The organism is Mycobacterium sp. IDUB_5 (assembly GCF_055419565.1).
The window spans coordinates 615,835-671,246 of record NZ_JBVAXX010000004.1 but is presented as its reverse complement, the minus strand read 5'-3'; the positions used below and the strand labels follow the sequence as shown (position 1 = coordinate 671,246).

Sequence of the window (55,412 nt, the reverse complement as noted above, 5' to 3'; positions counted from 1 at the left end):
TCGACCAGGATGCCCCGCAGGTCCTCGCGCTCGGTCACGATGACCGACAGCAGTGTTCCGATCCCGCCGGCGACGTCGCACACCACAGCACCGTCGGGCCACGGGTAGACGCGGGCGATCCCGCGGGCGATCATGCTGGTCGCTTGCCGCATGGTCGCGGCGAAGATCTGCTGCTCGGCCGGATGAGTGGCGTACCAGTCCCACACCGACACACCGTGCACGATCTCGAACGCGCTCCGGCCACTGCGCACACTCTCGGCGAGACCACCCCACGCGTCCACGGTCGACCGCATCCCCTTGTAGCGCATCCAGGCGCGCAGCGACGCAGGATGGTCGCTGCTCAGCACCGCGCCCATGCGGGTCAACGTCGCTGCTCCCGTTCGGCGATCCAGGGTGCACAGACCGCACGCGACCGCACCGCGCAAGAGGCGGTGCACGGTGTCCGCATCGCCGTCCACGCGTGCGGCGATCTGCTGCGCGGTCATGGGCCCGTCGGCGAGCACGTCGGCGATTCCGAGTTCCGCGATGGTTGCCGCGATCTGGACACCTGCGACACCTTCTCCGACGTCGAGCATCGCGAACTGCGGCGGCACCAATTTGTCGGCGAATCTCTTGAGACCGCGCCGAAGCGCAAGCGTGGCCAGCACCACGGACAGAGGCGTCGACGGCATCCGTGCAGGCTACCTGCGGGGCACTCGGATCAGCCGGGAGCTTGCGTGCACATGGTGCCCCGCGCCGCGTTCACCAACCCTGCGGCCTGCGCGGGGCTCGCGCCGTACCCGGCTGCCGTCGCGTCGATGACCGCCTGCGCGGGCTGGCCTGTGTAGAGCTGTCGGCAGGCCTGCTTGCCAGCCAGAAGGAGTTGATCGTCGTTTCCTGGGAAGTTGCCCCGCACGCCGTTGAGGAAGCTGACCTCGTCGGGGCTCAGGGCGATGGGCCACGCCGCGGCAGGTGCCGCAGCGCCAGCCAGCAGCACCGCGGTGGTCATCCCGATGGCAATCAGTCGCCGTCTGCTCCGTTGCATGTCAGCACCTCTTCTCGGCATAGCTGTCTTCGAAGCCTAAGCCGCTGACACGGGGTGCTGATGCACTACTTTTCGGTCGGCAATCGCATCGGGATAGCAGCCATGGTCGCGATCTCGGCCCAGGAGCAGCCCGGAATTCTATTCCGCGGTGGGTTCGGGCGGCGGTTTCAGCGGGGGCCGAGCAGTTCGCCGCGAACGCTGCCGTGGACAGTCCGCGTCGCCACCAGGCACCACGTTCCGAGCAGACACACGTAGCTGATCGCCGCGGCGATGCGCAGTGCCGGCAGCCCGGTGTGCAGGGCCAGCTGCGTGGTGCCGGTCACGAAGGTGCCGACCGGAAACGTCAGACTCCACCAGGTCAACGCAAACGGCATGCCGCGGCGCAGGGTTCGAACGGTGAGCGATGCCGCCAACACGATCCACAGGACCGCGAAGCCCCACACGGGAACACCGAAGAGCACGGCGAATATCTTCAGGCCATCGGCGATCTGAGGGTCGACGGCAGTGGCGGCGCTGCTCCCCAGAAGTCCTGCCGCGGTGATGGACTGCCCCAGTGGGCCGAGCACGATCCACAGCGTGGCGACCCGTGCGGTGCCGGACGTGCCGTAATGGACCAGCCTGCTCCAGATCATCGTGGTGATGATCAGCGCGGCGATCATCGACAGGCCGAACATCGCAAAGCAGGCGTAGAGCATCGTGGCGCGACCCGTCTCTCCGGCGATGTGCGGGATGAGCAGAGCCCCCGTCGCGGCCGACACCATCGGCGGCACCACCGGCATGAGCCAGCCGCCGAAGGCGGCATCCGGGCCGACGTCGTGCTGGGTGACCATCAGGAACGGAATGGTGGCCGCGGTGACGAGCCCGCCCGCTGTGCCGAGAATCCACAGGGTCCAAGCCAGGCGCAGGGCGGTGTCCGCGCCGATGAGGTCGCCACCGACCAGCAGGGCTCCTGCACCGACGGTGAGCAGCGCCATCGGGGCGGCACCGTAGAAGTGTGCCATCGACGCGTTGCGTGCATGGCCGCGAGCGACGGAGGGATGGCGCACCCATAACGACCCGACCAGCACGACCAGCACCGCGAGCAGCGCTGCGGCCAGAACCCAGACCACCTGGGCGAAGCCGCGCAGCCCCGGCACCTGAACCGGCAGGCTGGCGGCGGCGGTGGCGACGATCCCGGTTCCCATCACCGAGGCGAACCAGTTCGGTCCGACATGGTGGAGCCGCCGAGGCGTCGGCTCCATCAGGTCGATGGTCTCGGTGAGGGTGAGCGTGGATTGCTGCATGTTTGTCACGCTAGAAGCTGCGGGACCTGCCCGACAGCGGTGACGACACAAGCAATTCTTGTGACCTGATCACTCGCGTCGATGGCGTCGAGTGGCAGCGATGTGGCTCAGCAGGTCACGCGCGGCACCCGCGGGTGGAGTGCTGGCGCCCACCCAGACCGCGCGCAGGGCGCGGCGAAAGTCCAAGCCAGCCACCTCGACGGCACGCAGACGCCCGAGTTCGAGATCGTCGGCAACGGCCAACCTGCTCAGGACAGCCGGCCCCGCCTCCGCGAGCACCGCCGCGCGCACCGCGGCTGCGCTGGACAGCTCGAGCGCGGGCGCAGCCTGCTCGGCATCGGTGACACGCCGGAGCGCGCTGGTGAGGAATTCTCTTGTACCCGAGCCCTTCTCGCGGGTCACCAGCGCAGCTGCGGCGAGTTCCTCGGCGGAGATCGGCTGGGGTCGACGGGCCCACTTGTGCGTGGGCGGCACCACGACAACCAGCTCGTCGTGGGCCACCGTGGTGCTGCGCAACGGCCGGGGCACTCCGGGGCTCTCGACGAAGCCCAGGTCGGCGCGACCGTCGCGAATAGCCGTGATCACCTGCTCGCTGTTGGCTGCGGTCAGGATGACGTCCGGCGGTGTCGCGCGTTCCCGGGTGACTGTCTCCCGCCAGCTGACCAGCCAGCGGGGGAGGAGCTGCTCGGCGATGGTCAGGCTCGCGGTGATGCGCAACCGGGTCTTGGTGTCGTCGCGAAGCGTGGCCAGGCCTGCGTCGACCTCGTGCGCCACGGTGAGCAGGCGATCGGCCCACTGCGCAGCGACCGCGCCCGCCGGCGTCAGGCGAGACCCGGTCTTACTCCGAATGACCAGACGCACACCGGTCTGCCGCTCCAGAGCGGCGATCCGCGCGGACACGGCCTGCTGGGTCAGCCCGCATTCCCTGCCCGCGCTACTGAGGCTGCCGGTGCGCGCGATGGCGAGCAGGACCTCCAACGACGTGAGGTCCGGCATTCGGGCGCTCAACTGCACAGGGACGACCCTAGGGGGAACTGATGTTCACCGGGTGAGCGAGGATCGACCCGTGCATGTATCCGAGCTCGTTCCACGCCGTGGACTCCGGCTGGACGTTGCCCCGGTTGTCGCTGGCGCGCACCCGCAGGACGTGCTCGCCGGGAGCCGCATCCCAGCGGAACTGCCACCGAGCCCATACCCCCGCCGAGCCCGGCGAGGTGATGGTGGCCGGTGACCAGGGACCGTCGTCGATCCGGTACTGCACCTGGGTGATCCACCCCTCGCCGGCATAGGCGCGACCACGGATCAGATGCGGCCCGGCGGGCAGCGTCGCCGGCCACGGGAGCTCGACCAGGCTGGACAGCGCCGGTTCGGTGATGGCCGGGCCACGAGCTGGGCCTTCGGTGGCCTGACCGGGGCCGATCAGCACGTAATCCTCGGTGTTCCAGGGCGTGTAGAGATGTTGCGTGCTGACCTCGATGCGACCCAGCCACTTGATGCTCGCCGCTCCTAGCCAGCCGGATACCACCAGCCGGGCAGGGAAGCCATGGTCGACGGGAAGCGGCTCCCCGTTCATGGCGAAGGCGACGATCGTGTCATCGGCGAGAGCCTTGGCCAGCGGCAGCGGCCTGCGGGCCCGGATCTGGTCGAGAGACTCTGGCATCACCTCCACAGCGTCATCGGTCACGTTTGCCGGTCCCAGCAGTTCGCGGAGTCGTACCCCGGTCCATTCCGCGGTGCTGATCGCCCCCCGCCCCCATTGCGTGCCCTCGAAGGTGTGCTGCACCTCCTGTCCGAACAATGTGCGGCGATTGCCCGCACACTCCAGGGTGCGGATCATCGAGATGAGTGGAAAGTCGTTGCGCAACTGGGCTAGCGAGTATTCGAGCGGCTTTCGCACGCCGCCACCTTCGATGCGAAGTGCCCAGGTGTCGACGTCGATGTGAGGCGACGGAGCATGACTGCGGATGAAGAACCGGTCGTTGGGTGTGATGTCGCCGAGCATCTGGGTCGGGTTGGTGCCGTAGTCGAGCCCGGTCCCCGCATCCTCCATCAATTCGGAGGGCGTCGGCTTCACCGCCGCGAATTTCGTCACGTCTGCACACTATGCCCCGCGGTGACCCCGTAGCCGAGCTTGCCTCAACGGCAATACTCCTTGCCGAATGGTCATGTCCTCGGCAGGCTGTGCGCATGGTTCCTCCTATCGACTCAGCGCTGTACGAACGCAACGGCGAACCGCTGACCTCCCAGTGCATTCCACCCGCATTCGAGATGGTCGGAGGTATCTCACCAGGTGCCCACGTGCTCGACGTCGCCTGTGGTCCCGGGGGGCTGAGCGTGGCCGCTGCCTCGCTCGGTGCCCGCGTGGTGGCCACGGACGTCGCCGCACCGATGGTGGAGCGGGCGGCGCAGCGGCTGGCACCGTTCCCGGCATGCTCCGCGACTGTCATGGATGCACAGGCGCTCGAGTTCGCCGACAACACGTTCGACATCGCCTTCTCGATGTTCGGCGTCATCAACCTGCCTGACTGGCGGGCCGGCCTTCGCGAGTTGGCCCGAGTGACCCGCACTGACGGCCGCGTCTGCATCAGCAGTTGGAAAGATCCGCGGACCGTCGCAGCCGTGACTCTGCTCGTGGAAGCCATGGCCGAGGTGTTCCCGGGGCAGGAACCTGTCCCCGTGCCCGAAGGGGTGCTGTTGGCCGCGAAACCCGATGTGCTGCAGCAGCACATGGCGGCCGCAGGATGTCACGACATCACGGTGGCGCCGCTCGAGATCGTCTGGGACGGTACCGCGGTACCGCGGTTCCTCGACGAGCTGGATGAGATGTTCGGCTTCATGCCCCCGTTTCTGGCGCTGACGGCCGAGCAACGTGAGCTCCTCGGACCCGCATTGCTGGCTGCTGCGCAACGGCGCGCAGGCCCCGGTGGGCAGTTACGCACCAGCACCACAGCGCATCTCGCAACCGGGACCGTCTGAAGGGAGCAGTCAGTTCGGGCGAGTCATGGGCGTGGGCCAGTCAGCCGGCGGATCCGCCAGCGACGACATGTCGGGGAGGGGAAGCTCGCACAGCGCTGCGGCCTGCTTCACCGGGATGCCGAAGGTGCGCAACAGGCTCGCGGCGATCTCGTCGACCGTGGCGTCGGCGTCGCGGTCGGGCTTCTCCCGCAGCAGGGTGGCCAGTCCGATCAACGCGCCGCCCGCCAGGGACAGCCCCACGTCGGGATCCGCGATGACGAAACGGCCGGCGTCGATGGCCGCGGCGATATCGCGACGGGCGCGCGGTGAGAGACCGTGCTCGGAGAAGATCAGCGAGCCGGCGTTGGCCAGCAGCAGTGCCGCCTCTTGCGGGCGGTGGCGAAACAGCCTGCCGGCAAGTCGAAATCGCGTGACAAAGGCCTCGGCCGGGTCAGTGATCGACTCGGTGTACACGTCGAGGAGCGCGCCCATCTGGTCGAGAGCATCCGTCAGGGCCGCCTCGAACAGCTGCTCCTTGCTCTCGAAATGGTTGTAGAACGACCCCATTCCGACATCGGCGGCCTGCGTGATCTCCAGGATCGGCACTGCGAGTTTGCCCTCGGCGATGAATCCCTGCGCTGCACGCACCAGCGCTGCTCGGGTACGCATCTTGCGACGCTGGAGCCGATTGACAGGCTGCTCGCCGCCGTCGCTGTCAGGCACGTCCATCGCCGCAGGATATCAGCCTGACCTCAATCTTGAGGATTTCGTCAGTACTGGCCGCCAGGTGAGCGAGGAATCTTTCCGGTCACCAGGCGCTTGTGCTTGGGCGTGAGGCCGAACGGTTCGAAAGAGAACGCGATGACGAGTCCCCTGTCCGGAAAACGTGCCCTGGTGACCGGCGGTTCGCGTGGTATCGGTGCAGGTGTCGTGCGCCGGCTCGTCGCCGACGGTGCCGCGGTGGCGTTCACCTACCAGTCCTCGCCGGCACCCGCGCAGAGCCTGGTCGACGACCTGACCGCAGCGGGCGCCACGGTGGTCGCAGTGCAGGCCGACAGCGCCGACCCCGCAGCGGTCACCGACGCGGTGCAGGCGGCAGCCTCGGCGCTCGGCGGTCTCGACATCCTGGTCAACAACGCCGGCATCGCCTACGGGGCACCCATCGAGGACTTCCCCCTCGAGGAGTTCGACCGCCTCATCGCGGTCAACGTGCGCGGCGTGTTCGCCGCCACCAAAGCCGCAGTCCCGCACCTCGGCGAGGGTGGGCGCATCATCACGATCGGCAGCGTCAACGCCGACCGCGCACCGATGGCCGGCCTGTCGGGTTACGCCCTGACCAAGGCCGCCGTCGCCGGCTTCACCCGTGGGCTGGTGCGGGAACTCGCTCCACGCGGAATCACCGTCAACACCATCCAGCCCGGCCCGGTGGCCACCGACATGAATCCGGAGGAGGGCGGGGAGTTCTCCGAATACGTACGTCCGTTGATCGCCGTCGGCAGGTACGGCCAGCCCGCCGACATCGCCAGTGCGGTCGCGTATCTGGCGTCTCCGGAAGCCGGCTACGTCACCGGCGTGACGTGGAACGTCGACGGCGGTTTCGTCATCTGATCCCCCAGGTGCCGATAGGTTCCCTCCTATGGCAAGGGAGGCACCGACTCTTGGACACCACGACCCGCACGACATGATCGGCCACGGCGTCGCCGGTGTCTAGCGAACCTGCACATCACACCGCGGCGCTCGGGACGATCCTGCGCGCTGCAGTTCTCTTGCACAACAGCGGTCAATCCACATCGATGACGGTGACCGCGGTGCGACGGCTGGCGCACGGACTCGGTCAACCGGCGGAGGTCGTTCCCGGGTGGTCGGCCTTGACCGTCTACGACCCGCGTACCGACGGGGGCGGCGTTCTGATCAAGGCGACGCGCCCCGTCGCAGTGAACATGCGTCGCGTGACCGCACTGATGCGCACAGTGGACGAGTCGGGGCGCCGCTCCATCGATCGCGTGGAGGTCGATCGAGCGCTCGACGCCGCCGAGCGTCTCCCGGTCTCCGCGACACCGGTGTTCGTCACGGCCTGCGCGCTCGGAGCGGCGGCGCTGTCCGTCGTCTTCGGCGTGACGGACCTCCGCACGATCGCACTGATCGCCGCTGCGGCAGCCCTGGGCGGCGTGCTGCGCCGCCTGGTCGGTAGGTGGAGTGCCGACCCATTGCTGCCGGTCTTCGGCGCTGCGCTGATCGCGGGTGCAGCCGGTGGGTTCGCCGATGCGGTCGGAGTGCACGCTCCCGGCGGTCTGGTTGCGCTCTGCCCGGCCATGGTGATGGTGCCGGGGCCACAGATACTCATCGGCGCCATGGATCTGCTTGCGGCGCGAATACCGTTGGCGTTGGCCCGTCTGGGTTATGCGCTCCTTCTTCTCGCGGTGATCGCTGTGGGCCTGACGATCGGGCTGGGCGTCGGCGGGCAGTCGCTGCCCCTTGCGGCGCCGCCTGCGAACGTGCCTTTCGCCGCTGACGTGGTGGCAGCCGGTGTCGCCGCCGCCTGCTACCCGGTGTTCTTCTCCATGCCGTACCGCCTTCTGGGTTGGCCTGTGGCTGTCGGCATGGCGGCGCATGCCCTGCATTGGATCGCGATGGTGCAATGGCACGTGAGCCTGCCCGTCGCGGCGCTCATTGCATGTCTGCTCGCCGGAGCAGTCCTGACGCCCCTGGCGTACCTGAAGGGAATGCCCTTCGCCGCAGTCGGTTTCGCCGCTGTGGTCGCCATGGTGCCCGGCGTGTACGTTTTCCGGGCCGTCGCAGGCGTCGCTGAACTCGCCACGCGGGCAGGTGAACCCGTCCTGCTGGCAGTCGCCGGCGACAGCGTCACCGCAACTCTGACCGTCATCGGGATGGCCGTCGGATTGGCGGTGCCCACCCGGGTGCGGGACTGGGTGCTCGACCGGCGGCGGCTACGACTCGACGCGGCGCCCTAATCGACGATGCGGATGAGCTTCTTGTTGACGAACTCGTCCATGCCGAAGCGGCCCAATTCCCGGCCGAAGCCCGAGCGCTTCACGCCGCCGAAGGGCAGCTCCACGCCTTCGGCCCCGACCGCGTTGACGAACACCATGCCGGCCTCGATCTTGTCGGCGACCCGCTTGGCCTGTTCGCCGTCGGTGGTGAAGACGTAGGAGCCGAGCCCGAATGGCGTGTCGTTGGCCAGCTCCACCGCTTCCTGCTCGTCGGAGACCTTGTACACCGATGCAACGGGTCCGAAGAGCTCCTCGCGGTAGTCGCGCGGCATGTCGGTGAGTACCCCCGGCGGGAAGTGAGCGCCCTTGCGTTCACCCTGGCTGGTCAGGTTGGCGCCTGCGTCGACGGCGCGCTTCACCTGATCCTCGAGGCGCTCCGCGGCGGCGACGGACGACAGCGGTGCCAAGCCGTCGGCCTTGCTCAGAACCTTCTCGGTGAACTTGTCGAGGAATTGGTCGTAAACGCTCTCGGCGACGATGATGCGCTTGGCCGCGTTGCAGGCCTGACCGGTGTTCTCGAAGCGTCCGTCGACCGCGGCCTCCACGGTGGCGTCCAGATCATCGGTCGACAGCACGATGAACGGGTCGGAACCGCCCAGTTCGAGCACGACCTTCTTCAGGTTGCGGCCCGCGATCTCGGCCACGGCGGCGCCGGCCCGCTCCGAGCCGGTGAGCGACACACCCTGCACCCGGGGGTCGGCGATTGCCTCGGCGATCTGCTCGTTGGTGGCGTAGACGTTGACGTAGGCGCCTTCGGGGAAGCCGGCGTCGGTGAAGATCTTCTGCAGAGCCTCCGCCGATTCCGGACACTGCGGCGCGTGCTTGAGCACGATCGTGTTGCCGATCGTCAGGTTGGGGCCGGCGAACCGGGCCACCTGGTAGTACGGGTAGTTCCAGGGCATGATGCCCAGGAGCACGCCCACCGAGCTGCGGCGGATCAGCGCCGACCCCTCGCCGTCGAGGAGATCGATCGGCTCGTCAGCGAGGAACTTCTCGGCGTTGTCCGCGTAGTAGGTGTAGATCGCGGCGCTGAACTCCACCTCGCCGATCGACTGGTCCAGCGGCTTGCCCATCTCGCGCTGGATGATGCGGGCCAGCTCCTCCTTACGCTCCTCGTGCAGTTCGCCCACCCGACGGATGAGAGCCGCCCGATCAGCGACCGACGAGGTGCGCGACCATTCGCGGTGTGCCGTGTCCGCCGCGGCGATCGCCTGCTCGATCTGCTCGTCGGTGGCCGTCGGGTATTCCTTGACCAACTCGCCGGTGGACGGGTCGACCACTGCGTACATAGACGTGCTCATCGACAGTTCGCTCCTCATGATCGGGCTGGGCACAGGCACGAAAAAAACCGTGCGCCGCCAGTCTAGGTCGCCGTCTTAGGGGGCGTGTCGAGTTCGTCGGCGTCGGGAATCGCCTCGCCCATGTTTACCGAGAGCGGGCGACGGAACAATCGTGTAAGCCACAGCAGCACAACGATTCCGATGGCGAACCAGATGATTCCGTATCGGGTGGATTCGGGCGAAAGGTAGAGCCACAGCAACACGGTGGCTGCGACCCCGATGCCGGGCAGCGCGATGTTGCGGAAGATCTGTCCCGCCCCGCTGACCTCGCGCCGGCGATACGCGAAGTAGATGATCACCGTCAGATTCACCATGGTGAACGCGATCAGGGCGCCGAAGTTGATCAGCGACGCGACGAAATCCAGGTTGAACGAGATCGCCAACAACGACACCAGACCCACGAAAACGATCGCGTACGACGGAGTCTGGAAACTCGGGTGCAGATAGCCGAAGAACCGACCGACCGGACCGCGACCGTTGCGCCCCATCACGAATAGCAACCGTGACACCGATGCATGCGATGCCAGGCTGGAGGCCACCGTGGCGGCGAACGCAGCCGCGGTCAGCAGGATCTTGAACAGATGCCCGCCGACGTTGAACGCCACCTCCGGCAGCGCGCTGTTCTCCAGGGACTCCTGGCTGAAATTCGAGACGTCCGGGAACAGTGACTGCGTGAAGAAGGCAGCGACGAAGAAGATGGCGCCGCCGATGAGCAGAGCGAACAGGATCGCCTTCGGCACCGTCGAGGCATCCTTGGCTTCCTCCGTGTACATCGTGATCGCGTCGAACCCGATGAACGAGAACGCAACGATCGTGGCGCCCGTGATGACCAGATCCAGATGCACGCCCTCGTGCCACAGCGGCTCCGTCGAGAACAACGTCCCGTTGCCCATCCCGTCCATCAGCGACTTGCCCGCCAGGATCAGGAACACCCCGATCAGCACCACCTCGAACACCACCAGAAGCATGTTCACGCGGGAGGTGTTGGTCATGCTGAACAGGCACATCCCGGTGATCGCGGCGACGTAGACGACGACGAAGAGCCACTGGGGCGCGTCCGGGAAGAACGAGTACAGGTAGCTGCGGATGATCAGTGCGTTCACCAGCGGGAGCAAGAGGTAGTCGAGAAGCGCGGCCCATCCGATCAGGAAACCGAAGTTGGGGTGGATCGTTGCCGAGGTGTACGTGTACGCCGAACCGGCGGAGGGGAACACCGTCGTCATGCGGCCATAGCTGATCGCAGTGAAGGCCATGACCACCAGGGCGAAGACGTAGGCCGTGGGCACGACACCGCTGGTCTCGTCGGAGACGATGCCGAACGTGTCGAACACGACCGTCGGGGTCATGTAGCCCAGGCCGAGAAAGACGATCGCCCACATGCCGAGCGTGCGAGCGAGCACGGGAGAACCCGTGGAGCCGGAGTCTGACTGGGTCATCGTGGCACCGCCATCTCACGGGGGACGAAACGTACTCAAGGGGCTTACCACAACCTCGGCGGCTCTGTAGCGTCACCAGCCATGCGGTATGTCGTCGGGTACGGTCCGCGCCAGCGCGGGGTCGACGGAGTCAACGTCGCGGCCACCTTGGCGCGCACCTCGGGCGCCACGCTCGATCTGGTGTCGGTGCTGCCGAGCGACGCGCCCACATTCCAGCGTTACTCGCCCGACCAGGCCTTCAACACCGAACTCGAGGAGCAGGGCTGGGAGTGGCTGCGCGACGGCCTGTCCCGCGTTCCCGATGACGTGACCGCCGAGGGTCTGGTGCAGCGCGCCGATTCGATCACCCAGGGACTGCTCGACGCGGCCACCGATTCCGGGCGCGGGGAGGCGGCGCTGATCGTCGTCGGGACCTACCACCGGGTGCGCAGTGGCGGATTCGGGGGCCGATTCGGGCTGGGCAGCCTGGCCGATGCGTTGCTTCACGCCTCTTCGGTGCCGGTCGCGCTGGCGCCGGCGCAGTACCAGGCGCAGCCGAGGGTCTCGCGCATCACGTGCGCGGTCGGGCTGCGGCCAGGGAACGAGGTGCTCTTCGACAACGCGCTACGGCTGGCGGGCGAGTGGCGGGTGCCGTTGCGCGTGATGTCATTGGTGGCACTCGACGAGGACGCGAACGGAGACGGCGGCGAGTGGACGCGAGCTGCCGAAGAGCATGCGGCCGGGCTGGTCGACGCCGCCGCGCAGCGGCTGCCGGCCGAATGCTCGGTGAGCAGCATCATCGGCCGGGGTGATTCCCTCGAGGACGCCGTCGCAGGTGTCGAGTTCTCCGATGACGAGGTCGCGCTGGTGGGTTCGAGCCGCCTGGCCGCGCCGCGGCGCCTGTTCCTCGGCCGCTCGGCCGCCAAGATCCTGCGAGCCTTGCCCGTGCCGCTCATCGTCTGGCCCAGGGACTGATTTTTGCAGCAGCGATGGAATCAAATCGCCCGTATGTCTGTTTGACCCTGCATAGGCGGCGCCACCGCCCAGCAGAGACAAGAAGAGGCGAGAGCGATGAAGAAGTTCGGGTTGATGAGCATGGTCGCCGGTGCAATGACCGCGGCGGTGATCGGTTTCGCCGGTCCGGCGCAGGCCGACCAGAGCGGTTTCGGATTCGGCGGCTACGGCTACGGGCACCACGGATACGGATACAGCAACGACTACTACCCGTGGTACGACCAGCTGTTCCCCCACGTACACGTGCCGCACGTGGACACCACGGTTCACCCCTGATAGACGACCACCGAGAAGGGCGCCCGCTCGTGCGGGCGCCCTTCTTGCGTTGTCAGATGCGGCTCACGTGGCGTCAGCGCCGCCGCTGAGGTGATCGACGACGAAGGCGGCCGCCTGATCTGCCATGCCGTTGCTCTTGTAAGCGCTGTGAGCGGCACGATCGAAGGCACCTGGCTGGCACACCGGATCGCCCGGAGCGCACAGCTGCAGCGTCTTGTCGGCGTACAGCGGCCCGACGGTCAACGATGGTGCGTTGCGATCGACGAGGTTGAGGAAGAACGGGTCCGGCGTGCCGAACAGGACGACCGCCGCGACGTGCGGTGCCACCGAGGCCGGCATCGGCCCGCTGATGTTGGGCGGCAGGATGAATCCGGGCGGCACGTGATCGAACGTCGTGTAGGCCGCGACCGCGGCACCCTGGGAGTAGCCGCCCAGCACGATCTGGGTGTTCGGGCAGCTCTGCACCACCGACTGGATGTGGCCGGCGGCGTCGGCGACTCCATTGACAGCGGCCTGGAAGTCCAGCGAGGCAGGGTAATTGACCCCGTAGGTGGCCACTGGCGTGCTGAGGCGCCCATTCAACGAATTGACCAGAGCCTGACCCGTGTCCCCGATGCCGGGCGCCTCGAAGGTGCCTCGGGCGAACACCACTTCGACCGCCGGGCAGGCCGGCGCTGGTTGTGCCGCGGCGGTCCCGGCGGCCTGAGGTCCCACGCACGCGGCGACGACCGCACCGACCGCGCCGACGAGGTGGCTCATGCGCCGGATCTGAGGGCTGGTCGTCATGACGGTCCTTTCACAGTGGTGGCACGCCCCTCCGGCGATCGCCCGAACAACATGCGCGAGAGCATGCGATCACGAAGGGTCAGGGTATGGAGCAATACCGCACAGACGTGCGCGGCTATGACGGCTACCAGGAGGTAGGCCAGTACCGAATGGGTCTGCCGGAGAACAAAATACATTGCCGCATTGAACGGCGCGATCGCAGGTAGGTGCACCCCGAAGGCGACGGCAGGCCGCCCGGCCGCCGACACCATGGCCCATCCCACCAGGGGTTGCACGAGCAGCAGGGCGTACATCAGCCGTTCCGAGTACGTGACGACCTTCCCCTCGAGCCGTCCGACGGTGGGCGGCCACGCCGGTGGATGGGTGATCCGGCGGTTGACCAGACGCAGCACCGTGACGGCCAGGATCGTGATCCCGATGCTCATGTGCACCGCCACCAATACGGCGTACGAGCCGATGGAGTTCACCATCGCGAAGCCGATCAGCAGGGCGGCGAACACGCCGATCGCGGTGATCCAGTGCAGAATCCGGGAGCGTACCGCGAAGCGCTGCGGGCCGGTCACGCGCGCACCTCGTCGACCTGGACGGCCGACGGCGTGATCGGTTCGCCGGTGCGGAGCCGATAAGACGCCGCGTACACCGAGGACCTCGCACTCAGCAGAGGATCGGCCGACGGCTCTATACCGTCGGGCAGCACCAGCGGATCGAAGTTGACATCGCGCGCATTGCCGCGGGATTCCGTGAGAGCGGTTGTCAGCGTGAGCGTTCCGACGTCGACGCGCTGTCGATCCGCCGGCCACGGCAGCGTCGCGTCGTCGTGCGGGTCCGAGGGTTGGCCGACGACGAATTCGAGCCGCCACCGAAGCGGAGTGCTGCGGATCTGCCGAACCAGGGCGTCGAACAGGCCATCACGTCCCGCTCCGGCGGGCAACGACGCCTGGAGGGGGATAAACGACCAGCGCACCGGTGTCCGCTCACCGGAGGCGTCGACGGCGTAGAAGGTGTTGAGGCCCGAGAAGGTGCTGTCCGCGAAACCCGTTGTCGGGGTTTGTGCTTTGATGATCTTCATCGCCGCGGCCGTCTCGGGATGAGCGCTGAGAAACGCGGACATCGCAGCCGGATCGGGTTTACCCGTGCCGGGGACCACCTTGCCTGCCACGGCCCTGTCCAGGAAGCCTTGGGCCGAATTGTCCGGGAACACCGGCAGGTTCAGCGTCGCAGTTCGCCACTGCTGGCGACCGGGCAGCCCGAACGCCAGCCCCAGTCCGCGGGCCGCACCGGGCGTATCGGCGACGAACGGGTCGCCGCCTGCCAGGGAGAATCGTCCGACGACCGGCGTACGGCCGGCGAGCAGGACGGCAGCCGTGGACAGGGTGGCAGCCTGCCCGCTGCTGTCGAAATAGCCCTCGACTGCAACCCCTTTCGCGTGGTTCTTGCGAAACCCGGGGTGCACCCCGTAGACCCCACGCAGACCGTCGATCACCGTCTGCCGGGTGAAGCTCGCGGCCGGCCGAATCCAGTTGTTCGCGTACGCCACTGCGCCCAGGTCCACGGCGAGGAAGGCGCCGACGGCGGCCAGACCTTTCAGCACTGATCGCCGGTCGATCTGTGCGCCCCAGTCCCCCCTCACCTTCGGTACCTTAATTGCTGGCGGCGCGCTGCGCCCGGTCTGTACATGGTCACGCTCGATTCTGTTCCTCGGGATCGCTGATGGCATTGGCGGTACCGCCAGACGCAGCTGGAGGCTGCCGGTAACTCCGAGGTGGGGTTAACCGGAACTCCGTCAGTTCGGTACGAGGATGGTCGAGCCGTGGGTGCGTCGAGCCTCCAGGTCACGGTGCGCCTGCGCGGCATCACGCAATGCATAGGTCTCACCGACGGTCACCGTGATCGCACCCGAGCCGATGGCGTCGAACAGTTCACCCGCCCGCCAAGCGAATTCGTCCGCGGTGCGGTTGAAGTGGGTGCGATAGGGCCTCGTCAGGTACACCGATCCAGCGGCGTTGAGCCGTTGTGGATCGACCGGTGGTACCGGCCCGCTGGCGGCGCCGAACAGGGCCAGCGTGCCGCGGATCGCCAGGCTCTTCAGACTGGCATCGAATGTGGACCTCCCCACCCCGTCGTACACGGCGGCCACCCCCTCACCTTCCGTCAGCGCTCGGATCTCCTGTCCGAAAGCGTCCGCATCTTCCGGGTAGTCGAGCACGTGCCACGCTCCGGCCTGCCGGGACAACTCCGCCTTCTGCGGCGTCGAGACCGTCGTAATCACCCGAGCCCCTTTGGTCGTGGCCCACTGGGTCAGAATCAGCCCGACGCCACCGGCGCCGGCGTGCACGAGGATCGTGTCTCCGGGCTTGACCGCATAGACGGAGTTGATCAGCAGGTGCGACGTCTCCCCTTTCAGGAGTGCCGAGGCGGCGACCTGGGGGGAGATGCCCGTCGGTACATGCGCGGTCAGGTCGACGTTCGCCACACAGTATTCGGCGTACGTCCCGTCGGTGTCGGCCGCCGCCACCCGGTCGCCCACCCGGAAGCCGGTGACCTCGCTCCCCAGCTCGGTGACCACTCCGCACACCTCGCAGCCGGGGATGAACGGCAGTGCGTGCGGGTAGGCACCGGTGCGGAAGTAGGTGTCGATGAAGTTGACGCCAATGGCTTCGGTCTTGACCAGCACCTGTCGAGGGCCCGGAGTGGGTTTGGGCACCTCGGTGTACTCGAGAACATCGGGCCCACCGTGGCGAGTCACCTGGATGGCGTGCATGACAGCGGGATCGTCTCAGCCGAGGAACGGCAGCTGGGGCTTGGTCGGGACGACGATGACCGTGGGCCCGTCGGCCTCCAGAGCCGCCTCAAACTCCTTGGCGAGCGACTCGGTTCCGTCCACCGTCACCGATCGGAGGCCGAATCCCTTGCCCAGCGACTCGATGTCGAGACCCGGCAGATCCAGACCCGGCACATGCGGAGTCTTCTCCAGCAGCGCGAAGGACTTCAGGATCGCGTATTCGCCGTTGCGGAACACAACGAACACGATCGGCAACTTGTGTTGTGCCGCAGTCCAAATGGCCTGGACCGAGTATTCGAAGGAGCCGTCGCCGATGGTGGCCACCACGTGCCTGTTCACGCCGCGCTCGCGGTCGCCCAGTGCGATGCCCACCGCGGCGGGAACACCCCATCCGATGCCACCGCTGGGCGTCGAGAAGAAGCTGTCGCTGTTGGTGGTGGGGCACCAGGACAGCTGCTCGGCCATCGTCGACGTCGACTCGTTGACCAACGCCGAATCCTCGGGCTTGACGGTCCTGATGACGTGATACACCTGATCGGCCGTCAGCGGCGCGTTCGCGGGCTCCACCTCGGTCACCTCGGGCAGCTGCCGCGGCGTCGGCGCGGTGCGATTTCCCGGCACCTCGATCATGTCGACCAACTGCTCGAGCGCCATCCGGACCGAGCCGATGAGGCTGTCGCCGACGGGCGCGATCGCCGACAGGTGGGGGTCCGCGGTGATCTGCAGGACCTCGGTGCCTTCGGGGACGAAGTCGCCGGCGACGAACGGGTAATAGCGGAAGACCTGAGCGCCGATGGCGATCACCAGGTCGTAGCCGCGCAGAGCTTCGTTGACGCCTGCGATCGTCATGGGCAGCGGACCCTGCGCAAGGGGATGGTTCTCGGGGAACGAGACCCGGTCGGGCAGGGTGCTGCCGTACACGGGCGCCTTGAGCTTCTCGGCGAAGGCGATACCGGCGTCCCACCCTCCGTCGCGATCGACCTCGGGTCCGAGCAGCAGCAGCGGCCGCTTCGCCCTGCTGATGCGCTCGGCGAACTCGGCCAGTCGGCCGGCGTCGGGTGCCACTCGGTCACTCATCCCGCGCACCACGGCGGGACCCAGGGCCGGCTTGTCCCAGTCGTCGAGCGGAATCGACAGGAACACAGGCCCTTTCGGCGGTTGCATGGCCACGACATAGGCCTGCATGAAGGCCGCAGGGGGCCCACGTCTCGGAGCGTGTGGTGATGACGGGGTGGGTGAGGATGCGCGCCGTGGCGTCTCCGTCGGTCGGCGGTCCGAATGGGATCGGATAGCCGAGGTGATCACCGCGGCCAAGCAGGGACGAAGTGGGGCGCTTGTGGTGCGCGGCGGTGCCGGTCTGGGCAAGACGCACCTGCTCTCCGTCGTCGCCCAGGACCATGCCGATGGATTCCGGGTGATCGCAATCAGCGGTGTCGAATCGGAGATGATCATCGATTTCGCTGCGCTACAACGTCTTTGCTTACAGATCGGCGGCGATGACGCGTCGCTGCCCGAGGGGCAACGACGCGCGCTGCGGGCAGCTCTGGACGCTGAAATGGCCGCTGGCCCTGATCCTTATCTTGTCGGTCTGGCAGTGGTGAATCTGCTCAGTGATGCCGGCGCGGACAGCCCGCTGCTGTGCATCGTCGACGACGCGCAGTGGATCGACGAGAGGTCACGCCAGTCGCTCGGTTTCGTCGCGCGGCGTCTTCTCGCCGACCGGGTCGCGTTGATCTTCTCCACCCGGGACCCCGGTGGAGGAGATCACCTCGATGGCATCTCTGACGTGCACCTGCAGCCCTTCGACGACCTCGAGTCGCAGACGCTGCTCGACGCAACCTTGCCTGGTCGTCTCGATCATCGAGTGCGCGAGCGGATTCTGGCCGACGCCCACGGCAACCCGCTCGCACTTGTCGAGCTGCCCAGGATGGTTCGACCGGCACAACTCGCCGGCGGTTTCGCGCTCGACCGCTGGCGCCCTGTCGCCACAACGATGGAGGAGACGTTCATCGATCGGGTGCAGGAACTACCCGATGCGACGCGCATGCTCCTTCTCCTCGCCTCCGCCGAACCGGTCGGTGACCCGGCCTGGTTGTGGGCGGCGGCCGAGACGGTCGGGGTGGGAGTCGTAGACGCCCAGCCCGCGGAGCTCGCAGGCCTGATCACTCTCGACACCCGGGTGGTGTTCCGCCATCCGCTGGTGCGTTCGGCGGTGTACCGCAGTGAGCCCGCCGCCCGGCGGCACCTCGTGCACGCCGCGTTGGCCGATGCGATCACCGGACCTGACACGGCCGATTACCGGGCGTGGCATCGAGCCCACGCGATCGCCTCGCCCAGCGAAGCGGTTGCCGCCGAGCTCGGCGCATCCGCCGAGCGTGCCCGAGCCCGCGGCGGAGTGGCCGCGACCGCCGCGTTCCTCGAGTACGCGGTGGACCTGACTCCCGACCCGGTGCGTCGGGCGCGCCGGGCGCTCGAGGCCGCAGCGGCCAAACTCGATGCGGGCGACGCCACGGCGGCGACGCGGCTGATCGACATCGCCGATGCGACGACCGTCGACGACGCGCATCGGGCACGGATGGCCCTACTGCGCGCTCACGTCGCATTCGCGACCGACCGCGGACGAACGGGACCTGGATTGCTCATGGCTGCGGCCCGCGCCTTGTCCGACCACGAGCCGTTGGTGGCACGCGAGACCTACCTGTCAGCACTGATGGCCGCGATGATCGTCGGCCGGCTGGCCGACGACGTCGACCTCCAACCCGCTCGGATCGCCGAGGCTGCGCGGCGGGGCCCCCGCGCTCCGGAACCCCCTCGGGCTGTCGATCTCCTGCTGGACGGACTCGCTGTAAGGCTGCACACCGGGTACACCGAGGCCGCTCCGCTACTCAAGAATGCGTTGCATGCCTATCTGCGGGACGTACAGGCGGGGACGGCAGATCCGCGATGGCATGACATCACCAACCGAATCTGTCTGGATCTTTTCGACTTCGGCGCCTACGACACCCTGGCGATGCGGCAGCTGGAGTTGCTTCGGGACGCCGGCGAACTCACGGTCTTACCCGCGGCCCTGACCACGGCGGCTGCTGTCCGGGTGATCGATGGTGAGTTCGACAGCGCTCAGGCACTTTTGGACGAGGCGTTCATCGTTTCGGCTGCCACGGGTGCGCCCCCGCACCGCTCAGGCACCGCCCTGCTCGCGGCCCACCGCGGCGATGAAGCCCTGTGGCTGGACATGTCAGCTCGAACGGTCGAGGCAGCCTCCGCGCGGGGCGAGGGGACCGAAGTGACGGTTGCCTACTACTCGCAAGCCCTGCTGTACAACGGTTTGGCGCGGTACGCGGAGGCCTATGAAGCCTGCCGGTGCGGGCAGGACTTCGACGACATCGGACTGTCCGGTAGCTTGCTGCTGGAGACTGTCGAAGCTGCTTCGTACACAAGGGATTTCGCTGCCGCACGTGCGGCATCCGAGGAGCTGGGGCGGCGCGCGGCCGCCAGTGGAACGGAATCAGCACTGGGGCTGGCAGCCCGCGCGTCAGCGCTGGCCCGAGGTGAGCGGGCGACCGATGCCGACTACCGCAGGGCGCTCATGCATCTGGAACGTAGCCCGTTGGCGGTCTACCGCGCCAGGACGCACCTCGTCTATGGAGAATGGTTGCGCCGAGTGGGCCGTGACGGCGATGCGCGTACACAGCTGCGCGCGGCCCACGACCTGTGCGCAGCCATGGGTGCGGACGGATTCGCACAGCGTGCTGCTCGCGAGTTGCAAGCCGCGGGAGGAAGTTTCGGCGTCCGTGGGCGTCGCTACGACGCCGAACTGACCACTCAGGAACGGCACATCAGCCGCCTGGTGCGCCAGGGCCAGACCAACGTGGAGATCGGTGCGCAGCTGCTCATCAGCCACCGCACGGTCGAATGGCATCTGCGCAATATCTACCAGAAGCTGGGTATCACGTCGCGTCGGCAGCTTCGTGCCATGGACGTGTGAAGACGGTTCACGGCCAGGGCTGTTCGTTGCGTTCCCGGCGCTTCTGTTCCTGAGCGCGATCTTTGGCCCAGAACTCCTCGAATCGTTCGCCCGGGTGGGCGTTGGGGATTCGGTTCAGGAAGCGACTCAACCATGCCGGAGGGCGGGCCGGTTCCCACTGCGGGAACAGCGTGCTGAGCGAGGCCATGGTCTTGAGGACCACGAAGACGCTGAACAGGGTCGACGGAGCACCGGTCACCGCGATGCCCGCCATCCCGAAGATCAGCGTGAGGTGCACGACCACAATCCTGCTCAGCCCGCGCTGTGCGGTCTGCTCGATCTGCCAGAAGCTCCACCTCCGCAGAGTCGCCAGATCGATCACCGCGTCGAGGATCAGCAACGCAGCGACCGCCAGGCAGCCGATGCGCACCTGGTCCCAGTTGACGTCCGCGATGTGTGGGTCTCCATTGCGATGCAACAGGAAGAGGATGATGCCGAGGAACGCAGCGTGTGCCAGCGCGAACACCGAACTGGTGACCGCGAATCCGCTGACGAACGAACCCGTCGTCCGGTACCCGCTCTCACTGGGCGGTCGATATCGGAAATGCCCCACCCGCGGAGACCATCGCTGGTGCAACCGAATCCGCAGCGCGATCAGAGCGCAGCCGAGCGCCGTCTCGAACCAATACACGATCAGCGTCGTGGCGCCTGACCAACCCTGGCTGAACCACCCGACCACGGGCACGGCGATGACAGCGATCAGAGCGGCGATGTTGGCGATCCGGAGCATCGCTGAGGCCCTCACCGCTGCTGGGCGCGCCACTTGTCGAGCAGACGGCGGTCCCGCTTGGTCGGCCGTCCGGCGCCGCGGTCTCTCGCGGCAACAGGCACCGCCACGACCGTAGGTGGGGGCGGCGTGCGGTCGAGGTAGCAGGTGACAGCATCAGCGGCCCCGACCCGCTTCTGGATCACCCGGACCACCTCGACGATCCTGGTGCGATCACCGACCAGGGCGCGCACCGTGTCACCTGGACCGACCATCGTCGAGGGCTTGGCCGGCTTGTCGTTGACCCGCACATGACCCCCGCGGCAGGCCGCCGCGGCGTCCGGACGCGTCTTGGTCAGCCGGACCGCCCACAGCCAACGATCCACGCGCGTCGCCTCCATGGCGATCATCATGGAGCACGGTCAGCGTGGCGGGGGCGCGGTTGCACGTCGTCGTGAGCGATGAGCCCCACCGCGACGTTGCGGCGCTCACCGAGGAACTCCGCGACTTCCGTTGACGCCGTGGCGATGTCGTCGCCGGTGGCGCCCTCCGGCCCGAGGAGGGCGGTGACTGCGGTGCTGAGCACCTGCAGTGGATCGGACACCGGGCGGGGGTCGCCGACGCCGGACACCAGCGAGATCGCGACACCGGTGACCAGACCGTGGAGGGCGAACGACTGATCGGCGAGCTCCCAGTCACCCCTGGCCATCCGGTGGCGACGCCACACCGGCAGCACCGCGCCGACGACGGCACTCGGCCCCAGCGTCTCGTGCAGGGCGATGGAGCGGGGATGGTCAGCCAGCATCCCGAGGAGATCGCCGTCCTGGCGCTGTACCGCCGCGATCAACGGGTGGTTGGCGGCCGCGTCGAGCATCATCGGACAGAAGCGGGACGGACGTACCAGATCGGGATCACTGCGGAGTCGGGTGATCAGATCGTCGAGAATCCCGATGAATCCGCGCCCCACCAGCCCCACGAGAAGGTCTTCCTTGGTGGGCCAGTACAGGTAGACGGTGCCTTTGCCGACGTGGGCACGCGCAGCGACATCAGCCACCGTGAAACCCCGCGCACCCCGTTTGAGCAGCAGTTCGCCTGCCGCAGCCAACAATCGCGCCGCCTTGGCCGACTGCTGCTCGGGCAGGGCGACGGAACTCACCCGCCGACTATATCGGCGGGCAGGTCCGCGGTGTACAAACTGACCATATCGGTACTTTGGTCAGTTTCGGGGGTAGGCTGCGCGCATGAACCTGTTCTTCGACCGGGAGACGCGAGTGACAGCCCTGCAATCGGCGATCTTCTCGCTGGCGGACCGGCTGGAAGCCGCGGTGTCGCTGTCCCGGATCTATGTCGACGGCCTCGACCGGCTGCCACGCGACGGGCGATTCCTGCTGGTCGGCAACCACACGATGGCGGGTTGGCCGGAGATCGTGATGATCCCGTACTTCGTGCACGCCGAGCTGGGCGTCCGGGTGAGAGGGCTGGCGACCCGACAGCTGGCCGACATGCGCGGGCTCAGCCGGGACATCGCCGAAGCCGCAGGCGCCGTGGTCGGCGATCCCGCCCAGGCCGCGGATCTGATGAGCCGGGGCGAAACCGTGCTGGTGTTCCCCGGCGGGGGACGCGACATGCTCAAGTTCAAGGGCGAGGAGTACCGCCTCCTCTGGCAGGGTCGCAGCGGCTTCGCGCGGCTGGCGATCGCTCACGACTACCCCATCGTGCCCGTTGGGCTCGTCGGAGGCGATGACGTGTTCTCCAGCATCACCGAGCGCGACGGCGTCTGGGATCGGATGACCCGGGGGATCGGTGAACGGCTGCACGGCGTGAGCGGTGTCGGCGTCCCCCTGATGCGCGGCGTGGGGCCGACGCTCGCACCCCGGCCGCAGCGGATGTATCTGCGCTTCGGCGAGCCGATCACGACCACGATGCCCGCCGACGCCGCGGCGAAGTCGTGGGAGCAGGAGGTCAAACAGGTGACGCAGAGCGCGCTGGAGACGATCCTCGACCAGGTGCGTGCGCTACGCGCCGAGGATCCGTTCCGTCGGCTTAATCCGCTCGCCTGGCGCCACGCCGTCCGGCCTCCGGTTCACACCGCATAGCGCGTGCGGCCGCGCCCGGAGGACTTCGCGTTGTACATCGCCTCGTCGGCGGCGCGCAGCAGCTCGAGCGCATCCCGTACGTCGTTGCGTCCGACCAGCGTGACACCGATGCTCGCGGTCACGGTGATCTCGATGTCGTGGTACCGGATGGGATCGGTTGCCGCGCAATGTAATCGATTGACCAGCTGATCCAGATCCGGTTGTTCGATGCGCTGCATCAGCAACACCACGAACTCGTCACCGGCCAACCGTGCGATGACATCGGACTGCCGTAGCGCGGCCTTCATCCGCGCCGAGGCCGTCACCAGCACCGCGTCGCCTGCGTCATGGCCGAACGAGTCGTTGACGAACTTGAGGTCGTCGAGATCGATGAACAGCACCGCGCTGAGCCGCTGGACCGCATCCGGACGCAGCGACGCCGCGATGCGGGCGAAGGCCCCCGAACGGTTCAGCAGTCCGGTGAGCACATCGTGAACCGCTTCGTGCTCGGCGCGTTCGTGAGCCACCTTCTGGGCGGTGATGTCGATGAAGGTCGCCACGACCGGCGAGCGCAGCGGATCGTCGGGGCTGAGGCGCCGGGTGCTCATCGACAGCCACACCCTGCTGCCGTCCTCACAGTCGACGCCGACCACGCGGTCGACCTGCGGAACGCCGGAATGCGAGACCTGCCAGACGGGCTGCTGCATCACCGGTAGTGCGCGGCCCTCCGCGTCGACGAGGGGGACGTCGGACGCGAACGGCGCGTTGACGGGCCGTACTGTGGCGAGAATCCGTTGCGCCGCAGGGTTGGTCGACATCACCGAACCGTCGGGGCCGAACACCACCACCCCGGCGTCGAGCGCTGTCACGACGGCCTCGAAGTGTCGTTCGGCACGGCGCAGAGCCGTCATGTCGGCGCAGATCAGTACATAGCCGGAGGCGGTCCGTGCCCCGGTGAGCCGGATGAAGCGTGGCGAACCGTCGGCGGCGACATGCGTCGTGTGCAGAACTCCGAGCGTGTCGATCAGCCGCTCAGCGTCCACGCCGGCGCCGACCACGTCCTGAATGGGACGGTTACGGACCTCCTGGGCGGTGCGGCCGTAGATCTTCTCGGCCGCCGCGTTCCAGCTGCTGACCAAGCCTGCCGGCGACAGCCCGACAACCCCGTCGCTGACGTGATCGAGAAGAGCTGCCTGATAGCGCAGCAGCTCCGCCGCCCGGCTCTTGGTCAGGTCTCGAAAGTAGGTGACGATCGCGGGCCGGCCGTGCCAGTCGATGCGGGTCGACGTCGCCTCGACGTCACGCATCGCCCCGCGCGATCGGCTCATCGGAACCTCCGCCGGAGGAGCGTTGTCACCCGCGTTGTGCAGGCCGTCGAGACGGCGCTGCACGCTCGGCATGACATCGGCCGCCAGGAAGTCCGACACTTTCCGGCCGACCAGGTCGTGGCTGCCCGCCAACCCCATCCACCGCGCCGCAGTGGTGTTCGCGAACACGATCGCGCCGTCTTGGTGAACACAGATTCCGTCGCTGGCCAGGTCGAACAGCGCGCGCAGGCGTCGCTCGGCGCCTTCTGCGCTGTCCACCGGCGCCGTGATGGCGTCGGTATCCTCCTCTGACATACCGCCCCCGCCGGCCCGATCCCTCTCGTCGAGGCTAGCGTGTCGGCGGGTGCAACCGGTGAGAAACGGGTATCGACGGTGCCATGGCTAATGAGCGTCCCAGGGTCGTGATCATCGGCGGCGGATTCGGCGGCCTGTTCTGCGCCCGTCGCTTCCGCGGGATCGACGTCGACGTGACCTTGCTCGATCGAGCCGCATGCCACGTATTCCAGCCCCTGCTCTACCAATGCGCCACGGGCACCCTCAGTATCGGTCAGATCAGCCGGTCGCTTCGCGAGGAACTCGAACACCACCCGAACGTCCGAACATTGCTCGGTGAGGCCATTCGACTGGACCCCGCCACCCGACGGGTCACCGCACGCAGGCCCGACGACTCCACCTTCGACGTCGACTACGACTACCTGGTGATCGCGGCCGGCATGCGCCAGTCCTACTTCGGTCACGAGGAGTTCGCCACGTGGGCGCCGGGGATGAAGACGCTCGACGACGCCCTGAGTATCCGGCGGCGGGTGTTCGCGGCCTTCGAGATCGCCGAGACACTGCCGCCAGGACCTGAACGTGACCAGTGGCTGACCTTCGCCGTCGCCGGCGGTGGTCCCACCGGCGTCGAATTAGCCGGTCAGATCAGGGAATTGGCGACCCGGGCGCTGGCCAACGAATTCCACAGCATCCAGCCGCGTGAGGCGCGGGTGTTGCTGTTCGACGGCGGCGATCGCGTGTTGAAGAGCTTCGCCCCCGCGCTGGCCGGCCGGGCGCAGGAGACGCTGGTGAAGCTCGGGGTGGAGTTGCACTTCGGCGTGCACGTCACCGATGTCCGTCGTGACGGCGTGACCGTGAGCCCGAAAGGGGGCGGGCCGGAGGAGAACTACGCCACCCGCACGGTGTTGTGGACAGCCGGCGTGGAAGCGGTGCCGTTCGCTCGGCACGCCGCCGACGTCTTGGGGGCGCAGACGGACCGATCCGGCCGCGTCACCGTCGATCCCGACCTGTCGGTGCCCGGCCATCGAGAGGTCTTCGTCATCGGTGACCTCGCAGGTCGCGACGGTCTACCCGGTGTGGCGGAGAACGCGATGCAGGGCGGGTTGCACGCCGCGGCATGTGTCCGTCGCGATCTGAGCGGAAAGCGACGCAAGAACTACCGCTACCGCGACCTCGGCTCAGCGGCCTACATCAGCCGCGGCAACGCACTGCTGCAAGCGGGACCCGTGAGGCTGGCCGGCACATGGGGCTGGCTGGGCTGGGGTTTCATACACATCGCCTTCCTGACCGGAGTGCGCAACAGGTTCAACACGGTCGGTACCTGGATGGCGACGATCGCCCGGGCCAACCGCAGCGACCGCACCTTCATCCTGGGAGGTTCCGGCCATCCCGAGGAGCCCTACACGTGGGAATCGCCGGTGCATCAGAGTTACAACACCGGTCCGGAGAAGTCAGCGTAGAGGCGCGATACGGTTCCCGCCGCGGAGGCTCTCGCGAAGGTCGACCAGAATGTCGGAGGCCGCATCGAAGTCGGGCCGTGGGCCGTCGTCGCGCCACGACTCGACGATGACGATCGCGACATCACGAAGCTTGACGTTGCAGTCCTGCGACAGCACCCGAAGGACGTCGAAGGCACCTTCGGCGTCGATACCGAAGGTCTGCATCAGCATGCCTTTGGCCTGTTCGATGACAGGTTGGCTGGCGAGTTTGTCCCGCAGTTGCGCGATCGTCTCGCGCAGGTCGTCCACGTCGGCGTGGCGGGCGCCCGACGTGGTGAGCGCGCCGGTCATTTTCCTTTTGTACGCCGATGCGTGCGCAAGCGCAATGATTGCTAGCTGAGCTTCGTTCGGTGTGGTGGGTCGCGCATGTACGCTGAGCTGCAGGTGCCAATTCGTGGTCCATGCGCACTGTTTCGCAAGGACGATCTCGAGGACGGGCGACGCGGACATGGCCGAGCGCACGATAGTCGGCGTGAGCAACGAGCAGGTCGAATCGGTGATGCGCGCTTCCCGTGCATTGGTCGGAATCACCGCCGCATCGATCATGACCGTCGATGACGTGGTGACCGTGCCTCAGGTCCGGGTGATGATGATGATCGCCACCCGCGGGGCGATGAACATCGCCGCCGTCGCCGAAGGCCTGCAGGTGAATCCGTCCAATGCCAGCCGGCTCGTCGATCGCTTGCTGAAGATCGGCCTGATCGACCGCCGTCAGGATCCCGTCGACCGACGAAACATCTCACTCACGTTGACCGACGAGGGGCAGGCGCTGATCGACACCGTGATCCGCCACCGGCGGACCGCGATCCGCCGCGCGCTGCGCCAGATGGCGCCGGAGCGGCGCGAACTCCTCGCGACAGTGCTCGAGGACTTCGCCACTGCTGCAGGCGAACCCGCGCAGGAGTACCGGCGGATGCTGGTCTGATCAGACGGTCGTCAGTCCGCCACAGCCCGAGCCGACGGGTGCGCCCGCCCGATGACGAGTGGCCCGACGATCGCCGGCATGCCGTGCCAGGTCGCGTGCTCGACCTCCGGGATGAGACCGCAGGCCGCCATCGTCTCGAGAGTGTCTCTGTTGCAGACACATCCGCCCGCGAAAGCACGCCAGGGTCGTAGCAGCAGATCCTGGAACGCCGCCAACCACCGCGATCGCGCCCGCACGTGTTCGACGAACACCAGCTGCCCTTCCGGAGTAAGCACGCGGGCGATCTCCCGCAGCGCACTCTCGGGCTCGGCGACGGTGCACAGCACCAAAGTCGAGACAACCGTGTCCACCGACCCGTCGGGCAGCGGAAGATCCTCGGCCGGTGCATCGATGATCCGAGCCACCCGGCCCAGATGATGGAGCCGACGGTTCAGCCTGCCGCGCATACCGGGTTCCGGTTCGGCCAGGATCAGCTCATCGATCGCGCCCGGGTACCACGGCAGGTTCAGACCGGTGCCCGCCCCGATCTCCAGCACCCGCCCGAATGCCTGGGCGAGCAGCGCCCTTCGGCGTCGACGCATACCCGCGACCTCGCCCAGCCACAAGAAGGGGTCGTAGAGCAGCGCCATCACGCGCAACCACGCCTGGTTCACGGATCGAATGTACGAGCCACCGGGTGAGCGCTGCATCGCCTGAATCGGCCATCGTGGTCGGGTGGCCGGTTCCGGTGAGTCAGAGGAGCCCGCGGCGGGCCGCCTCGGCGACAGCCGCGGTGCGCGACGGGCAGCCCAGTTTGTGGCGGATGTTGGCGACGTGACGGTGCACGGTGTGCGGGCTGACGGCCAGCTCTTCGGCGATCTCGCGATCACTGAGACCCCGCGCCACGCAGCCCAGGACATCCCGCTCGCGGAGTGACAGTGGTCCTGGATCCGGCGCCATCGCGTCACCAGCGTCGGAGCGACCACTGCGGCAGGCCCGGACGACCGCGTCGACGTCACCGTGCCAGGGGAAGTGTGAATCACCCTGCAGTGGAACGAAAATTGCGCCAGGGATAGCGGCGGCGACCTCTCGCCCGAGCCGGAACGGAACCGCACGATCGTCGCGGCGATGCACGACCGTCGTCGGAGCACGCACATCGGCCAGATACGCACTGACATCGAGCCGATACACCATGTCGAGCAGTGCCGCAGCCGTCTGCGCCGTGGCCGAAGCGCGTTGCAATCGGGCGAACCGATCGTGCTCGGCGATGTCTGCGCTGCCGAGGAAGACGTCGCTGAGCACGCGAGCGCCCAGACCCCAGTGCACCTCGATCGCGGAGATGATCGCCCGGCCCACCTCCGGCGGGGTGAGCAGGTCGCCGCGCGCATACGCACCATAGAGAACCAGACGGTCCACTCGCTCGGGATACATTGCGGCGAAGGCGATTGCGGTCGCGCTGCCTGAGGAGCCGCCCAGCAGCGACACCCGGTCCAACCCCAGCTCGTCGCACAGCGCCCGCAGCGTCGCCACCTCGGCCTCAAGGGTCAGGTCGGCCTCGCGCACGTCCCGATCGGACATGCCGACGCCGAGGTGGTCGTATCGGATCAGTGTGCGATCGCCCGCCATTCCCGTCCAGAAGTGCTGCACGCCCGGCTGCTGCCAGTCGAGCTCGAGGTGGCTCACCCACCATGCGGGAGCGATCAGTGGCGGTTCGGCACTGTGGGCCGGCCCGCGCACCTCGTACGCCAGCCTGCGCTCACCGATGCGCAGGAACTGCATCATCCCTGATCCGGACCTCGTCACCGACACCGAGGAAGCCGCCGGTGACGACCTCGGCGTAGATGCCCGCGCAGGGCAGAACTCCGAATTCGCCCGCCTGGACGCGGTTGTGCTCGAGGGCGTAGCGCACGGCCAGCGGCGACCGTGGCAGCGATCCGTGCTCGAGCGTGGGGACGGCGCACCGGGGCGTGGGGAGTGTCCCTCGCACCTCGACACCGCCGATGTGGAGGGTGACACCGACCCAGTCGTTCTCTACGAAAGGTGGACAGCCCGGGGGTGTCTCGATCACGATGTTCGGTCGGTAGCGCACGGCCTCGGCGCGGTCGAGCCCGATGGCGTCGAGTGTGGCGGTGGTGATGAGGTGCACGGGGGAGTGGTCGACGAAAGCGCCGCCCGGTGTGCCCTGAGCGATCTCGAGGATCTCGGCCTCGATGTCGGCGTCGATGCCATGTGTCAGCACGTCGACCGGATCGGCGCGCTCGACGGAGGCCCCCGCGCTGCGCTCGTCGGCCAGGGCCACGCGCCGTCCCACCAGCTCCGACACCGCATCGGCCGACTGCTCGACCGGTATCGCGCGGCCGTCGGGCATGGTGACCAGGACACCGCGGTCCCCGGTGTTCGCCGAGCAGTGCAGCAGGTGCCGCCACAGGCGAGGGTTCTTGGCCGTGGCCACGCGTCCCGTCTCGCCATCGACGAAGGCGAACCGGCGGTCTCCAGCGACACCGAGGGGGCCGAGCTCGAGGCGGGCGCACTCCTCGCCGAGCATCGACTTCACGGGGTAGCGGCGCAGGGCAGCCACCCGGCCGCTGAGAACCGTAGTCATGGTCTGCACCAGCGTACGGGTCGGGGAATGCCGTCAGCGCGCGTGCGCGATGGCGAACAACCCGACGACTCCCACGACGTAGATCACCAGAACAGCCAGAGAGTCGATGCCCATCCGGGCGATGCGCCGCTGCGGGCGAAACAGCAGACCGGCCGCATAACCCAATGTCAGAACGATTGCCAGCGCCGTGAGGTAGATGTCGGTGCGTTCCGCGTGCGGCAGCACGGCGTCACCTGACAGCATGGTGGCCATCAGGAACAGCACGGGGAGGAAGGCGTTCCCGCCGAAGATGTCCGACACCGCGAGCTGATAGTCCCCATGGCGCACCGATGCCAGACCGGTCGACAGCTCGGGCAGTGATGTCGCGGCGGCCAGGACGGTGGCGCCGAACAGAACCCCCGAGAGGCCGATGCCGTCGGCGATGGCATCACCGCTGCGTTCGAGGACGATGCCCGCGACGAGAGTCGCCACCGCGGCCAGACCGAAGAACAGCGCTGACCTCGCGGTGCTGATGCCGCGTGCGGTCGCTTGGCTCTCAGTGCGTGCGGTGCTGTGTCCTCTGGGTTTGTCCTGGCCATCCGGCGGTTGTCCGGACTCGTGCCATGGCAGCGACTGCCCGGCACGACGCAGCAACAGCAGCCCAGCCACCCAGGCCACGAGGATGAGGAGAGCGGCGGGGGTCACGCGCCAGACGATCAATGTTCCCGGGAGCTGGGTCCCCGCGATCACCAGCGCCAGCACCGCGACCACGAGCGCGGCCTCCAGCACCAGAACCAACGAGGCGGCGCGGTAGGTCAGAGGCCGCGGACCGCGGATTCCGAACGCGTCCAGTGCCACGAGAACCACCGTCTGGATGGCGATACCGCCGAGGATGTTGCCGACCGCGACGCCCAGATTGCCGGAGAGTGAGGCGCTCGCGACGATCGCGATCTCGGGCAGGTTCGTGGCGATCGCCAGCAGGATGAGCCCACCGAGGGCTGATCCGAGATGAAGCCGGGTGGACAGCACATCGGTCTGGTTCGACAGCGAGATACCGGCCACCCAGATCGCCGCCGCAGCCGCGGCGAAGGCCAGCAGCAGAGCCCACATCGGCCAACCGGACACGGAATTCCCTCTCGAGGTGTGGCAGTGGACTACACAGTGCGACACACGTACCCGGTCAGTCGACGAGAAACCTGTCAACTTCCTGAAAGCCCGGGGCCAGTGAGGATTAGGGCGACCCACGAGGATGTCGTGGCCTGATGTTGTGCGGTACGGTCCCGTGTCGTACCGTCAACGAAGTTGATTAGCGACCCTAGCGATCCTCGGACGGTCCGCGCCTCGTCGCCGCTCCTGAAAGGCCAACGCATGCAGCGGAACTCGTTCGCTCGGCGGCTCGGGCGACGGTGGCCGCTGATCGTGGCGATCGTGGTGATCGCTGTGGCCGGGTTCGCGGTGTACCGATTGCACGGGATCTTCGCCTCGGAGGACGTGACCGCGACGCCCAGCGGGTCGGACAGCCAGATCGTGCCGTTCAACCCCAAACACGTCGTCCTCGACGTCTTCGGTCCGCCGGGCACCACCGCCACGGTCACCTACCTCGACGTGCACGCCCAGCCGCAGAAAGCGCTCGGAGTTGCGCTGCCCTGGTCCTACGACGCCATCACCACCGACCCCGCCGTCTTCGTCAACGTCGCCGCCCAGGCCAACGGTGACGCCATCGGCTGCCGGATCACGATCGACGGCGAGGTCAAAGACGAGAAGCAGGTGAACACGCTGAACGCCTACACCTTCTGCCTGGACAAGTCCGGATGAGCGCCGGGATGTCGTGGCGGTCGATCCCGGATCTGATCCGGCGCTTCTCGGTGCTGATCGCGCTGTTCTGGCTCGCGACCGCGGTCATCACCAACGTCTTCGTACCGCAGCTGGAAACGGTGGCCGAATCCCACAACGTGTCGCTGAGCCCCAAGGACGCGCCGTCGCTGCAGGCCAGCAAGCGCATCGGCAAGGACTTCGGGGAGTACGACTCCGACAGCTCGGCGATGATCGTGCTGGAAGGCGACCAACCGCTCGGCGCCGACGCTCATCGCTACTACGACGGCTTGGTCGCCAAGCTGGCGCAGGACACCACCCACGTTCAGCACATCCAGAACTTCTGGGGCGACCCGCTGACCGCGGCGGGTTCGCAGAGCTCCGACGGCAAGGCCGCACTGGTGCAGGTGTTCCTCGCCGGCAACCAGGGTGAGTCACTGGCCAACGAGTCGGTCGACTCCGTGCGCGACATCGTGAACAACACTCCGGCTCCACCGGGGGTCAAGGCGTACGTGACGGGCCCGGCGCCGCTGATCACCGACCAGTTCGAGGTCGGACGGCAGGGCACGTTGAAGACGACGCTGCTCACCATCGGCGTCATCGCGGTCATGCTGATGGTCTACTTCCGGCGCCTCACGACGGTGTTCTTCGTCATCTTCACCGTGATGATCGAGTTGACCGCCTCGCGCGGTGTGGTCGCGGTGCTGGCCAACGCCGGCATCATCGAGCTCTCGACGTACTCGACCAATCTGCTGACCCTGCTCGTCATCGCGGCGGGCACGGACTACGCGATCTTCATCCTCGGACGGTTCCACGAGGCGCGCCACGCGGGGGAGGACCGCATCGCGGCGTTCACCACGATGTACCACGGCACGTCGCACATCATCCTGGGGTCGGGCTTGACGATCGCGGGCGCGGTGCTCTGCCTCACCTTCACCCGATTGCCGTACTTCCAGAGCCTCGGGGTGCCTGCCGGCATCGGTGTCCTGGTCGCCGTGATAGCCGCGCTGACGTTGGCGCCGGCCCTGTTGTCGATCGGCCGGCACTTCGGACTCTTCGAACCGGCCCGGCCGATGAGCACCCGCGGGTGGCGGCGGATAGGCACCGCGATCGTCCGCTGGCCCGGCCCGATTCTGGTGGCGACGGTCGCGATCGCCCTGATCGGTCTGCTGGCGCTGCCGAACTACAAGACCAACTACGACAACCGCACCTACATGCCGGCCGACTCGCCGGCCAACGTCGGCTACGCCGCCGCCGAGCGACACTTTTCCCAGGCGCGGCTGGAGCCCGAGTTGCTGATGGTCGAGGCGGACCACGACCTGCGCAACCCCACCGACATGATCCTGCTCGAGCGGGTCGCCAAGGCCGTCTTCCACACCGACGGCATCGCGCAGGTGCAGTCGATAACGCGCCCGCTGGGCACCCCGCTGGACCACACGTCGATTCCGTTCCAGCTCAGCGCCAGTAGCGCGTCGCAGATCAACTCGCTGCCCTTCCAGCAGGCGCGCACCGCGGACCTGCTCAAGCAGGTCGGCGTCATCAACGACTCGATCAACACGTTGCGCAAACAGTATGAGCTGCAACAGCAGTCGGCAGCAGTCACTGATGAGCAGACCCAGGCGTTCGCGCAGACCGTCGCGACAGCCCAGGATCTGCGAGACAAGATCGCCAATTTCGACGACTTCTTCCGACCGATCCGTAACTACTTCTACTTCGAACCGCACTGCTACGACATTCCGATCTGCTGGGCGCTGCGGTCGCTGTTCGACGCACTCGACGGAATCAACGACCTGACCGACCAGCTCGCGAACGTCGCCGGGAGTATCGCGAAACTCGATGCGCTGCAACCGAAACTGCTGGCATTGATCCCACCGCAGATCAGTGATCAGCAGACGAACCGCGATCTGACGATGACGAACTACGCGACGCAGTCCGGTCTGAACGACCAGAACTCGCGGGCGCTCGAGAACTCGACGCAGCTCGGCGCGGCCTACGACGCGTCGAAGACCGACGATTCGTTCTATCTGCCGCCGGAAGCGTTCACCAACCCCGAATTCCAGCGTGGTCTCAAGCTTTTCCTCTCACCCGATGGCAAGTCCGCGCGGATGATCATCACCCACGAAGGGGATCCCGCGACCACCGAGGGGATCTCGCACATCGACTCGATCCGGCACGCGGCGGTCGAAGCCGTCAAGGGCACACCGCTGGCCGGCTCGCGAATCTTCATCGCCGGCACCGCGGCCACCTACAAGGACATCGCCGACGGCGCGAAGTACGACCTGATGATCGCGGGCATCGCGGCGATGTGTCTGATCCTGCTGGTGATGGTGTTCATCACGCGCAGCATCGTCGCGGCATTCGTGATCGTCGGCACGGTGGCGTTGTCGCTGGGCGCGTCGTTCGGCCTGTCGGTGCTGATCTGGCAGGACCTGTTGGGCATCCAGCTGTACTGGATCGTGTTGGCACTGGCCATCATCTTGCTGCTGGCCGTCGGCTCCGACTACAACCTGTTGCTCATCTCGCGCTTCAAGGAAGAGATCGGGGCAGGGCTGAACACGGGGATCATCCGGGCGATGGCGGGATCGGGATCGGTCGTGACGGCGGCCGGGCTCGTGTTCGCGGCGACGATGGCGTCGTTCCTGTTCGCCGATCTGCGCATCCTGGGCCAGATCGGCACGACGATTGCGCTGGGTTTGTTGTTCGACACCCTGATCGTGCGGTCCTTCATGACCCCGGCGGTAGCCGCGCTGCTGGGCCGCTGGTTCTGGTGGCCGCTACGGGTGCGGCCGCGGCCGGCGAGTGCGATGCTGCAGCCCTACGGCTCGCGGGCGGCGGTGCGTCAGCTCCTGCTGTGGGAGGACGACGACCCGGTGGTCCGGCCCGCGAAGTGAGCGCGGGCACGGTGCTCGGGACACTGGTCGAACGTGGGGCCTGGGTACAGGTTTCCGACACATCTTGTGCACAGGGCCCACGCTCGAACTAGCTCGGCTCAGACGTGGGCGGGTTCGCGCTGTTCGATCGGCTCGGTGTCGAGCACCTCGGCGTCACGCAGGTTGCCCTTCAGCGCGGCGACGCGGCGGAGCTGATTGGCCATGTTCATCGAGGTCAGCATCGGGATGCCGCCGATGAACGTGCGGAACGACGGATTGCCGCCGTCGAGGTGCAAGACGAACAGGCACCCCACGACATAGAAGAAGCCAAGGGTGAACAGCGCTGCGGGGATGGCGTACGCGAGCGGGGACCGGGCGTCGTCGATCAACTCAGCGGCATAGTGGGCTTCGTCACGCGTCAGCGGTTGCCGTTTGCGCAGCTTCGCCAGCACGTCCTTGTGCGCGCCGACGGTGTCGCCCAGCGGATGCGACGTCCGCCGCTCGAGCCGGCCGATGTAGACGAAAACGCATGTGGCAAACACGATTTCGGCGACTGCGGCAAGTGCCGCCAGATCACCCCATAGGCCGAGTCCCACGATGTATCTCCTCACGTTCCACTGAGAAGGTTACCCGGGCTAACTGTTTGTGAAGCGCGCTCACAGCAACGACACAGGAAGGGTGGCCCAGGCGCTCGTCGGTACCCTCGCGGGTGATCCCCTCACGAAAGGCGCCCCGTTGTCGACACAATCCGCGACCGCTGTGGATGGTATTGCCGGCTGGACGGTCGAGCTGATGGAGCGGTGGGGAGGCCTGGGCGCGGGCATCGCGATCGCGGCCGAGAACGTCTTCCCGCCCGTACCGAGCGAGGTGATCCTGCCGATGGCAGGCTTCGCCGCCCGTCTCGGTGACCTCTCGCTGGCCGAGGCGATCGCCGGTGCCACCGCGGGGTCCCTCGTCGGCGCCTGGTTGCTCTACGCGCTCGGCGCGTGGCTCGGACATGACCGGATGCGTGCACTGATCCTGCGGATGCCCCTGGTCGACGCCCAGGATGTCGACAAGACCACGGCGTGGTTCGGCAAACATGGCGCCAAAGCGGTGCTGTTCGGCCGGATGATTCCGCTGTTCCGCAGTTTCATCTCGATCCCGGCGGGCGCGGAACGCATGAACTTTGCGCTGTTCACGGTGCTCACGCTGCTGGGTAGCCTCGTCTGGAACAGCGCGTTGATCGGCGCGGGCTACCTGCTGGGGGCGAACTGGCACGCGATCGATCCGTACACCGCGGTGCTGCAGTACCTCGTGATCGGCGGCGTCGCGTTGTGGCTCGTCCGATTCGTGGTGACGCGGAGGCGCCGCGCGCGAGCGTGAGCCGCTTCGATATCGAAGCACTAAGGTCGGGCCGTGGCCGACTCCCTGAACCCGACGCAACTGCGGGCGTACTTCGCCCTCATGGAGGCCGTCAGCCTGCTCCAGTACGCGGTGCGCCAACAGCTGCAGGAAGACGGCGGCGTGAGTTATGTGCAATTCGAGATCCTCGCCAAGCTGACAGACAGCGATCGGCCGCTCACGATGACCGAACTCGCCGACGGTGTGGTCTACAGCCGCTCGGGACTGACCCATCAGGCCGGCCTGCTGGAGAGCCACGGTCTGATCAGCCGTACCGCTTCCCCCGACGATCAACGCGCCACCGTCGTCGAGATCACCGAGCAGGGCCGTGACCTGGTCGCGGCAGTACTGCCGGGGCACATCCGGGTGGTGCAGGAGCTGCTCTTCGACGCGCTGTCTGCCCGTGACGTGCGCGCACTCGGGGACATGATGAGCACGGCTCGCGACCACATGCGTGCCCGCCCACCGCGCTCGGCCGCCCCCCGCAGGCGCCGCGCCGACTGAGGCGAGGGACGGCCCGGCAGGCATCAGTGCCGGACGGGGATCAGGAGCGTCTTCCCGTGCAGGCGGCCGTTGTCCGCATCGTCGTGCACGGCCGCGGCGTGATCGAGGGGACGTCGGTCGGCGACCTCGATGCGCAGCTGCCCGGCGTCGACGCGGTCCACCAGCGCGGCCAGCCCAGCGGCATCGCTGCGAACGAACACCCGCTGGCTGCGGATGCCCCGCGGCGGGTTCTCCGGTCCGAACGCCATGGTGCCGACGTGGACGCCGCCATCGGCGACGAGGCCGATCAGCGCCTCGGTCTGTTCGTCGGTGGTGGAGATCAGGTTGAGCACCACGTCGAACGGCGCGCCTTCGACGCTGATCGGCGTCCGGCCATAGTCGACATAGCCGACCGTACGATCGGCGCCGAGATCCCGCAGCCGCTGCGCGTCGCGCTCCCTGGCCGTCGCGGTGACCTGTGCGCCGGCCTGCGTGGCGAGCTGAACGGCGTAGCCGCCCACAGCCCCGGATGCCCCGTTGACCAGGACACGTTGACCGGCCGTGAGGCCGGCGATCTCGAACAGGGCCTGCCAGGCAGTGAGCGCGGGCTCGGGCAGTGCTGCTGCGTCGGCGAGCGGCACCGAGGTGGGAGCGGCGGCCAACGCGTCGGCCGGCACGACGGCGTACTCGGCGGCCGCGCCGTCGGCGTCCAGGGGCAGGAACGCCTCCACTGCATCGCCGACGTTCCACCCGGTGACGTCGTCACCGATCTCTGTGATCGTGCCGGCGACGTCGACGCCCGGTATGTGGGGGAACCGGACCTGGTAGACGTCGGCCAGGTAGCCGCCGCGGATGCCCGCGTCGACCGGGTTGAACGACGTCGCGGCAACCTCGACCACCACCTGCCGCGGGCCTGCTGCCGGGCGGGGCGCGTCTTCGTAACGCAGCACCTCACTGTCGCCGTACTCGTGGAATCGCACTGCCTTCATGGTGTCCTCCTCGATCAAGTGCTTCGAATTCGAAGCATCTGACGGTGACAACTCGCTTCACTGTCGAAGCATTCCCTCAGAGCAAGTTGGGATCGGTAGGCCGGAGGGACCAGTTCACTTCCCAGCACGCGGCCCCGACCCTGCGGGCCCTGCACCGAGGAACACACATGAACGACCAGGCCCACCACGGCATGACGACCGCAACGGTGTCGTCGGCTGAGTACCAGACGATGTCGTCGCAGGAATACACCGACCGCAGCGCCGGCGGCCTGGCATGGTCGGCGAGCTCGCTCGGAGAGCCCGACGACAGCGGATGCGACCTCGGTGAACTCGATCAGTTCGGTGATCAATTCGGGGATCTCGACGACCGTGCACAGCGCGGCGTCACCGCGGCGCTGGTAGCAGCGATGGTCGGCGCCGGGCTCGCGTTGGGGTCCCTGGGCGTGGTCGCCTTCGCCTATCTGCACCCCGCCGAGCAGGCACCGGTGGTTGTCCGGCCGAACGCGGTGGCGCTGCCGTCGACTCCGGCTCCGGCGTCCGCGCTGCCTCCGGTGACGGCACCTGTGGAACCGGCGGCCATCCTCGCGACGCCTCCGTCGGCAGATGCGGCACCGTCCGTGCCAGCCACGCAGGTCGTCATGCGTCAGACCCCGACGAAGAAGCCCGCTCCCGCGCCTGTCGCTCCCGTGGCTGCGCCGGCCCCTGCGGCCCCGGCGCCCGTGCTGCCGGCCGACCCCGCGGTGCCGCCCCCGCCCGCGCCAGTGGTCGTGGTGAACGTGCCGCTCCCTGCGCTGCCGCCCATCGTCGTCAAGCACCCACTGCCCAAGCCGTCAGTGGACACTCCGGCGCCGGCGGAGCAGTCAGAGCCCGTCGCGCAGCCAGAGCCCGCCGCGCAGCCAGAGCCCGTCGAGCCGCCGGTCGATCCCGGGCCCGCACCCGCGGAAGATCCGGAGCCGAGTGTCGTTGTGCCGCAGCCCTAGTGGAGGTCAGGCAAAGCGCACGGCAAGGGTCGCCAGGCCGAAGATCTTCTTGCCCGCCGACTTCGCGCCGATGATCAGGACACCCGACCGCGTGTCGGTGTCCAGGGACTTGACCTTGCCGCTGAACTCGACGTCGGCGCCTTCTTTGGCCGACACGATCGCGGGCGAGGACAACCGCACCGCGAACCGCAGGGCCGCGCCGGGATCCCCGGTCCACGACGAGGCGAACCCGGCGCCCAGCCCCATCGTCAGCATGCCGTGGGCGATCACATCGGGCAGCCCGGCCAGCTTGGCGATGTCCTCATCCCAGTGGATCGGGTTGGCGTCGCCGGCCACGCCGGCGTAGTTGACGAGGTCGCCCCGCGACAGCCGGGTGTGGTGCACGGGGATCTCCTCGCCCGCCGACACCTTCTCGAACGCCCGGGAGCCCGGCGTCCGCGTCGAGCCGCCATCGGAGAGGCGGACGTCGCCGTCGGGCCGCACCGTCTTCTCGTAGCTCTCCTGCGATCCTCCGATGTCGAGGATGTTCATGTCGTGCATCATCGCCTTCTGCACCGCGGTCTTGACGTCGGCGCCGATGTCCTCGGCCGTCACGCCGACCACTGTGGTGTGCAGCGTGTGCACCCGCTCGCCCTCGGTATCGGTGAAGGTGTTGGTGACCGTGATCAGGTCACGCCCGGCGATGCGACGGACCGAGGTCAGCTCGACGTCGATCTTCAGCTCGTCACCCGCGACGATCGGGCGGTGCTGCTCGAAGACCTCTTCGGTCTGCATGTAGGTGTCGTAGCCGACCACGACCTCTTCGAACATCCGCCGATTGCACTGCATCCCCGGTGCCGAGGTGAAGGTCAGCGGGGCGATCAGATCGGAGTAGCCCAGCGCGGCGGCGGCGTCGACGTCCCAGTGCGCGGGGTGATAGTCCTGGACCGCACGGGCGTACTCGCGGAGCTTCTCGCGGCCGACCAGATACGTGCCGTCCATCTGGTAGTAGTGGCCCACCCGGGCTTCCAACGGCGACGTTTCGGCTGCGGCAGTCATGGATTGCACACTAATCGGCATGGCAGAACGGTCGGCGAGGGCGGCGCGTGGCGGGCTCACCGCCTCCCAGCAGCGGGCGTGGATCAACTACATGCAGGTGTACCACCGACTCGAGTACGAGATGAACCGGCACCTGCAGCGCGACTGCGGACTGTCACTCGCGGACTACACGGTTCTCAATGCGCTCTACAACGCGCCGGGTCGCACGGCCCAACTGTCGAGCTTGGCCACAGTCATCGGGTGGGAGCGCAGCCGGCTCTCACACCACCTGAAGCGCATGGCTACCCGCGGGCTGATCGACAGGCTGCAATCGGCCGACGACGGCCGCGCCACTGACATCACACTCACCGACGACGGCGCCCGCCGGTTCCGTGCAGCCGCCCCCGTCCATGCGGCCTGGGTGCGCGAGACGGTGTTTCCCAACACTGACCGTGGCCAGGAGACGGCCCTCGCCGACGTCCTGACCACGGTCCATGACTCACTTCTGCGCGCGGGCACGCTCCCGCCTCCGGAATTCGGCTCGCCGACCCAGTAGCTCAGACCTGTTCGGCACCGCCGTCGACGAAGACCTCCGAACCCGTCATGAAGCTGCTCTGATCCGAGGCCAGGAACAGCACCGCGGCGGCGATCTCCTCGGGTCGACCGACGCGACCCAACGGCACCTCCGCCGCCATCCCGTCGAGCAGCTCCTGCTCGCTGCCGGGCGCGAGCCCGACGAGCCCCGGCGTCTCCACAGGCCCCGGGACGACGGTGTTGACCCGGATGCCGCTGCTCGCCAGTTCGCCCGCCCAGGTGCGGCCGAATGACCGGATCGCGGCCTTCGTCGCCGCGTAGACACTGAACGACGGCGTTCCGTTCGACGCGGCGGTGGAGCCCGCCAGGACGATCGAGGCGCCGCGGTTGAGCAGCGGCAGCACCTTCTGCACGGTGAACAGCGTGCCGCCGACATTGGTGGTGAACGTGGTGATGAAGTGCTCGACGGTGATGTCGGCCAACGCGGCGAACTCGCCGCCGCCGGCGTTGGCGAACACGATGTCGAGGCCCTTGCCGTTTTCCTTGATGGCCTCGACCACGGCGTCGAGTTCCTCGGGCTTCGACACATCGCTGCGCACGCCGGTCGCCCCGTCGCCGATCGACGCGACCGCCTTGTCGAGGGCGTCCTGCCGGCGGCCGGTGATCACGACATGCGCACCCTCGGCGGCCAACCGCTGCGCGGTGGCCAGTCCGATCCCGGATGTCCCGCCGGTGACCAGTGCGGTCTTTCCCTCTAGCTGTCCCATGATGTTCCCTTCTTCGCGGTGGACGTGCCGTGCAACATGCGTGACATGTCACCTATTCCGGCGTAGTCACTACTGTGGTGACGTGTTGTTCTTGCTGTTCGGATTCGGGACCAAGCGCAAACCCCTCGGCGCGGGAGGCGTGCGGACCTGCCCGCGGTGCCACAACACCACACAGTGGACACGGATGAGGCAGTTCCGCCAGTTCAGCGTCTTCTTCGTTCCGCTCGCGCGGTGGAAGCGACAGGAGTTCGAGGTCTGCGGAATCTGCGGCACCGCCGTCGCAGCGTGACTCGGGCTCGGATTGGCACCTCGGATTGGCGCGGCGCCGAGGACCGGCACTATGTTTCACGGGGTGATCTCCCGCGCTGCGCGCGTCATCGCGCGCTGGACCGTTCCGTTCCTGGCGGTTCTGACCGTCGCAGGACTGGTAGCCCACCCGTCGTCCCCACAGCCGTCGATCCGGCTCGCCGCTGACGGCAACCCGCTGGCCGGCCTGCCGTTCTACGTCAATCCCGACTCCAAGGGCATCCGGGCGGCCCGCGGCGCCGGAAATCCGACGCTCGACCGCGTGGTGAACACGCCGACCGCGTACTGGATGGACCAGCTGTCGACACCTTCGGTGGACGCGAAGTACATCGCGACCGCTCAGGCGGCGGGCACGATGCCGATCCTCGCTCTCTACGGCATCCCACACCGCGACTGCGGCAGCTTCGCCGCGGGCGGCTTCGGATCCGCGGGCGCCTACCGCAACTGGATCGACGGTGTCGCGGGGGCGATCGGCGGCGGACCGGCCGCCGTGATCCTCGAACCCGACGCCCTCGCGATGGCGGACTGCCTCTCCGGCGATCAGCGTCAGGAGCGATTCGCCCTGATCTCCTACGCCGTGGACACACTGACACGCAATCCCGGCACCGCCGTCTACGTCGATGCCGGCCACTCCCGCTGGGTCAGTGCCGAGGAGATGGCCAACCGACTCAACCAGGTGGGCGTCGCCAAGGCCCGCGGCTTCAGCCTCAACACCGCGAACTTCTTCACCACCGACGAAGAGGTCGGCTACGGCTCCGCGATCTCCGGCATGACCGGCGGTAAGCCGTTCGTCATCGACACCTCGCGCAACGGTGCCGGCCCGGTCGAGGGCGACCCGCTGTACTGGTGCAACCCCGAGGGACGGGCCCTCGGTGTGGCGCCCACCGCGAACACCGGCAACCCGCAGGTGGACGCCTTCCTGTGGGTCAAGAGACCCGGCGAGTCCGACGGGTCGTGCGGCCACGGAGAGCCGGGAGCCGGCACGTTCGTCAACCAGTACGCCATCGACCTGGCCCGCAACGCCGGCTGGTGAGAGTGCCCGCCGCGTAGGATTTTTTCCGCAAGACCCCAGGCGGAAGGACAGGCGGTGGCGAGCGGACCCGATACCGCGACGCTGGCACGGGTGCTGGAGGCAGCCGGATGGGCGCCGTCCCGGCAGAACGCGCAGCCGTGGCGCTGGCGCGTCGACCCTGACGGTCTGCACCTGGACGCCGATTGGGGCCGACGGCTCGGCGACTCGCCCTTCGATCGACGCGATGTCCTCCTCGCCTGCGGCGCAGTCCTCGATCACTGTGCGGTCGCGCTGAGCGCCGCCGGCTGGGCCACCCGGATTCGTCGCTTCCCGGACGCCGTGCTCGATCCTGGGCGCTTGGCGTCCTTCCAGATGATCGAATCCGTCCCGCGGCCGGCCGCACGTGAGCTCGCCGACGTCATCCACCGCCGCCGATCGGACCGCCGCGAGTACGGCGCCGCCCGGCTGCCCGACACGACGATCGAAACGCTGCTGGTGCGCGCCGCGCGGCACGGTGTGGACCTAGCGGTGGTCCCCACCGCCCGCTGGCACCGCGACGACACCGGTCAGGTGCATCTGCACTTCGGCGACGGCGGGCCGTCTGCCGCCCCTGCGGACGGCGTGCTGCTTGCGCTGGGCACCGAGGACGACGGCGACGCGGCACGGCTGCGTGCCGGCGAGGTGGTCAGCCGCGTCCTGCTGTCTGCGACGGCGCTGGGCCTGGCCTCCTGCCCGTTGACCGAGCCGCTGCGGTCGGCGCGGGACAGAGTCGCCGTGGCGTGCGAAGTGTTCGACGGGACGAGGCACCCGCAGATGCTTCTCCGCATCGGCGCGCCACCGGCTGACGCGCCGGACGTCCCGGCGGTCCTACGGCGCCCTCTGGCCGAGACGACGACCTGGGCCGTCGCGGGTAGTTAGCGATGCGCTCGCTGCTGTGACGCGGAGCGGTTCGGTGGGCGATGCCAACCCGCCTGCGCCGTCCAGATGACGTGTGCGAGGCCATGTCCCAGGCGGTCCAGGCGGGCCAGCGCCGATGACAGGTCGGCGGCCAGCGGCAATTCGCCGTCGGGGTCGCAGATCGACAGCAGGCGGCGAACCGGGTCACCGCCCACGATGGTCCAGTCGACATCGCTGCGGCTGCAATGCACGCTGATGTAGAACAGCGCAGTGAAACCGGCTGAGCCGAAGAAATCGACCGCACGCAGGTCGAGGACGAGCTGTTTCGATATGCGGGTGTGACGCTGCACGTAACGGCCGAATTCGCGCCCGTTCAGCGCGTCGATGTCACCGATGACCGCGATGGCGACTCGGGTGGACGAACAGTGACGCGCCTCGAAAACGGCTGAGCCGCAACGTTGTTGCGCGTAGTCCGAGCTGTAGTGGAGTGAAAAGCTACGGTGCTTCTCAACGGCGGTCATGGCGGGAAACCTCGGATCGGTTGAACTCGTGAACAGGCCGCAGGCTGGAAGCTCAACCAAAGTCAAGATAATACGGATTTCGTTTGAGCGAAAGGTCTATGTCCATTCTGCGCGTATGCCTTGCCAGCAGCGCATCTGTACCGCGCGCGCCGACGGAATATTGACGCTCGAGGTAAACAGAGGCTGAGCGGCTACGGAATCCGTCGTCACAGAAGCGCAGGCACAATGGATCGTGCCCTCACACGCGATCATCTCCGGAGCCGGCATCGCCGGTCCCGCACTGGCCCACCAGCTCAACGCCCGCGGGTGGCGCACCACGGTTCTCGAGCGCTACCCCCAGCGCCGCGACGAGGGACAGAACGTCGACATCCGCGGCGCCGCCCGCGATGTCATCCGACGCATGGGAATCGATGCCGACGTGCGCGCGGCCAACACCACCGAAATCGGAACGCGCTTCGTCGCGGGAGACGGCAGGGTGGTGGCGTCGTTCCCGGTGGGCAGCGGCGGCCATTCTGACGGCCCCACTGCGGAACTGGAGATCCTGCGCGGTGAACTCTCACGCATTCTGGTCGAGCACACCGAAGCGCAGACCGCCTACCGGTTCGACACCCAGCTCGTCGACGTCACCGACCACGGTGAGGGGGTGACGGCGGCTCTGGGCGACGGCTCGACGCTGGACGCCGACGTCCTCGTCATCGCCGAAGGTCTGCATTCGCGGTCGCGGCGGTTCGTCACCCCCGTCGACGTCCACACACTGGGGATGTACTGCGCCTATGCCACGCTGCCGCGGGACGACTCCGACGAGCGATGGTGGACATGGCAGCACGCCACCAAGTCGCGCAGCGTGCACCTACGTCCCGACAACCTGGGCACCACGCGCGGGATGCTGACGTTCATGTCCGACGTGCGCGGGCTGGAGGAACTCGGCAGGGGCGACCTGCTCACGCTGCTGCGCCGCACGTTCGCCGACGTCGGGGGCGCCGTGCCGCGCATCCTCGATGCGCTCGATGCCGGTGCGCCGATGTACTTCTCCGCCGTCGGTCAGGTGCACCCGCCGGTCTGGAGCAAAGGGCGCATCGGATTGCTCGGCGACAGCGCGTTCTGCAACGCGACGTTCGGCGGGGCGGGCACGAGCCTGGCGCTGATCGGCGGCTACCTTCTGGCCCGCGAACTCGCCGCAGGTGAGGACCCGAGCGTCGCACTGCGCCGCTACCAGGACGTCATGCAACCGTTCGTCGCGACGGCGCCTGTCGTGCGGGAGGGCACGCTGCGTCTGGCCAATCCGCGATCACGCTTCGGAATCGGTGCCGTGCACGCCGTCGGCCGCATTGCCGCGGGCCCGTTCGGCCGGGCATTCAGAGCTGTGTCGGGGATGGCAGGCATCGGTGGTGACGAGCAGTCACTGGACTGAGTCACCCAGCAGTGCATCGATGGCCGCCATCTCGGCCGCGGTCGCCCACGACGGATTCGACTGCATCGGAACGCGAAACACCTCCAGCGACGCAAGATCCGGAACCGTACGCAACTGCGCGGCGGTCAACGGCCTGGACAGCAGCGGGATGCCCACCGGCACCCGATGTCTGCCGCCGTCGACCACCACGTCTCCGGTGATCCGGCCGAGGCCCCAGATACCGCGGTCCGGCCGCGTCGTCACCCACAGCGCCACCCGCTGGCCCGGCTGCATCAACCGCGTCCGATAGTTGTCGGCCACGCACCACTGCGGCGCGGTGTGCCCGGCCGAGACCATGGGCTCGACCGGTGTGAGGCGCGGGTTGGCTTTGATCACCCACGCGCCCAGCCGATCGAGCGAAACACGCTCAGACGTCGGAGCTCTCCCGCCACAGATCGATGCCGGATTCGATGGCGAAGCGGTCGATCTCGGCGAGCTCGTCATCGGTGAAGTCCAGGTTCCTCAGGGCACCCAGGTTCTCGTCCAGCTGCGCCACGCTCGACGCGCCGATCAGCGTCGACGCCACTGTCGGCTCCCGCAGCACCCACGCGAGCGCCAGCTGAGCCAGCGACTGACCGCGACGTTCGGCGATGGCCGCGAGTCCCCGCAGCCGCTCCAGCACGTCGTCGGTGACCTGCTCGTCGTCGAACGTCGGCCGGGCGGTGGCGCGCTCCACCCCGTCGGCGGGCTGCGTCAGATAGCGGTCGGTCAACAGGCCCTGCGCCAACGCGGTGAACGCGATCGCGCCCATGCCCGCAGAGTTCAGCTCGGCGGTCAGGCCGTCCTCGATCCACCGGTTCAGAAGCGAATACGACGGCTGATGGATCACCAGCGGCGTGCCCAGACTCTGTGCAATGGCGGCCGCTTCGGCCGTCTTGGCCTGCGAGTACGACGAGATACCGACGTAGCGGGTTTTGCCCGTCCGCACCGCGGTGTCGAGTGCGCCGATCGTCTCCTCCAGCGGAGTGTGCGGATCGATGCGGTGCGAGTAGAAGATGTCGACGTAGTCCACTCCGAGCCGGTCGAGGGACTCGTCGAGACTGTTCAGCACATAGGTGCGACCGCCGAGCTGACCGTACGGACCGGGCCACATGTCCCAGCCCGCCTTCGTCGAGATCAGCAGTTCGTTGCGATACGGCTTGAAGTCCCGGCGCAGCATGCGGCCGAAGTTCTCTTCCGCCGAACCGTAGGGCGGGCCGTAATTGTTGGCCAGGTCGAAATGTGTGATGCCGCGATCGAAGGCGTGCCGCAACACTTCTCGCTGCGTGTCGAACGGCCGATTGTCGCCGAAGTTGTACCAGAGGCCCAGCGAGATCGCCGGGAGCAGCAGACCAGAGGACCCCACCCTCCGGTAGGGCATCTCGCTGTACCGCTGGGCCGAGGCCACCCAGGGATCGTGGGTGAACGGAACGTCGGGAATCGCGAACTGCTCGGCCATCACCTCATCGTAGGCCGCCTCCGTCTACTGTCCGGCATTCCGTCACGCCGGTGCGGACGGAGCGAGAATCTCGATCACGCCGTCGTTCTCACGCACCGCGATCTCCGGCAGCGGCGGGGGAGCCGCGGGCAGCTGATGCGTCAGCGTCTGGCCGGACAGGGCGAACGACGTCGAATGGCAGGGACACCTCAGCCGGCCCTCGGGCGCGTCGAGCCAGAGGGCGCAGCCCTGATGGGTGCACACTCCGGACACCGCCTGCAGGTGACCGTCACGACGATGGACGAATCCGCGGACCGAACCGACGTCGAACGCGAGGGCGCCGGCCGAGGGCACGTCCGCGGTCCTCCCGACGGACCGCCAGGTTCCTCCGGTCGGTTCCAAGACGCCCTGCGCTAGCGCATCTGTCTGCTGCGAGCTGTCTTTCGCGCTCAGAAGGTTCCGACCGACGATGATTCCGGCCACCGCAGAGGCAGCAGCGACACCCGTTCCGACCACCACCTGCCTGCGGGTGCCTGCGACCGACGGTCGCTCGTCGTCGGCCATCTGCAGGGCCAACCGGCGGTGCAGGTCGGCGACGAACTCCTCACCCGGGGCGTCGCCCCCGGTGCGGGCGGCCCGCAACTCGATCGCGGCAGCCATCTGCGCGGCTTCGGCATCGTCGGGGCGGGCCGGCCGGGTGCGCCTACCCCGCAGGAGGTCCTCGACGAACTGGCGCACAGTACGATCGCTCATCAGGTGCCCTCCTCGTCGTTCTGCGCGGCCAACCGTAAGGCCCGGTGCTGCAACACCTTTGCGTTCGCGATGCTGACGCCCATCTGCGCGGCGGCCTCCCGGACGCTCATCGCCTGCAGGAACCGCAATTCCAGGATGCGCCGATAGCGGTCGGGCAACGCGTCGAGCAGCGTGCGGACCCGGCCCGGCGACGCTGCCGTCGTCGCGAACTCGACGTCGAGTACGTCAGCGACATCGGCAACGTCGATCGCGGTGATCTCCCGCCCCATCCGGTGCCGCCAATGGGACGCGAGGACGGTGCGCGCCGTCTGGCGCAAGTAGGTGCGTACCTCGGGCACCGTGGCCGACACCCGCAGCGGACGTAGCGCCGTCGTGAACACCTCTGCCGTGAGGTCTTCGGCATCCGGCCGATTGCCGACCTTGGCGTACATCAGCCGGTACACCCAGGTGACGTTGTCGCGGTACACCGCGTCCCAGTTGGGGTACGAATCGTCGGTCACCGGCCGCAGTTCCCCGCGCCGGGTCGTCCCGAACCCGACTGTCTCATCGTGGCGGGCGGTCACGACGGGCGCCGGCACGTCATGCTCGGCGACCTTTACGGGCATCCAGAGACACGCTGCCCGCGCCCACGATCAGCAGGAAGATGCTGCCGCAGAGCATGGCGATCTCGAGGCGCCCCTCGTGGAAGAAATCCCAGACACCGCCCTCGGACGGATAGAGGGGAGCATCTCGCCACAGCAGCGGCACTTTGGTGATCGTCAGCGCGCCGATCATGTCGACGATCATCGGGATGACCGCCAACCGGACCAGCAATCCCGCGAGGATGGCTGCGCCGCAGAGGATTTCGGTCACTCCGTCGGCGTACGCGAGTGCTGTCGGCAGAGGTATCCCCGCCTTGTCGAACCGGCCCGGACCCAGGGTGTCGAGGCGAACGAATTTCAGCACACCCTCGCCTGCGAAGATCAGGCCGACGTAGAGGCGGATCAGGACCACCGCTCCCGAGGCTCGCGTGGCGGTCACGTGATCGAACGGGAGGGAGCGTGCGGAGAGGACGGACATGCGGGCTGCCTTTCTCGACAAAGGGTGTCGTCGAGAAATACGCAGGCGGGTTACATTTCGTTCAGCCTCATTTCGTTCAGCGTCATTTGGTTCAGCGGCGCAGCGGAACCGCCGCGTCGAACTGGGCCGCCTTGCCCGCCGACTGCCACGAGAGCCATCGCTCCCAGCGGTGCATGTTCGTCCGCTGCCACCACCGGTCCAGCGGTGGGCAGATCCGGCGGCCGATCTCCATTGCGGTGATCGCCGGCGCGCGTGCAAGCAGCAGCGCGACGCCGGGCAGCGCCGCCGGCAACCGGTAGCGGCGGCGATTCCACGGCAGCATGTACAGGCCGAGATAGCCCGCCTGCACCCGGTAGTGGTACTCGGCGCGCACCCGGGCGAGTCCACGTTGCGTGGCCGTCGGAGCGAACGCCGGCACGAAGGATTCGACGAGTTCGGTTCCGCTGGAACCACTGTCGTGACTGCGGGCCGAATCGGCCATCAGCAGGATGCGCCACGCGTCGGCCACCGTCTCGGGGAAATAACCGTCACACCGCACCCCGACGAGGTGACCGCAGTACCGGTTGAAGTGCAGCACCGCCCGCATCTCGGCGGGGGACGTGAGGTGGCCGAGCAGGAACAGGCCGAGCGCCGGCGCCACGCTTCCACCGAGCAGCGTCAACAGCATCGCGGACTGGCTGATCGGCAAACCCCATCGCGCAGCGTCCCACTCCGGGTGCTGCCGCACGCGCTCACGGACGCTGACGTGCATGATGCGCACGTGCAGCGAGATCTGCCGACCGAGCGAGCCCGGGGTCAGCAGCGCGCCGGGGCGGCACACCTCGATCCACCAGCGTGACGTCTCCAGGTAGCGGTGCAGCGCGCGCTGACCGGCGTAGCCGCCCGAGAGGGAGAGTGGGACCGCGAGCCAGCCCTCGGTGTAGGTGTCGGTGGTACCGGCGTTGCCGAGCGCGCCCAGGGCGTAGGCCCACCGCCGCCACACCGCGGCGCCCTGCTCGACGAGCTCGGGATCCAACCAGTCGGGGGCTTGTTCGAACTCCGCGAAGAGTGCACGCAGGGATTCGGGTGCCTCGCGCACGCTGTCGATGCCGTGGCGTTGGGCCTGCTCCACGAGATGGCGGGCGCGGCGTGCGCCGAGTTCTCCGAGGTAGGTCTCGGCGACGAACCGTTCGGCCACGGGGTCACCCTCGGTGAGGCCGGCGATGAACGCTCGGGCGACGGCGTCGCTCGGGAACGGGTCGACCCCCGTCAGCCGGCGGACGCCATTGCGCAGCCGCGCGCGGCGGGCGCCCACGTCGGGGTAGCGGAATGCGGTGGGCGCCTGGAGCGGACGAACCGTGTCGGGCATTGCTCTGTCATAGCGCAGCTGTTCCGCCAACGGGTGTATTTGGCTGCGCCGCCGCACCGATCCGAGGAAGATGACCGGATGGCCACCCTGCTGTCCGTCAATGTGGGGATGCCCCGCGATGTGTCGTGGCACGATCGCACGGTTTTCACCGGGGCCTGGAAAGATCCGGTATCCGGACCCCGGCGGGTGCGTCGCCTCAACATCGACGGCGACGGGCAGGGAGATCTCGGCGGGCACGGCGGCGAGAACCGCGCCGTGCTCGTGTATCAGATGGACTCTTACCGGCACTGGGCGCGGGAGTTCGGCCGCGACGACCTCGAACCCGGATGGCTGGGGGAGAACCTCACCGTGGAGGGGTTGCCCGACGACGAAGTCTGTATCGGTGACCGCTTTTCCGTGGGTGATGCAGTCCTCGAGGTCACCCAGCCCAGGGTCACGTGCTACCGCGCGGGGATGCGGATCGGTGAGCCGCGGATGGCCGCGCTGCTGGTCGCGCACCGTCGTCCGGGGTTCTACTGCCGAGTGATCACCGAGGGTGACGTCGAGGCGGGCCAGGAGATCGTGAAGGTCGCCGACGGTCCGGAACAGATGACCGTCGCCGAGATCGATGCGCTGCTCTACCTTCCCGGCCATCCGCGCGATGGGCTCGCCCGGGCACTGCGCATTCCTGCCCTCAGCCCGGGCTGGCAGGGTTCCCTGCGCGCACTGGCCGACCAGGACCCAGGGGGAACCGGCAATCCCGGCCTGGCCGCTGCGGGCCCGCCGCCCGCATGGGCCGGCTTCCGCACGCTGGTGGTGCGCGACGTGGTCGCTGAGAGCCGGTCGGTGCGGTCGGTGGTGCTCGCCGACCCGTCGGATTCTGCTCTTCCAGAATGGCTTGCTGGACAATCGATTACGGTCCGACTACCGCGTGTCGATGGTGCGCCTGCCGTCGTCCGCACCTACTCGCTGTGCAATGCGCCGGGCAGCGCCGCCTACCGCATCGGGGTCAAGCGTGAACCCCATGGTGCGGCGAGCGGTTACCTGCACACGACGCTGCGTCCGGGCGACTCGCTCGACGTCGCCGCGCCGCGCGGCACGTTCTGGCTGACCGACGGCGAGTCGCCGGTGGTCCTCGTCTCCGCGGGGGTGGGGGTTACGCCGGTGCTGTCGATGCTCAACGCACTGGTCTCTACGGGGTCGGCCAGACCGGTGTGGTGGCTGCACGGTGCACGCAACGGGGCGGAGCACGCGTTCGCGACCGAGGCGCGCGATGCATTGAAACTGCTGGCGCACAGCGTGTCTCACGTCGTGTACAGCCAACCGGGGCTCACTGACAGGGCCGGAGTGGACTTCAGCGAGCCAGGCCGGCTCTCCGCGGTCACGCTCGACGCGTTGGACATCCCCCGCGAGGCCACCGCCTACGTGTGCGGCCCACAGGCCTTCATGACCGGCATGGAGGCGGCACTGCTGGCGCACGGCCTTGATCCGTCGCGGGTGCACACCGAGGTCTTCGGTGCCGGGCCTGCGCTCACGCCGGGCATTGCCGCCACCACGCTCACTCCACACCAACCCGACGGCGATCCGGGTCCGGGGCCCGAGGTGCAGTTCGTCCGCAGCGGGCTCGCCGTGCCGTGGGGGCCGAACCGGATGAGCCTGCTCGAACTCGCCGAGGCGTGCGATGTCCCGACGCGATGGTCCTGCCGAACCGGGGTGTGCCACAACTGCGAGACGGCGCTGCTGTCCGGTGCTGTGCGCTACGACCCCGAACCGCTCGAGCCGCCGGGCGAAGGGAACGTGTTGATCTGCTGCGCGTCACCCGTCGAACCCGTCGCCCTGGACCTCTAGCGCCGCGCTCAACCCCGCCCAAACCAACGTTTGGGCGCGAAAACACCCTCTTTTCGCGCCCAAACGTTGGTTTGGGCGTAGTGGGGCGGGGCGTAGTCAGGCGTGGCGCATTGCGGCGGTGATCGCGGCCACGCGAGGATCGGCGCGCAGTTCCTCCAGCGTCTCGGGCAGCGGGAGCCGCCAATTCGGATACTCGTCGACGGTGCCCGGTAGGTTCGGCTGGCGTATCTCCCCGATGACGTCGTAGGGCGAGATCAGCTTCAGTCGGCTCGGTGTGCGCGCCAGCAGCCGGTGCATCGCGAGAACGACGGCGTCATCGGATTCGTCGGTGTCGAGCACACCCTCAGATCGCAACAGCGCCAACCACTCTGCGCGTTCTTTGTCGGCATTTTCCTGCTCGGCCGGCACGTCGTTGAGCAAGCCGAGATCGGCCCGCGCCCGCACGTGTTCGCCGCGCAGGAAGCCCGCCGCCGTCGGAAGGTCGTGGGTCGAGATGCTCGCGGCTGCCCGCTCGGGCCACCGCGCCGGTGGGAGCAGCGGTTCGTCCGGCTCGTCCAGGTCGCGGGTGAACCACGCGACCGCACAGCCGAGCATCTCGTTGTCCGCCAGCGCCTGCGTCACCTCCGGCTCGACGGTGCCCAGGTCCTCACCGACGACGGTGGCACCGGCGCGGTGGGCCTCCAGGGCCAACACCGCCAGCATCGCCTCCGCGTCGTAGTGGACGTAGGTGCCGCGATCGGGCCCGTCACCCGGCGGTATCCACCACAGTCGCCACAGCCCGGCGACATGGTCGATACGCAGGCCGTCGGCATGGGAGAGCACGGCACGCAGCATGTCGCGCAACGGCGTATAACCGCTGGCGGCCAGTCGATCCGGGCGCCAGGGCGGCAAGCCCCAGTCCTGGCCGCGCGGGGTGAAGTTGTCCGGCGGCGCGCCGATGCTCACCCCGCCGGCCAGGACATCGGCCAGCGCCCACGCGTCAGCGCCGTCCGCGTCGACGCCCACCGCGAGGTCGTGCAGCATCCCCAGCGCCATCCCCGACGCCTTCGCCGCCTCCCGGACCGCGCCGAGCTGCGCCTCACACTGCCGCTGAACCCATGCGTGAAAAGCCAACCGCGGAGCCAACTCCCGTCGAGCCGAAGCGACCGCATCGCTACCCACCCGACGCAGCTCTGTCGGCCATCGGCTCCACCGCCCGCCGTGCCGTTCGGCGAGCGCGCAGTAGGTGGCCCAGTCGCGGAGCCCGTCGGATGCGCCGTCGGCGAGCGGGTCCGGCCTGCCCGCCGAGTGCCACAACAGCTCCAGTGCCGAGCGCTTGGCCGCCCACACCAGGTCGTGATCGATCCGCTCCGTGGTCGCCGACACACGCAGCGCGTCGACGTCGGCGCGGGTGGCGGTATCGGCGTGGGCGTAGGCCGGCAGATCCTCTATCCGCAGCGCCAGCGGGTTCGCGAACCGTCGGCTCGACGGCGTGTACGGCGAGGGTTGCACCGGATGCGTGGGCCCCGGAGCGTGCAGAGGATTGAGAAGAATTGCGCCACAACCATGTTCGGCTGCGGTCCAGTTGACGAACTCGGTCAGGTCGCCGAGGTCGCCGATCCCCCAGGAGCGTTCGGAGCGCAGTGCGTAGAGCTGCAGCATCCACCCCCAGGTGTCCGGGGCGGTCGGCACCGTCGGTGGAGCGGCGACGACCGTGACCTCCTGACCGTCGCGAGTGTGCAGCTGATACCAGCCAGGAGCCAAGTCGGCCGGAATCTCGTCGTGCACGTCGATGCGGGAGCCGTCTTCGGCGACCAGCAGTCTCGCCTGCGGAACCGGCCGCGCCTGGCCGGTCAGCCGTACTGCAAGGGTGGGCGGCAGCACGCCTGCACGCTCGCGCTCCTCGATGCGGGCGAGCTCGGCGCGCCGCGCAGCCTCGGTGCCGGCCTCCACGTCCAGCAGGCCGAGCACCCGGATCACGACGTCGGCAGCGACGTTCACCGGCTCACGACGCTCGTTGCGGTAGAACGTCGCGACGCCGTGGGCATCGGCCAGCCGGCGCAGGTCGTCGGGCACGGGCGCGGGATCGGTGGTCACCGCGGGTCTATACCCAGCTCGACGAGCGTTACACCGCGACTCAGACGGTGGCGCCGACCACGTGCCCGATCCCGTAGGTGATCAGCAGCGCCAGGCCGCCGCCGATCACGTTGCGGGCCATGGCACGTTGCTTGGGTGCGCCGCCGAGCCCTGCCGACACCGCGCCGGTGAGCAGCAGCGCGGCCAGCACGGCCACCACGGTGACCGGCACCCGCCACGCCGTCGGCGGAAGAATGATCGCGATGATCGGCAGCAGCGCACCGACGGTGAACGACAGGGCCGAGGACAGCGCCGCCTGCCACGGATTCGTGTATTCGCCTGGCGTGATGCCTAATTCGGCCTCGGCATGCGCGGTGAACGCGTCATGCGAGGAGAGCTCTTCGGCGACCGTGCGTGCCGTGGCCGGATTCAGGCCCTTGGCCTCGTAGAGCGCCGCGAGCTCGTCGAGTTCTGCAGCGGGATCGTCACGCAGTTCCCGCTGCTCCTTGTTCAGTAGCGCCTTCTCCGTGTCACGCTGGGTGCTCACCGAGACGTACTCGCCCAGGGCCATCGACACCGCACCGGCAGCGAGGCCGGCGATGCCGGCGGTCAGGATCGGCGCCCGCTCTGCGGTCGCAGCTGCGACGCCGACCACCAGACCCGCGGTCGAGACGATCCCGTCGTTGGCCCCCAAGACTCCGGCCCGCAACCAATTCAGCTTGGCGGCAACCGAACCGAGATGAGGCTCGTCGGGGTGGGTTTCGGTGCTCACCGCGCCACCGTAGCGATAAACCGCACAGGTCACCAGCAAACCTAGCCTGCCCAAACGAGAAGTGGCTGTCCAAACGAGGGGTCTACCCTCGCAGACATGAGGTTCGGTATCGCGACTTTCGTCAACGACGACGCCATCGACACGCTGTCGCTGGCCCGAGCGGTCGAGGAACGTGGCTTCACTTCGCTGGGCATCGCCGAGCACACTCATATTCCGGCCAGCCGGGCGACGCCGTATCCCGGCGGGGGTGACCTGCCGTCGGTGTACTACCGCACGCTGGACCCGTTCGTCACGCTGGCGGCCGCGGCGGCGGTGACGTCGTCGATCGAGCTGATGACCGGGATCGCCCTGCTGATCCAGCGCGATCCGATCATCACCGCCAAGGAAGCGGCCAGTATCGACCTGATCTCCGGTGGACGCTTCGTGTTCGGCGTCGGCGCAGGGTGGAACCTCGAGGAGATGCGCCAGCACGGCACCGACCCCGCGACCCGCGGCGCACTGCTCGACGAGCGCCTCGAAGCGATCATCGCGATGTGGACCACCGAGCCTGCCGAGTACCACGGGCGTCACGTGGACATCGAGCCGTCCTTCATCCGGCCGAAACCCGTGCGTACACCGCATCCGCCGGTGTTCATCGGCGGCAACTCGAACGCGACGGTGACCCGCATCGTCCGGCATCGGGCCGGGTGGCTGGCCAACCCGATCCCGCTGCCGGAGCTGAGTGATCGCGTCGCTCAGATCCGGGACCGAGCCGACTACGAGGTGCCGTTGCGGTTGTTTTTGGCGCCCAACGATCCCGAATATTGGCAGGGGGCAGCAGATCTCGGCTTCGAAGAGGCGGGATTGCTGCTGCCGACCAAGCCGCTCGACGAGTCGCTGAGCATCCTCGACCAGCTGGCCGAGCGGGTCGCGCAGTTCGGCTGACTCAGTGCGCGGCGGCGATGCGCGGGGGTGCGCCCACGGGCTGCAACGGAGCGGCAGCGGGTACGGCCGCGCGGCGTCGGCGGCGCTGATCGCGGACGATCCGGCGGGTCAGCTGGCGCTCGTCGCGATCGCTGACGGACCGGATGCGCTGGGACAGGACATCAAGCTGCTGCCAGCTCAGCCCGTCGAGGTCGCCGTCGGCGTCGTGGGTCGCCACGACGACGGCACCGCGCAGTAGCGGAACATTCTTGGCGGTGAAATTGGTCGTCGCCATGAGTAATTCGGTGGCATGGCGGTTGACGCGGCGTTGGCAACCACTCTTACTGCCAAGCCCCGCCGAGGAGCTGAACCAGAAATCGAACTGACGGTCGGCGCTGCTCAGCGACTGCAGTCCGCGGTCGTGCACGAGACGGTCGATGTCGGCGCGGGTGTAGGCGCGAGTCTCATAAACCAGGCCCTGGGTGCTGAAGTACAAAATGGTGTTCATGGCGATAGTCCATTCGTCACTTTCTCGGCGGTGGTGTGACGCGTCATCCGCGTCGTTACAGGAGTTACCCATGTGACAAAAGAGACAAACGTTGATAACGATTGAAACATTCCCATTGCGCGCTACGGTCGCGTGATGGACTTTGCGGACTACCGGACGTACGACGCCGTCGGACTGGCCGAGCTGGTGGCTACGCGTCAGGTGTCGGCCGACCAGTTGCTGACCGTCGCCCGCGAACGCGCCACCGCCGTCAACCCGCGGATCAACGCGATCGTGCGCGACGTGCCCACCCCCGAACCCGCCGACGGACCGCTGCGCGGGGTGCCGTTCCTGATCAAGGACCTCGGCCAGGACTTCGCCGGCCTGCCCACGGGTTCGGGGTCGCGGGCGTTGGCGTCGCGGCCGGCCACCGAGCACTCCACGGTTGTGCGGCGCTGGCTCGATGCCGGCCTGGTGGTCTTCGGGCAGACCAA

The 55,412-nt window shown here is 67.9% G+C and carries 57 protein-coding genes and 1 pseudogene (2 of these 58 only partly in view); 22 read left to right on the top strand and 36 right to left on the bottom strand.

Annotated elements, in window-relative coordinates:
- The 5 genes from ACZY1G_RS16405 to ACZY1G_RS16385 all read right to left on the bottom strand — a co-directional run.
- Positions 1–671, bottom strand: the 5' portion of a protein-coding gene (locus tag ACZY1G_RS16405; RefSeq protein WP_463822963.1) for a methyltransferase. 421 nt of this gene lie to the left of the window's left edge; 671 of the gene's 1,092 nt are visible here — the first part of the coding sequence; it begins with the start codon at positions 669–671; its stop codon lies beyond the left edge, outside the window.
- A 29-nt stretch (positions 672–700) separates the two neighbouring features.
- Complete coding sequence (locus ACZY1G_RS16400; protein ID WP_463822962.1) at positions 701–1,024, bottom strand: DUF732 domain-containing protein; 324 nt, start codon at positions 1,022–1,024, stop codon at positions 701–703.
- Between the two features lie 167 nt (positions 1,025–1,191).
- The gene (locus tag ACZY1G_RS16395) at positions 1,192–2,265 is read right to left on the bottom strand and encodes a TDT family transporter (RefSeq protein ID WP_463823019.1); all 1,074 of its coding nucleotides are present in this window, start codon (positions 2,263–2,265) and stop codon (positions 1,192–1,194) included.
- A gap of 111 nt (positions 2,266–2,376) precedes the next feature.
- Positions 2,377–3,321, bottom strand: a complete 945-nt coding sequence (locus ACZY1G_RS16390) for a LysR family transcriptional regulator (protein ID WP_463822961.1) — start codon at positions 3,319–3,321, stop codon at positions 2,377–2,379.
- A gap of 10 nt (positions 3,322–3,331) precedes the next feature.
- Positions 3,332–4,399, bottom strand: a complete 1,068-nt coding sequence (locus ACZY1G_RS16385) for a sulfite oxidase (protein ID WP_463822960.1) — start codon at positions 4,397–4,399, stop codon at positions 3,332–3,334.
- 95 nt (positions 4,400–4,494) lie between these two features.
- Here ACZY1G_RS16385 and ACZY1G_RS16380 point away from each other — a divergent pair, with 95 nt between their 5' ends.
- The gene (locus ACZY1G_RS16380; RefSeq protein ID WP_463822959.1) at positions 4,495–5,283 is read left to right on the top strand and encodes a class I SAM-dependent methyltransferase; all 789 of its coding nucleotides are present in this window, start codon (positions 4,495–4,497) and stop codon (positions 5,281–5,283) included.
- A 9-nt stretch (positions 5,284–5,292) separates the two neighbouring features.
- Here the strand turns inward: ACZY1G_RS16380 and ACZY1G_RS16375 are convergent, their stop codons facing one another.
- Positions 5,293–5,991, bottom strand: coding sequence for a TetR/AcrR family transcriptional regulator (locus tag ACZY1G_RS16375; RefSeq protein ID WP_463822958.1), 699 nt, complete (start codon positions 5,989–5,991; stop codon positions 5,293–5,295).
- 132 nt (positions 5,992–6,123) lie between these two features.
- On the opposite strand from ACZY1G_RS16375, the gene ACZY1G_RS16370 reads away from it, so the two are divergent.
- Complete coding sequence (locus ACZY1G_RS16370; RefSeq protein ID WP_463812880.1) at positions 6,124–6,870, top strand: 3-oxoacyl-ACP reductase family protein; 747 nt, start codon at positions 6,124–6,126, stop codon at positions 6,868–6,870.
- 95 nt (positions 6,871–6,965) lie between these two features.
- Positions 6,966–8,234: a threonine/serine exporter family protein gene (locus ACZY1G_RS16365; RefSeq protein ID WP_463822957.1), complete on the top strand. Its 1,269-nt coding sequence runs from the start codon at positions 6,966–6,968 to the stop codon at positions 8,232–8,234.
- Here ACZY1G_RS16365 and ACZY1G_RS16360 read toward each other — a convergent pair.
- Positions 8,231–9,574: an NAD-dependent succinate-semialdehyde dehydrogenase gene (locus ACZY1G_RS16360; protein WP_463812877.1), complete on the bottom strand. Its 1,344-nt coding sequence runs from the start codon at positions 9,572–9,574 to the stop codon at positions 8,231–8,233. The genes ACZY1G_RS16365 and ACZY1G_RS16360 overlap by 4 nt on opposite strands.
- Positions 9,575–9,636: 62 nt before the next feature.
- Entirely contained in the window at positions 9,637–11,049 is a 1,413-nt protein-coding gene (locus ACZY1G_RS16355) for an APC family permease (protein ID WP_463822956.1), read from the bottom strand.
- 81 nt (positions 11,050–11,130) lie between these two features.
- Here ACZY1G_RS16355 and ACZY1G_RS16350 point away from each other — a divergent pair, with 81 nt between their 5' ends.
- Positions 11,131–12,003, top strand: coding sequence for a universal stress protein (locus tag ACZY1G_RS16350; RefSeq protein WP_463812875.1), 873 nt, complete (start codon positions 11,131–11,133; stop codon positions 12,001–12,003).
- 96 nt (positions 12,004–12,099) lie between these two features.
- A complete protein-coding gene (locus ACZY1G_RS16345; RefSeq protein ID WP_335332121.1) occupies positions 12,100–12,318 on the top strand; it encodes a hypothetical protein in 219 nt (72 codons plus the stop codon).
- A 63-nt stretch (positions 12,319–12,381) separates the two neighbouring features.
- Here the strand turns inward: ACZY1G_RS16345 and ACZY1G_RS16340 are convergent, their stop codons facing one another.
- From ACZY1G_RS16340 to ACZY1G_RS16320, 5 genes and pseudogenes are all read right to left on the bottom strand, one after another.
- Positions 12,382–13,104, bottom strand: coding sequence for a cutinase family protein (locus tag ACZY1G_RS16340; protein WP_463812874.1), 723 nt, complete (start codon positions 13,102–13,104; stop codon positions 12,382–12,384).
- On the bottom strand, positions 13,101–13,667 hold the full coding sequence (locus ACZY1G_RS16335) for a cytochrome b (protein WP_463812873.1): 567 nt from the start codon (positions 13,665–13,667) through the stop codon (positions 13,101–13,103). Before ACZY1G_RS16335 ends, ACZY1G_RS16340 begins: the two co-directional genes overlap by 4 nt.
- Positions 13,664–14,734 (bottom strand): catalase family peroxidase, encoded by a 1,071-nt coding sequence (locus ACZY1G_RS16330; protein WP_463812872.1) that lies wholly within the window; start codon positions 14,732–14,734, stop codon positions 13,664–13,666. Before ACZY1G_RS16330 ends, ACZY1G_RS16335 begins: the two co-directional genes overlap by 4 nt.
- A gap of 153 nt (positions 14,735–14,887) precedes the next feature.
- A complete protein-coding gene (locus ACZY1G_RS16325; protein ID WP_463822955.1) occupies positions 14,888–15,865 on the bottom strand; it encodes a quinone oxidoreductase family protein in 978 nt (325 codons plus the stop codon).
- A gap of 15 nt (positions 15,866–15,880) precedes the next feature.
- Positions 15,881–17,083, bottom strand: a pseudogene (locus ACZY1G_RS16320) (thiamine pyrophosphate-dependent enzyme); the annotation flags it as partial.
- A 34-nt stretch (positions 17,084–17,117) separates the two neighbouring features.
- Between ACZY1G_RS16320 and ACZY1G_RS16315 the strand changes: the two are divergent.
- Entirely contained in the window at positions 17,118–19,871 is a 2,754-nt protein-coding gene (locus ACZY1G_RS16315; protein ID WP_463822954.1) for a helix-turn-helix transcriptional regulator, read from the top strand.
- Positions 19,872–19,878: 7 nt separating this feature from the next.
- Here ACZY1G_RS16315 and ACZY1G_RS16310 read toward each other — a convergent pair whose 3' ends face one another.
- From ACZY1G_RS16310 to ACZY1G_RS16300, 3 genes are read right to left on the bottom strand one after another with little or no spacing between them, the layout of a single operon-like run.
- Positions 19,879–20,640, bottom strand: coding sequence for a DUF6498-containing protein (locus ACZY1G_RS16310; protein WP_463822953.1), 762 nt, complete (start codon positions 20,638–20,640; stop codon positions 19,879–19,881).
- An 11-nt stretch (positions 20,641–20,651) separates the two neighbouring features.
- Positions 20,652–21,017, bottom strand: a complete 366-nt coding sequence (locus tag ACZY1G_RS16305) for an RNA-binding S4 domain-containing protein (RefSeq protein WP_463812867.1) — start codon at positions 21,015–21,017, stop codon at positions 20,652–20,654.
- 8 nt (positions 21,018–21,025) lie between these two features.
- Positions 21,026–21,772, bottom strand: a complete 747-nt coding sequence (locus ACZY1G_RS16300; RefSeq protein WP_463822952.1) for a TetR/AcrR family transcriptional regulator — start codon at positions 21,770–21,772, stop codon at positions 21,026–21,028.
- 85 nt (positions 21,773–21,857) lie between these two features.
- Here ACZY1G_RS16300 and ACZY1G_RS16295 point away from each other — a divergent pair, with 85 nt between their 5' ends.
- Positions 21,858–22,712 (top strand): lysophospholipid acyltransferase family protein, encoded by an 855-nt coding sequence (locus ACZY1G_RS16295; protein WP_463822951.1) that lies wholly within the window; start codon positions 21,858–21,860, stop codon positions 22,710–22,712.
- Here the strand turns inward: ACZY1G_RS16295 and ACZY1G_RS16290 are convergent.
- Positions 22,700–24,313, bottom strand: coding sequence for a sensor domain-containing protein (locus tag ACZY1G_RS16290; protein ID WP_463822950.1), 1,614 nt, complete (start codon positions 24,311–24,313; stop codon positions 22,700–22,702). The two genes, ACZY1G_RS16295 and ACZY1G_RS16290, sit on opposite strands and share 13 nt — an antisense overlap.
- A gap of 83 nt (positions 24,314–24,396) precedes the next feature.
- Between ACZY1G_RS16290 and ACZY1G_RS16285 the strand changes: the two genes are divergently transcribed.
- Positions 24,397–25,752 carry an NAD(P)/FAD-dependent oxidoreductase gene (locus ACZY1G_RS16285; protein WP_463822949.1) on the top strand — a complete coding sequence of 452 codons (1,356 nt, stop codon included), beginning with the start codon at positions 24,397–24,399 and terminating at the stop codon, positions 25,750–25,752.
- Here ACZY1G_RS16285 and ACZY1G_RS16280 read toward each other — a convergent pair.
- Positions 25,744–26,337, bottom strand: coding sequence for an ANTAR domain-containing response regulator (locus ACZY1G_RS16280; protein ID WP_463822948.1), 594 nt, complete (start codon positions 26,335–26,337; stop codon positions 25,744–25,746). The two genes, ACZY1G_RS16285 and ACZY1G_RS16280, sit on opposite strands and share 9 nt — an antisense overlap.
- Between ACZY1G_RS16280 and ACZY1G_RS16275 the strand changes: the two genes are divergently transcribed.
- Positions 26,336–26,716, top strand: a complete 381-nt coding sequence (locus tag ACZY1G_RS16275; RefSeq protein ID WP_463812861.1) for a MarR family transcriptional regulator — start codon at positions 26,336–26,338, stop codon at positions 26,714–26,716. The genes ACZY1G_RS16280 and ACZY1G_RS16275 overlap by 2 nt on opposite strands.
- 11 nt (positions 26,717–26,727) lie before the next feature.
- On the opposite strand, the gene ACZY1G_RS16270 is transcribed toward ACZY1G_RS16275, so the two are convergent.
- From ACZY1G_RS16270 to ACZY1G_RS16255, 4 genes are all read right to left on the bottom strand, one after another.
- Positions 26,728–27,369 carry a class I SAM-dependent methyltransferase gene (locus ACZY1G_RS16270; protein ID WP_463822947.1) on the bottom strand — a complete coding sequence of 214 codons (642 nt, stop codon included), beginning with the start codon at positions 27,367–27,369 and terminating at the stop codon, positions 26,728–26,730.
- A 79-nt stretch (positions 27,370–27,448) separates the two neighbouring features.
- Positions 27,449–28,477 carry an alpha/beta fold hydrolase gene (locus tag ACZY1G_RS16265; RefSeq protein ID WP_463822946.1) on the bottom strand — a complete coding sequence of 343 codons (1,029 nt, stop codon included), beginning with the start codon at positions 28,475–28,477 and terminating at the stop codon, positions 27,449–27,451.
- Positions 28,452–29,297, bottom strand: coding sequence for an MOSC domain-containing protein (locus tag ACZY1G_RS16260; protein WP_463822945.1), 846 nt, complete (start codon positions 29,295–29,297; stop codon positions 28,452–28,454). Before ACZY1G_RS16260 ends, ACZY1G_RS16265 begins: the two co-directional genes overlap by 26 nt.
- Positions 29,298–29,330: 33 nt before the next feature.
- Positions 29,331–30,401, bottom strand: a complete 1,071-nt coding sequence (locus ACZY1G_RS16255) for a sodium:calcium antiporter (protein WP_463822944.1) — start codon at positions 30,399–30,401, stop codon at positions 29,331–29,333.
- A 243-nt stretch (positions 30,402–30,644) separates the two neighbouring features.
- On the opposite strand from ACZY1G_RS16255, the gene ACZY1G_RS16250 reads away from it, so the two are divergent.
- Together ACZY1G_RS16250 and ACZY1G_RS16245 are read left to right on the top strand one after the other, a co-directional pair.
- Complete coding sequence (locus ACZY1G_RS16250; protein WP_463812856.1) at positions 30,645–31,091, top strand: MmpS family transport accessory protein; 447 nt, start codon at positions 30,645–30,647, stop codon at positions 31,089–31,091.
- Positions 31,088–33,979 (top strand): MMPL/RND family transporter, encoded by a 2,892-nt coding sequence (locus tag ACZY1G_RS16245; RefSeq protein ID WP_463812855.1) that lies wholly within the window; start codon positions 31,088–31,090, stop codon positions 33,977–33,979. The genes ACZY1G_RS16250 and ACZY1G_RS16245 overlap by 4 nt, the downstream gene beginning before the upstream one ends.
- Before the next feature lie 98 nt (positions 33,980–34,077).
- Here the strand turns inward: ACZY1G_RS16245 and ACZY1G_RS16240 are convergent, their stop codons facing one another.
- Positions 34,078–34,554 carry a hypothetical protein gene (locus ACZY1G_RS16240; RefSeq protein ID WP_463812854.1) on the bottom strand — a complete coding sequence of 159 codons (477 nt, stop codon included), beginning with the start codon at positions 34,552–34,554 and terminating at the stop codon, positions 34,078–34,080.
- 196 nt (positions 34,555–34,750) lie between these two features.
- Here ACZY1G_RS16240 and ACZY1G_RS16235 point away from each other — a divergent pair, with 196 nt between their 5' ends.
- Together ACZY1G_RS16235 and ACZY1G_RS16230 are read left to right on the top strand one after the other, a co-directional pair.
- Positions 34,751–35,323 carry a DedA family protein gene (locus ACZY1G_RS16235; protein WP_463823018.1) on the top strand — a complete coding sequence of 191 codons (573 nt, stop codon included), beginning with the start codon at positions 34,751–34,753 and terminating at the stop codon, positions 35,321–35,323.
- Between the two features lie 33 nt (positions 35,324–35,356).
- Positions 35,357–35,845 carry a MarR family winged helix-turn-helix transcriptional regulator gene (locus ACZY1G_RS16230; RefSeq protein ID WP_463812853.1) on the top strand — a complete coding sequence of 163 codons (489 nt, stop codon included), beginning with the start codon at positions 35,357–35,359 and terminating at the stop codon, positions 35,843–35,845.
- 23 nt (positions 35,846–35,868) lie between these two features.
- On the opposite strand, the gene ACZY1G_RS16225 is transcribed toward ACZY1G_RS16230, so the two are convergent.
- Complete coding sequence (locus tag ACZY1G_RS16225) at positions 35,869–36,813, bottom strand: NADP-dependent oxidoreductase (protein ID WP_463822943.1); 945 nt, start codon at positions 36,811–36,813, stop codon at positions 35,869–35,871.
- Between the two features lie 167 nt (positions 36,814–36,980).
- Between ACZY1G_RS16225 and ACZY1G_RS16220 the strand changes: the two genes are divergently transcribed.
- Positions 36,981–37,793, top strand: coding sequence for a hypothetical protein (locus ACZY1G_RS16220; protein ID WP_463822942.1), 813 nt, complete (start codon positions 36,981–36,983; stop codon positions 37,791–37,793).
- 6 nt (positions 37,794–37,799) lie between these two features.
- On the opposite strand, the gene ACZY1G_RS16215 is transcribed toward ACZY1G_RS16220, so the two are convergent.
- On the bottom strand, positions 37,800–38,831 hold the full coding sequence (locus ACZY1G_RS16215) for a fused (3R)-hydroxyacyl-ACP dehydratase subunits HadA/HadB (protein WP_463812850.1): 1,032 nt from the start codon (positions 38,829–38,831) through the stop codon (positions 37,800–37,802).
- A gap of 19 nt (positions 38,832–38,850) precedes the next feature.
- Between ACZY1G_RS16215 and ACZY1G_RS16210 the strand changes: the two genes are divergently transcribed.
- Positions 38,851–39,366, top strand: a complete 516-nt coding sequence (locus ACZY1G_RS16210) for a MarR family winged helix-turn-helix transcriptional regulator (RefSeq protein ID WP_463812849.1) — start codon at positions 38,851–38,853, stop codon at positions 39,364–39,366.
- Between the two features lies 1 nt (position 39,367).
- Here ACZY1G_RS16210 and ACZY1G_RS16205 read toward each other — a convergent pair whose 3' ends face one another.
- Entirely contained in the window at positions 39,368–40,111 is a 744-nt protein-coding gene (locus ACZY1G_RS16205; protein ID WP_463822941.1) for an SDR family oxidoreductase, read from the bottom strand.
- 85 nt (positions 40,112–40,196) lie between these two features.
- On the opposite strand from ACZY1G_RS16205, the gene ACZY1G_RS16200 reads away from it, so the two are divergent.
- From ACZY1G_RS16200 to ACZY1G_RS16190, 3 genes are all read left to right on the top strand, one after another.
- Positions 40,197–40,400, top strand: coding sequence for a zinc-ribbon domain-containing protein (locus tag ACZY1G_RS16200; RefSeq protein ID WP_463814782.1), 204 nt, complete (start codon positions 40,197–40,199; stop codon positions 40,398–40,400).
- 66 nt (positions 40,401–40,466) lie between these two features.
- Positions 40,467–41,450, top strand: coding sequence for a glycoside hydrolase family 6 protein (locus ACZY1G_RS16195; protein ID WP_463823017.1), 984 nt, complete (start codon positions 40,467–40,469; stop codon positions 41,448–41,450).
- A gap of 54 nt (positions 41,451–41,504) precedes the next feature.
- Positions 41,505–42,347, top strand: coding sequence for a nitroreductase family protein (locus ACZY1G_RS16190; RefSeq protein WP_463822940.1), 843 nt, complete (start codon positions 41,505–41,507; stop codon positions 42,345–42,347).
- Here ACZY1G_RS16190 and ACZY1G_RS16185 read toward each other — a convergent pair.
- The gene (locus tag ACZY1G_RS16185; protein ID WP_463814780.1) at positions 42,344–42,847 is read right to left on the bottom strand and encodes an STAS domain-containing protein; all 504 of its coding nucleotides are present in this window, start codon (positions 42,845–42,847) and stop codon (positions 42,344–42,346) included. The two genes, ACZY1G_RS16190 and ACZY1G_RS16185, sit on opposite strands and share 4 nt — an antisense overlap.
- A gap of 232 nt (positions 42,848–43,079) precedes the next feature.
- On the opposite strand from ACZY1G_RS16185, the gene ACZY1G_RS16180 reads away from it, so the two are divergent.
- A complete protein-coding gene (locus ACZY1G_RS16180; RefSeq protein WP_463822939.1) occupies positions 43,080–44,258 on the top strand; it encodes an FAD-dependent monooxygenase in 1,179 nt (392 codons plus the stop codon).
- Here ACZY1G_RS16180 and ACZY1G_RS16175 read toward each other — a convergent pair.
- The 6 genes from ACZY1G_RS16175 to ACZY1G_RS16150 form a co-directional block, all read right to left on the bottom strand.
- Positions 44,247–44,633 (bottom strand): hypothetical protein, encoded by a 387-nt coding sequence (locus tag ACZY1G_RS16175; RefSeq protein WP_463812845.1) that lies wholly within the window; start codon positions 44,631–44,633, stop codon positions 44,247–44,249. The two genes, ACZY1G_RS16180 and ACZY1G_RS16175, sit on opposite strands and share 12 nt — an antisense overlap.
- Positions 44,634–44,664: 31 nt before the next feature.
- Complete coding sequence (locus tag ACZY1G_RS16170) at positions 44,665–45,735, bottom strand: aldo/keto reductase (protein ID WP_463822938.1); 1,071 nt, start codon at positions 45,733–45,735, stop codon at positions 44,665–44,667.
- Between the two features lie 42 nt (positions 45,736–45,777).
- On the bottom strand, positions 45,778–46,467 hold the full coding sequence (locus ACZY1G_RS16165; protein ID WP_463822937.1) for a Rieske (2Fe-2S) protein: 690 nt from the start codon (positions 46,465–46,467) through the stop codon (positions 45,778–45,780).
- Complete coding sequence (locus ACZY1G_RS16160; protein WP_463822936.1) at positions 46,467–47,072, bottom strand: RNA polymerase sigma factor; 606 nt, start codon at positions 47,070–47,072, stop codon at positions 46,467–46,469. The genes ACZY1G_RS16165 and ACZY1G_RS16160 overlap by 1 nt, the downstream gene beginning before the upstream one ends.
- Positions 47,047–47,526 carry a DoxX family protein gene (locus tag ACZY1G_RS16155; RefSeq protein ID WP_463812840.1) on the bottom strand — a complete coding sequence of 160 codons (480 nt, stop codon included), beginning with the start codon at positions 47,524–47,526 and terminating at the stop codon, positions 47,047–47,049. The genes ACZY1G_RS16160 and ACZY1G_RS16155 overlap by 26 nt, the downstream gene beginning before the upstream one ends.
- Before the next feature lie 91 nt (positions 47,527–47,617).
- Complete coding sequence (locus ACZY1G_RS16150) at positions 47,618–48,874, bottom strand: oxygenase MpaB family protein (protein WP_463822935.1); 1,257 nt, start codon at positions 48,872–48,874, stop codon at positions 47,618–47,620.
- A 78-nt stretch (positions 48,875–48,952) separates the two neighbouring features.
- Here ACZY1G_RS16150 and ACZY1G_RS16145 point away from each other — a divergent pair, with 78 nt between their 5' ends.
- On the top strand, positions 48,953–50,701 hold the full coding sequence (locus ACZY1G_RS16145; protein ID WP_463822934.1) for an MOSC domain-containing protein: 1,749 nt from the start codon (positions 48,953–48,955) through the stop codon (positions 50,699–50,701).
- Between the two features lie 96 nt (positions 50,702–50,797).
- Here the strand turns inward: ACZY1G_RS16145 and malQ are convergent, their stop codons facing one another.
- Together malQ and ACZY1G_RS16135 are read right to left on the bottom strand one after the other, a co-directional pair.
- Positions 50,798–52,777, bottom strand: a complete 1,980-nt coding sequence (gene malQ, locus ACZY1G_RS16140) for a 4-alpha-glucanotransferase (RefSeq protein ID WP_463822933.1) — start codon at positions 52,775–52,777, stop codon at positions 50,798–50,800.
- Between the two features lie 40 nt (positions 52,778–52,817).
- Entirely contained in the window at positions 52,818–53,528 is a 711-nt protein-coding gene (locus ACZY1G_RS16135; RefSeq protein WP_463812836.1) for a VIT1/CCC1 transporter family protein, read from the bottom strand.
- 96 nt (positions 53,529–53,624) lie between these two features.
- On the opposite strand from ACZY1G_RS16135, the gene ACZY1G_RS16130 reads away from it, so the two are divergent.
- Positions 53,625–54,452, top strand: coding sequence for an LLM class F420-dependent oxidoreductase (locus ACZY1G_RS16130; protein ID WP_463822932.1), 828 nt, complete (start codon positions 53,625–53,627; stop codon positions 54,450–54,452).
- 1 nt (position 54,453) lies between these two features.
- On the opposite strand, the gene ACZY1G_RS16125 is transcribed toward ACZY1G_RS16130, so the two are convergent.
- Positions 54,454–54,939, bottom strand: coding sequence for a hypothetical protein (locus ACZY1G_RS16125; RefSeq protein ID WP_463822931.1), 486 nt, complete (start codon positions 54,937–54,939; stop codon positions 54,454–54,456).
- 135 nt (positions 54,940–55,074) lie between these two features.
- Here ACZY1G_RS16125 and ACZY1G_RS16120 point away from each other — a divergent pair, with 135 nt between their 5' ends.
- A protein-coding gene (locus ACZY1G_RS16120; RefSeq protein ID WP_463822930.1) for an amidase crosses the window boundary here: on the top strand, positions 55,075–55,412 show its start. It continues 1,126 nt past the right edge of the window; the window shows 338 of its 1,464 coding nt (coding positions 1–338); its start codon is at positions 55,075–55,077; the stop codon falls past the right edge of the window.

Excerpts from the sequence above, each read along its gene's own strand:
- ACZY1G_RS16400 (WP_463822962.1), bottom strand. The coding sequence starts at position 1,024 with ATGCAACGGAGCAGACGGCGACTGATTGCCATCGGGATGACCACCGCG.
- ACZY1G_RS16395 (WP_463823019.1), bottom strand. The coding sequence starts at position 2,265 with ATGGAGCCGACGCCTCGGCGGCTCCACCATGTCGGACCGAACTGGTTC.
- ACZY1G_RS16380 (WP_463822959.1), top strand. The coding sequence starts at position 4,495 with ATGGTTCCTCCTATCGACTCAGCGCTGTACGAACGCAACGGCGAACCG.
- ACZY1G_RS16375 (WP_463822958.1), bottom strand. The coding sequence starts at position 5,991 with ATGGACGTGCCTGACAGCGACGGCGGCGAGCAGCCTGTCAATCGGCTC.
- ACZY1G_RS16370 (WP_463812880.1), top strand. The coding sequence starts at position 6,124 with ATGACGAGTCCCCTGTCCGGAAAACGTGCCCTGGTGACCGGCGGTTCG.
- ACZY1G_RS16360 (WP_463812877.1), bottom strand. The coding sequence starts at position 9,574 with ATGAGCACGTCTATGTACGCAGTGGTCGACCCGTCCACCGGCGAGTTG.
- ACZY1G_RS16355 (WP_463822956.1), bottom strand. The coding sequence starts at position 11,049 with ATGACCCAGTCAGACTCCGGCTCCACGGGTTCTCCCGTGCTCGCTCGC.
- ACZY1G_RS16350 (WP_463812875.1), top strand. The coding sequence starts at position 11,131 with ATGCGGTATGTCGTCGGGTACGGTCCGCGCCAGCGCGGGGTCGACGGA.
- ACZY1G_RS16345 (WP_335332121.1), top strand. The coding sequence starts at position 12,100 with ATGAAGAAGTTCGGGTTGATGAGCATGGTCGCCGGTGCAATGACCGCG.
- ACZY1G_RS16340 (WP_463812874.1), bottom strand. The coding sequence starts at position 13,104 with ATGACGACCAGCCCTCAGATCCGGCGCATGAGCCACCTCGTCGGCGCG.
- ACZY1G_RS16325 (WP_463822955.1), bottom strand. The coding sequence starts at position 15,865 with ATGCACGCCATCCAGGTGACTCGCCACGGTGGGCCCGATGTTCTCGAG.
- ACZY1G_RS16310 (WP_463822953.1), bottom strand. The coding sequence starts at position 20,640 with ATGCTCCGGATCGCCAACATCGCCGCTCTGATCGCTGTCATCGCCGTG.
- ACZY1G_RS16305 (WP_463812867.1), bottom strand. The coding sequence starts at position 21,017 with ATGGAGGCGACGCGCGTGGATCGTTGGCTGTGGGCGGTCCGGCTGACC.
- ACZY1G_RS16295 (WP_463822951.1), top strand. The coding sequence starts at position 21,858 with ATGAACCTGTTCTTCGACCGGGAGACGCGAGTGACAGCCCTGCAATCG.
- ACZY1G_RS16290 (WP_463822950.1), bottom strand. The coding sequence starts at position 24,313 with ATGTCAGAGGAGGATACCGACGCCATCACGGCGCCGGTGGACAGCGCA.
- ACZY1G_RS16285 (WP_463822949.1), top strand. The coding sequence starts at position 24,397 with ATGGCTAATGAGCGTCCCAGGGTCGTGATCATCGGCGGCGGATTCGGC.
- ACZY1G_RS16275 (WP_463812861.1), top strand. The coding sequence starts at position 26,336 with ATGACCGTCGATGACGTGGTGACCGTGCCTCAGGTCCGGGTGATGATG.
- ACZY1G_RS16280 (WP_463822948.1), bottom strand. The coding sequence starts at position 26,337 with ATGATCGATGCGGCGGTGATTCCGACCAATGCACGGGAAGCGCGCATC.
- ACZY1G_RS16265 (WP_463822946.1), bottom strand. The coding sequence starts at position 28,477 with ATGATGCAGTTCCTGCGCATCGGTGAGCGCAGGCTGGCGTACGAGGTG.
- ACZY1G_RS16260 (WP_463822945.1), bottom strand. The coding sequence starts at position 29,297 with ATGACTACGGTTCTCAGCGGCCGGGTGGCTGCCCTGCGCCGCTACCCC.
- ACZY1G_RS16250 (WP_463812856.1), top strand. The coding sequence starts at position 30,645 with ATGCAGCGGAACTCGTTCGCTCGGCGGCTCGGGCGACGGTGGCCGCTG.
- ACZY1G_RS16245 (WP_463812855.1), top strand. The coding sequence starts at position 31,088 with ATGAGCGCCGGGATGTCGTGGCGGTCGATCCCGGATCTGATCCGGCGC.
- ACZY1G_RS16235 (WP_463823018.1), top strand. The coding sequence starts at position 34,751 with ATGGAGCGGTGGGGAGGCCTGGGCGCGGGCATCGCGATCGCGGCCGAG.
- ACZY1G_RS16225 (WP_463822943.1), bottom strand. The coding sequence starts at position 36,813 with ATGAAGGCAGTGCGATTCCACGAGTACGGCGACAGTGAGGTGCTGCGT.
- ACZY1G_RS16220 (WP_463822942.1), top strand. The coding sequence starts at position 36,981 with ATGAACGACCAGGCCCACCACGGCATGACGACCGCAACGGTGTCGTCG.
- ACZY1G_RS16215 (WP_463812850.1), bottom strand. The coding sequence starts at position 38,831 with ATGACTGCCGCAGCCGAAACGTCGCCGTTGGAAGCCCGGGTGGGCCAC.
- ACZY1G_RS16210 (WP_463812849.1), top strand. The coding sequence starts at position 38,851 with ATGGCAGAACGGTCGGCGAGGGCGGCGCGTGGCGGGCTCACCGCCTCC.
- ACZY1G_RS16205 (WP_463822941.1), bottom strand. The coding sequence starts at position 40,111 with ATGGGACAGCTAGAGGGAAAGACCGCACTGGTCACCGGCGGGACATCC.
- ACZY1G_RS16185 (WP_463814780.1), bottom strand. The coding sequence starts at position 42,847 with ATGACCGCCGTTGAGAAGCACCGTAGCTTTTCACTCCACTACAGCTCG.
- ACZY1G_RS16170 (WP_463822938.1), bottom strand. The coding sequence starts at position 45,735 with ATGGCCGAGCAGTTCGCGATTCCCGACGTTCCGTTCACCCACGATCCC.
- ACZY1G_RS16165 (WP_463822937.1), bottom strand. The coding sequence starts at position 46,467 with ATGAGCGATCGTACTGTGCGCCAGTTCGTCGAGGACCTCCTGCGGGGT.
- ACZY1G_RS16160 (WP_463822936.1), bottom strand. The coding sequence starts at position 47,072 with ATGCCCGTAAAGGTCGCCGAGCATGACGTGCCGGCGCCCGTCGTGACC.
- ACZY1G_RS16155 (WP_463812840.1), bottom strand. The coding sequence starts at position 47,526 with ATGTCCGTCCTCTCCGCACGCTCCCTCCCGTTCGATCACGTGACCGCC.
- ACZY1G_RS16150 (WP_463822935.1), bottom strand. The coding sequence starts at position 48,874 with ATGCCCGACACGGTTCGTCCGCTCCAGGCGCCCACCGCATTCCGCTAC.
- ACZY1G_RS16145 (WP_463822934.1), top strand. The coding sequence starts at position 48,953 with ATGGCCACCCTGCTGTCCGTCAATGTGGGGATGCCCCGCGATGTGTCG.
- ACZY1G_RS16130 (WP_463822932.1), top strand. The coding sequence starts at position 53,625 with ATGAGGTTCGGTATCGCGACTTTCGTCAACGACGACGCCATCGACACG.
- ACZY1G_RS16125 (WP_463822931.1), bottom strand. The coding sequence starts at position 54,939 with ATGAACACCATTTTGTACTTCAGCACCCAGGGCCTGGTTTATGAGACT.